A 56,361-nucleotide genomic window follows, 5' to 3' on the forward strand; every position below is an offset into this window, starting at 1 on the left:
CCCGACCCTGCGACACATGTCCTGCGACACGCCCAACGACACATCTCATGAGACTGGACAGTCGCCGGAGCGACCATCGCCACTCACGGGGTTCAGAACAGGACGGTGGCGAAGCTCGCGACCTGTGTGAAGCCGATCCGGTGGTAGGTGGCGCGGGCGGGGGTGTTGAAGCCGTTGACGTACAGGCTCGAGACCCGGCCCATCGCCCCCAGCCGCTCGACGACGGCGGCGGTGCCGATCGAGCCGAGCCCCTCGCCGCGGCGCGAGGGATGGACCCACACGCCCTGGATCTGGCCGACGGCCGCGGACATCGCGCCGATCTCGGCCTTGAACACGACCTCGCCGTTCTCGAACCGGGCGAACGCGCGGCCGCCCGCGATCAGCTCGGCGACCCGCGCGCGGTAGCCCGCCCCGCCGTCGCCGGCCCGGGGGTCGACGCCGACCTCCTCGGTGAACATCGCGATGGCCGCGGGCAGGTAGCGCTCCAGCTCGTCGGGGCGCACCGCGCGGACCCGCGGATCCGGGCGCACCCGGGGCGGCCCCGCGAGCACCATCAGCGGCTGGTCCGCGCGCAGCTCGCGGGCGGGCGCCCACGACGGCGCCAGCTCCTCCCACAGGGGCAGCACGAGCTCGGCCCGCCCGACCAGCGACGAGCAGGAACGGCCGTGGCGGCGCGCGCGGTCGGCGAAGGCGCGGATCGCGGTGCGCTGACCGCGCAGCGGGACGAGGTTGGCGCCGGAGAAGCAGAGCCCCTCGAGCCGCGAACCGGCCGCCCAGATCTCGCCGCCGAGGCGCCACGGATCCAGCCCGGCATGCTCCACCCGCGCGGCCACCATGCAGGCGGCCACGGGGTCGGCGTCGAGGGCCGCTCGGACCCCACCGCGATCCCGATCATCGAGCAACCGAGCACCGGCGACCCTCAGCACCCCTCTACGGTGCCACAACCGGCCCGAACTGCCTACGTCCGGCTCACCGGAACCCCGGACCGCGTTCACGCCGCGTTCACCGCTGCCGTCGACCCGGCACTCAACCGACGGTCACGGAGGGCTCGCCCGACTCCTCCATCGTCTCGGCGATCTTCAGCGCCTCCTCGATGAGGGTCTCCACGATGGCGTGCTCGGGCACGGTCTTCACGACCTCGCCCTTCACGAAGATCTGCCCCTTGCCGTTGCCGGACGCCACGCCGAGATCGGCCTCGCGGGCCTCCCCCGGGCCGTTCACCACGCAGCCCATCACGGCGACGCGCAGGGGCACCTCCATGCCGGTCAGACCGGCCGTGACCTCCTCGGCCAGCTTGTAGACGTCCACCTGCGCCCGCCCGCACGACGGGCAGGACACGATCTCGAGCCGGCGCGGCTTGAGGTTGAGCGACTCGAGGATCTGCCGGCCGACCTTGATCTCGTTGACCGGCGGCGCGGACAGCGACACGCGGATGGTGTCCCCGATGCCCTGCGACAGCAGCGCGCCGAACGCGACGGCGGACTTGATCGTGCCCTGGAACTCCGGGCCGGCCTCGGTGACACCCAGGTGCAGCGGGTAGTCGCACTGCGCGGCGAGGATCTCGTAGGCACGGACCATGACGACCGGGTCGTTGTGCTTGACGGAGATCTTGATGTCGTGGAAGTCGTGCTCGGCGAACAGGCCCGCCTCCCACATCGCCGACTCCGCGAGCGCCTCGGGCGTGGCCTTGCCGTACTTCTCCAGCAGGCGCCGGTCGAGCGAGCCGGCGTTGACGCCGATCCGGATCGGCGTGCCGTGGTCCTTCGCGGCCTGCGCGATCTCCTTGACCTGGTCGTCGAACTTGCGGATGTTGCCGGGGTTCACCCGGACGGCCGCACAGCCCGCCTCGATGGCCGCGAACACGTACTTCGGCTGGAAGTGGATGTCCGCGATGACGGGGATCTGGGCCTTGCGCGCGATCGCGGGCAGCGCGTCCGCGTCGTCCTGGCTCGGGCACGCGACCCGGACGATGTCGCAGCCCGCGGCGGTGAGCTCCGCGATCTGCTGCAGCGTCGAGTTCACGTCCGAGGTCAGGGTGGTGGTCATCGACTGGACGGAGATGGGGTGCTCGCTGCCGACCCCGACGTTCCCGACCATGAGCTGGCGCGTCTGCCGGCGCGGAGCCAGGGTGGGTGCGGGGGCCGACGGCATTCCCAGGGAGACGCTCACGACCCCCAGTATGCGCCTGTCCGGGCCGGAGATCGTTGTGACCCGGGTCGTGTCCCTCAGGTTCGCCCTTTGTTCTCCTGCGCGTCCGCCAGCGTCGACGAGTGCGGCAGCCAGGTGGCCAGCTCGACCGGCCAGCCGTCGTCGTCGAGGACCCGCACCACGGCCGGGTCGTCGTCCAGCACCGAGGCCACGTCCCGGCTGTGGGCGAGCCACCGGAGGACCTCGCGCTTCATCTCGCGGGCCGGGCGGTAGTCGAAGTCGTCCCGCATGTAGAGCGGGCCGGTGGGCAGGCCGTGCTCCGCCAGCCAGTCCTCGGTGAGCGCGCGGTTCCGCTCGGGCCGCCCGGTGAGGTACACGACGTCGAACTCGGCCTGGGCCTTGCGCAGCCGCTCGGCCCCCTCCTCCAGGAGCGGGTCGACGTCCGCGGCGGCGAAGAACCGCTCCCAGCGCTGCGGCCGCGCGCGCAGATGGTGCAGCCGGTGCGTGACGTCCGCCAGCACGCCGTCGATGTCGAAGACGGCGAGAGCTCTCATCACCCGCTCAGTATGCCTACCCCAACTTCACCGGGTTGATGATGTCCGCCACGAAGACCAGGGCGCTCCACCCGATGAACACGATGGCGACGGTCATCGCCACCGGCATGAGCTTGGCCGCGTCGACCGGGCCGGGGTCCGGCCGCCCGCGCAGCATCGCGAAGCGCCGCCGGACGGCCTCCCAGATGGCCGGGAAGATCTGCCCGCCGTCGAGCGGCGGGATGGGCAGCAGGTTGAACAGGAACAGCGAGATGTTCACCAGCGCCAGCAGGCTCAGGAACGCGGAGATCTCCTGGCCGGGCGGGGCGTCGCTGGCGAGGATCTCGCCGCCGATGCGCGAGGCCCCGACGATCCCGACGGGCGAGTCCTGGTCCCGCTCGTGGCCCAGGAAGACCGCGCCGAACAGGTTCGGCACCCGCTGCGGCATCTCGACGAGCTTCTGCCCGACCTGCGACACGATGCCGCCGATCGTCGAGCCCACGGCCCCGATGCCCTGCCGCTGGATCTCCCGGACGGGGGTGAGGCCGAGGAAGCTGCCGTCGACCGTCTTCGAGGGGTCGTCGAGGTCCGGCAGGGTGGTGGTGATCAGCGCCGGGCGCAGGTCGACCTGCTGGTCGCCGCGCTGGACCGTGACGTCGACGGTGCCGGTCGCGGAGCGGATCGCCCGCTGCAGGTCCTCCCACGAGTCGTAGCTGCGGCCGTCGAACCGCGTGATGACGTCGCCGGGCCGGAAGCCCGCGGCGGCGGCCGGGGTGAGCGGCGCACCGGGCGGGCAGGTGGTGGTCTGGGTGGCCGTGGCCGGCAGGACGCACTGGCTCACCGAGGAGACCGTGAACGTGGAGGTCATCTGCCCGAAGCCCATGAGCACGACCGCGAACAGCACGACCGCCAGGATCAGGTTCATGATCGGCCCGGCGGCCATCACGATGATCCGCTTCCACGGCCGGCGGGTCCAGAACTGCCGGTCCGCGTCCTCCGGGCCGACGTCCGCGGCGCTGGCCTGCCGGGCGTCGTCGATCAGGCCCTGGAACGGGCCGGTGCGCCGGCTGCGGCCGTAGAGCTCGCCCTTGGCCGGGGGCAGCATGCCGATCATGCGGATGTAGCCGCCGAGCGGGACGGCCTTGACGCCGAACTCGGTCTCCCCCACCCGTCTCGACCAGACGGTCTTCCCGAACCCGACGAAGAACTCGGGCACCTTGATGCCGAACCACTTCGCCGTGACGAAGTGGCCGAGCTCGTGCCAGGCGACGGACAGCAGGATGCCCAGGAAGAAGACGACGATCCCGACGATCGTCCAGACGACAGTCATGTGAGCTCCCGCGCGTGGGCCCGCGCCCATTCCTCGGCGGCCAGGACGTCCGCCACGGTAGCGGGGTCGCCCGCCCAGCCGTCGGCGGCCGCCAGCACGCGCTCCAGCTCGTCCGTGATGTCCGTGTACCGGATCCGGCCGGCGACGAAGGCCGCCACCAGCTCCTCGTTGGCCGCGTTGAACACCGCGGGCAGGCAGCCTCCGGTCTCCCCCGCGGCGCGCGCGAGCCGCACGCCGGGGAACGCCGCGTGGTCCAGCGGCTCGAAGGTCCAGCTCTGCGGGGCGTCCCAGGTGTTCGGCACCGTGGCGCCGGGCACCCGCTCCGGCCAGCCCAGCGCCAGCGCGATCGGCAGCTTCATGTCCGGCGGGCTGGCCTGCGCGATCGTCGCCCCGTCGGCGAACGTCACCATGGAGTGCACGATCGACTGCGGGTGCACCACGACGTCGATCCGCTCGTAGGGGACGTCGAAGAGCAGATGCGCCTCGATCAGCTCCAGCCCCTTGTTGACGAGCGTGGCGGAGTTGATCGTGACGACCGGGCCCATGTCCCAGGTCGGGTGCTTCAGCGCGTCCTCGACGGACACGTGCTCCAGGTCTGAGCGGGGCCGGCCGCGGAAGGGGCCGCCACTCGCCGTCAGGACCAGGCGGGCGACCTCGTCGCGGGTGCCGCCGCGCAGGCACTGGGCCAGGGCCGAGTGCTCGGAGTCCACGGGGACGAGCTGCCCGGGCTTCGCCGCCCGGGTGACGAGGGGGCCGCCGGCGACCAGCGACTCCTTGTTCGCGAGCGCGAGGGTGGCCCCGGACTCCAGCGCGGCGAGGGTCGGGCCGAGGCCACGCGATCCGGTGATCCCGTTGAGCACGACGTCCGCCGGGGTGGACCGGACCAGCTCGGCCGCCGCGTCCGGCCCGTCGAGCACCTCGAGGCCGGGCACCGCCTCCCGCAGGGCGGCGGCCGAACCGGGGTCCGCCACGGCGACCCGCCGCACCCCGGTGGCCTCGACCTGGGCGGCGAGCAGCGCGACGTCCCCGCCGCCGGCGGCGAGCCCGGCCACGGTGAAGCGGCCGCCCGCCTGCTCGACCACCTCGAGGGCCTGCGTGCCGATGGAGCCGGTCGAGCCCAGGACCAGCACCGACCGCGGTGTGTACGCGTTCATCACCGTCCATCATCCCCGCCCCCGTGTTGTGCGAGGATGTGGCCCGCACGCACGATCCCCCCGGGGGCTCGGACACAGGAGGAACGCATGGCAGGCCGCGAGCTGGCGAAGGTCGACCCCGCGGACGAGCCGTCGGCCGAGTGGGGCTGGCACGGCACCTTCCCGAAGGCCACCTCGGCGGCCGGTGTGTTCGTCGCGATCGCCCTGTGCCTGATCCTGATCGGCCACCACGCGAGCACCACCGAGATCCTCTACGCCGTGATCCCCGCCGTGGTCATCCTGGCCGGTGTGGTGTGGGGGAACATCCGCAAGCGCAACGACTGGCGCCGCTGAGGCCCCTGATGGCCGACGCCGTCGAGCTGGAGGTCGGGGACCGTGTGGTCCGCCTCTCCAGTCCTGATCGCGTCTACTTCGCCGCGCGCGGGGAGACCAAGCTCGATCTCGCGCGGTACTACCTGGCCGTCTCGGACGGCATCGTCCGCGCACTGCGGGACCGGCCGTGCATGCTGCACCGCTTCCCCAAGGGCACCGACGGCGAGAAGGTCCACCAGAAGCGTCTCCCCCGCGGGGCCCCGGACTGGGTGCAGACCGTGCGCGTGCACTTCCCGCGCTACAACCGGCACGCGGACGAGCTGGCCGTCGCCCATCCCGCGGACGTGATCTGGGCCGTCCAGATGTCGACGGTCGAGTTCCACCCCTGGAACTCCCGCAAGGCGGACACCGAGGCCCCGGACGAGTGGCGCATCGACCTCGACCCGATGCCCGACGCGTCCTACACGGACGTCCGTCGGGTCGCGGGCGTGGTGCACGAGGTGCTCGACGAGCTGGGCGCCACCGGCTTCCCGAAGACCTCCGGGGGCAAGGGCCTGCACGTCTACGTGCGGATCCCGCCCGAACACGGGTTCGCCGACGTCCGCCGCGCCGCCCACGCCTTCGCCCGGGAGGTCGAGCGCCGCTGCCCGGTCGTGGACCTGAACTGGTGGCGCAAGGACCGGGACCCGAAGTCGATCTTCGTGGACTACAACCAGAACGCCCGCGACCACACCATCGCGAGCGCCTACTCGGTCCGCGGCACCCCCGAGGCCCGCGTCTCGACGCCGATCCGCTGGGACGAGATCGACTCCGCCGACCCCGGCGACTTCACCATCGCCACGGTCCCCGCCCGCTACGCCGAGCTCGGCGACCTCCACGCGGACATCGACGACACGATCTTCGCCATCACCCCGCTCCTGGAGTGGGCGGACCGCGACGCCCGCGACGAGGGCACGGAGATCCCCGACCTCGACGACCTGTGAGTGCGTCGCCCCCCCGGACGTGGTGGCCGTCAGAAGGCGGCGGCGCGCAGCCGGGCGAACTCGGTGACCATCCTCTCGCGGGACCAGTGGGCGTTGAGCCCGCTCGGGTTGGGCAGGACCCAGATCCGGGTGGCGCCGATCGTCGGCTCCTGGGCGCCGACCGTCGCGCCCCTGTCGTCGAACACCGTGCGATAGGCGCCGATCCCGACGACCGCGAGCCAGCCGGGCGAGAACTGCTCCACCAGGGCCCGCAGGACCGTCCCGCCCTCGACGAGCTCGGCGTCCGTCAGCTCGTCGGCGCGGGCCGTGGGGCGGGAGGCCATGTTCGTGATCCCGAGGCCCCAGGCCGGCAGCTCCCCCTGCTCGGCCGGGCGCAGCAGGCGCGGGGTGAACCCGGAGTCGTGCAGGACCGGCCAGAAGCGGTTGCCGGGGCGGGCGAAGTGGTGCCCGGTCGCCGCCGAGACGAGCCCGGGGTTGATGCCGCAGAACAGCACGCGCAGGCGGGGATCGGCGGGCCCGGGGAGGACGTCGGGCAGCGGGCGCGCGCGGGCCGCCTCCAGCTCGTCGGCGGTCGGCAGGGCCACGGGCGCATCATGCCGCCCCGCCGATCACCGCGCCCGCCGAACCTCCCGCACGGACGGGCGACCCCCGCCACCGGACGAGCGAGCGACCCTTCGCCCAGCACTGAGCGAGCGGCACTCTCGCTCAGTAGGTGTGAGCGAAAGTGCCGTTCGCTCGTCCCGATCGCCGGCGGCCGTCGGGCGCGGCGGAGTGCGGCGAGCGGCACCGTCGCTCAGTAGGTGTGAGCGAGGGTGCCGTTCGCTCCTCTCGTCAGCTCAGGTTGCGGGCCATGCGTTGGAGGACCGCGAGGGTGGTGCGGTAGTCCCGTTCGTCGACGCCCTCGGCGATCCGCGCCCGGGAGTCCCGCACCGCGACGATCAGGCGGCCCCTCGCCGCGGAACCCGTGGGCGTCAGCGTCAGGCGGCCCTCGACCTCTTGCGTCCAGTGCATCGAGCGCAGCTGGTCGAGGACGACACGCAGGGCCGGGCCGGTGCCGCGGAAGGGGGCGAGGGCCTCGTCGACGGCCTCGGCGCTGTCGGCGCCGCCCGCGATCGCGTTGAGCGCCTGCCAGTGCCGGCGGCCGATGCCCTCGCCGGCCAGGACGCGGTCCAGCGAGGACTCGATCAGCCCGTCGACGTGTTTGAGCCACCACCCGATGGGCTTGTCGCCCGAGTGGTCGCAGGTCGGCCCGTGCACATGGGGAGCCACGGATCAAGGATGCCCGAACTCCGGCCCCTCGACCAGCGACGACGGCCGGGCTATCGGCTCGCGAGGACCTCGGCCAGCTCGAACGAGACGGGCCGCTCCAGCTGCTCGTAGGTGCACGACTCCGGGGTGCGGTCGGGGCGCCAGCGCACGAACTGCGCGGTGTGCCGGAAGCGCACGCCCTCCATGTAGTCGTAGCGGACCTCGACGACCCGCTCCGGGCGGAGCGGGACGAACGAGAGGTCCTTGCCGTTGTTCCAGCGGCTGCCCTCGTTCTTGCGCGGTGTCCGCTCCCCCACCATGTGCGCGCCCCAGTTCCAGGGATGCCCCTCGAACTCGGTGACCAGCGGCTGGAACTCCTCGAACAGCTCCTTGCGCCTCGCCATGGGGAAGGCCCCGATGACGCCGACGGACGCGAGCACGCCCCGCTCGTCGTGCAGCCCGAGCAGGAGCGAGCCGATCAGGTCGGGGCCGGACTTGTGCACGCGGTACCCGGCGACCACGCAGTCGCAGGTGCGCTCGTGCTTGATCTTGGCCATGACGCGCTTGTCCGGCTGGTAGGTCTGGTCCGGCTTCTTCGCGATCAGCCCGTCGAGCCCGGCGCCCTCGAACTGCTCGAACCAGCGCCGCGCCTCGTCGGTGTCGCGGGTGAGCGGGGTGAGGTGGATGGGCGCCTTCGCGTGCGCGAGGGCCTCCTCCAGCCTCGCCCGGCGGACCTCGAAGGGCTCGCCGGTGAGGTCCTCGTCGCCGAGGGCGAGCAGGTCGAAGGCGACGAAGCTGGCCGGCGTCTGCTCCGCGAGGAGCTTCACGCGGCTGGCGGCGGGGTGGATGCGCTGCTGGAGGGCCTCGAAGTCGAGGGTGTTGCGCCCGGTGTCGGCGACGATCACCTCGCCGTCGATCACGGCGCGTTCGGGGAAGTTGGCCAGGACGGCCTCGACGACCTCGGGGAAGTACCGGGTCATCGGCTTCTCGTTGCGGCTGCCGATCTCGACCTCCGCCCCGTCGCGGAAGATGATCGAACGGAAGCCGTCCCACTTCGGCTCGTAGAGCTGCCCGGCCGGGATGTCCTTCACCGGCTTGGCCAGCATGGGGGGCACGGGCGGCATCACGGGCAGGTCCACGCCGCACAGTCTGCCGCGCAGGTCAACCGGGGTCGTGGGTGGTCGTGCCCGCAGCAGGGGTGAACGGCGCTCACGAAGCCTCGCAGCCGCAGGACTCGCGGTGGACGAACCTCGGCGACAACCGCGTCGTCACGGGGGCCGCGGAAGGATCCGCCATCCGCCGGAGGAGGAGCCGGACGGCCTCCCGCCCGATCTCCGCGAACGGCTGCGCCACCACGGTGAGCCGGGGATGGAAGAGGTCCGCCCACGGGAAGTCGTCGAAGGCGGCCAGGGCCATGTCCCGGGGCACCTCGACGCCCGCCTCGCGGAAGGCCTGCATCGCGCCGATCGTCATCGAGTTGTTCGCGGTGATCACGGCGGTGGGCGGGTGCGCGGCGGCGAGGAGGGCGTGGACGGCGACCCGCGCGGGCTCCTCGGCCGAGTGGCCGTCGACGAGCAGGCCGGGCGCCGCGGCCAGGCCCGCCCGCTGCAGGCCGAGCCGGTAGCCCTCGACGCGCTCGATCGTCGTCCGCAGGCCGGCCTGGCCGGCGACCAGGGCGATCCGCTCGTGACCGGTCCCGGCGAGGTGGGCGACCAGGCCGGCGACGGCCTCGACGTTCTCGGTGCCGACCTGGTCGCGGGCGGGGTCGATGAGGCGGTCGACAAGCACCGTCGGGACCCCGCGTGCGGCGAGGAAGTCCAGGGTGGGGCCGGGCGAGGCGGAGGGGGCGAAAAGCACGCCGTCGACGCGGCGGCCGTGCAGCCGGCGCAGGACCGTGGCCTCGTACTCGGGGTCCTCGTGGGGGTCGGCGACCAGGAGCGTGTAGCCCTGGCGGGCCGCCTCGGCCTCGACGGCGGCGAGCAGCTCCCCCAGGAACGGGTTGGAGATCGCGGAGAGGGCGAGGCCGATCGTGGTGGTGCGGGCGGTGGCGAGGGACTGCGCGACGGTGTTGGGCGTGTAGTCCGCGGCACGCACCGCGTCGAGCACGATCGCGCGGGTCTCGGGCCGGACGGCGCGGGTGCCGTTGAGGACGTGGGACACCGTCGCGATGGACACGCCCGCGAGCCGAGCCACCTCGGCCATCGTCGCCATGAGGTCGGATCATAACGCGTAAGCGGTTGCGTAAGCGCTTAACTTGGCCTTACCGTACAGAACGTCGTGACATGGAACACGTCCGTAGCGGGAACTTCCTCCCGAAGTCCCGTTCGAGAGCTTCGACAGGAGGGCATCGTGGCCCCACCCGAAGGCAGGAGACCGGACCGACCACCCCGGAGGAGGCTCGCCCGCTCGATCCCCCTGGCCCTGGTGGCCGCGCTCGCGCTCGCGCTGTCCGGCTGCGCGGGGGCCGGGGCCCTCGGCGGTGGGGGCGACGGGCAGACGATCACCATCGCGATCGTCTCCAACCCCCAGATGCAGGACGCCATCGCGCTGTCCCCGCAGTTCGAGAAGGACAACCCCGGGATCCGGCTGAAGTTCGTCAGCCTTTCGGAGAACGAGGCCCGCGCGAAGATCACCGCGTCGGTGGCCACCGGCGGCGGCGAGTTCGACGCCGTGATGATCTCCAACTACGAGACGCCGCAGTGGGCGGCCAACGGCTGGCTCGTCGACCTCGATCCGCTGATGGCGAAGACCCCCGGCTACGACGAGAACGACTTCATCCCCGCCGTCCGCCAGGCGCTGTCCGGGCCGGACGGGCACATGTACGCGGTGCCGTTCTACGGCGAGTCGTCCTTCCTGATGTACCGCAAGGACCTCTTCGCGCAGGCCGGGATCACGATGCCCGCCCAGCCGACCTGGCAGCAGGTCGCCGACGCCGCGGCGAGGCTGAACGACCCCGACAAGGGGATGGCCGGGATCTGCCTGCGCGGCAAGCCCGGATGGGGCGAGGTCATGGCGCCGTTCGACACGGTCGCCAACACGTTCGGCGCCCGCTGGTACGACCCGCAGTGGAACGCCCAGCTCACCTCGCCGCAGTTCCGGCAGGCCGCGAACTTCTACGTGGACCTGGTGCGCAACTACGGCCAGCCCGGCGCCGCGACCGGCGGGTTCTCGGAGTGCGGCACGCAGTTCAGCCAGGGCAACGCGGCGATGTGGTACGACGCGACCGTCGCCGCCGGCATCGTCGAGAACCCCAAGGAGAGCAAGGTCGCCGGCAACGTCGGGTACGCCCCGGCGCCGGTCGTGCAGAAGCCGGACTCGGGCTGGCTCTACACCTGGTCGCTCGCGATCCCGAAGACCACCGAGGAGGCCGGGAAGGTCGACGCCACCTGGAAGTTCCTGTCCTGGATGACGTCGAAGGACTACGGCCCGACCGTGGGCGCGCAGCTCGGCTGGGAGCACGTCCCGCCCGGTGCGCGGCAGTCGACCTACCGGATCCCGCAGTACGTCGAGGCCTCGAAGGCCTACGCGCAGCAGACGCTCGACGCGATCGCCAAGGCCGACCAGCGCAAGCCGACGGTCCAACCGGTGCCCTACACCGGCGTCCAGTTCCTCGCGATCCCCGAGTTCCAGGACCTGGGGACGCGGGTCAGCCAGCAGCTCTCGGCGGCGATCGCCGGGCAGCAGACCACGGACGAGGCGCTCGACCAGGCCCAGGTCTACGCCGAGACGGTCGGCGAGTCCTACCAGAGGGAGGGGCGATGACGACCACGCTCGAGAGGCCGACCGAGATCGTCCCCCGCCAACCCGGGAACTCCGGGCGGGAGGGCTGGATCCGCCGCGCGCCGCTGCTGCCCGCGCTGGTCTTCACGATCATCGTCACGCAGCTGCCGTTCCTGTTCACCCTCTACTACTCGACCCAGTCCTGGAACCTGGTGCGGCCCGGCTCGCGGCAGTTCGTCGGGCTCGAGAACTACGCCCGGGTGTTCACGGACAGCGCCTTCCGCGGCGTCGCCCTCAACACGGTGCTGCTCACCCTGGGTGCCGTGCTCATCGCGATGGTCCTGGGCCTGCTGTTCGCGCTGCTGCTGGACCGGAGCTTCTTCGGCCGCGGCTTCATCCGCACGCTGCTGATCACGCCGTTCCTCATCACGCCGGTCGCGGCTGCGCTGCTGTGGAAGACGGTCCTGTTCGACCCGACCTACGGCCTGCTCAACTTCGTGCTCTCGCCCTTCGGCGTGGGCCGGACCGACTGGATCTCGTCCTTCCCGCTGACCTCGGTGATGATCGCCCTGGTCTGGCAGTGGACGCCGTTCATGATGCTGCTCATCCTCGCCGGCCTGCAGTCCCAGCCGCACGACGTGCTGGAGGCGGCCCGGATGGACGGCGCGACCGGGTGGGGCGTGTTCCGTGAGGTGACGCTCCCGCACCTGCGCCGCTTCATCGAGCTCGGCATCGTGCTCGGCGCGATCTACCTGGTCAACACGTTCGACGCGATCTACATGATGACGCAGGGCGGCCCGGGCACCGCCAGCGCGAACCTGCCCTTCTACATCTACCAGCGCGCCTTCCTCGGCTTCGACATCGGACAGTCGGCGGCCATGGGCGTCGTGGTGGTGGTCGCGACGATCATCGTCTCGACCTTCGCCCTGCGGCTGATCTTCAAGAGCTTCTCGGGAGGGGAGGACGTATGACCGCGACGCTGGACCGTCCCACTGATCTCGCGCCCGCGAAGAAGTCGAAGGTCGGCTCGACCCTGCTGGCCGTGCTGGCCTGGATCGTCGGCATCGGGTTCTTCTTCCCGATCCTCTGGATGGTCCTCACCGCCTTCAAGCAGGAGGCGGACGCCTACACGAGCCCGCCGAAGATCGTCTTCTCCCCGACCCTGGACCAGTTCAAGGAGGTGTTCAACGCCGGCGTCGGCCCGTACCTGCTGAACTCGGTGTTCGCGACGGTCGTCTCGACGATCTTCGTGCTGCTGCTGGCCACGCCCGCCGCCTTCGCGGTGTCGCTGCGGCCGGTGAAGAAGGTGCAGGACGTCCTGTTCTTCTTCATCTCGACCAAGATGCTGCCGGTCGTGGCGGCCATCGTGCCCATCTACGTCGTCGTCAACAACATCGGGATGCTCGACAACATCTGGACGTTGATCATCCTCTACACGGCGATGAACCTGCCCATCGCGGTGTGGATGATGCGCTCCTTCTTCCAGGAGGTGCCGAAGGAGCTCCTGGAGGCGGCCTCGATGGACGGGGCGTCGCTGTGGCGCTCGCTGCGCGAGGTCGTGCTGCCGGTCATCTCCCCCGGCATGGCGGCCACGGCGCTGATCTGCGTGATCTTCGCGTGGAACGAGTTCTTCTTCGCCGTCAACCTCACCGCGGCACAGGCCGCCACGGTGCCGGTGTTCCTCGTCGGGTTCATCACCTCCGAGGGGCTGTACTTCGCCAAGCTCTGCGCGGCCGCGACCATGGCCGCCCTGCCCGTCGTCATCGCCGGGTGGATCGCCCAGAACAAGCTCGTCCAGGGCCTCTCCTTCGGAGCCGTGAAGTGAATCGGGCCTGTCACGTGAAGGAGGACCGTCGTGGCTGAAGTGGTGTTCGACCAGGCGTCGCGGGTGTACACCGCGGGCGCGAAACCGGCCGTGAACCGGCTGGACCTCGAGATCGAGGACGGGGAGTTCGTGGTGCTCGTCGGGCCGTCGGGCTCCGGCAAGTCCACGGCGCTGCGCATGCTCGCCGGCCTCGAGGAGATCGACGGCGGGCAGATCCGCATCGGCGGCAAGAACATGGTCGGCGTGCCGTCGCGGGACCGGGACATCGCCATGGTGTTCCAGAACTACGCGCTCTACCCCAACAAGACGGTCGGCGAGAACATGGCCTTCCCGCTGAAGATGCGCGGGGTGGACAAGGAGGAGCGGGCGACCAAGGTCCGGGCGGCGGCCGACGTCCTCGGGCTCACGGACTACCTCGACCGCAAGCCGCGGGCGCTGTCCGGCGGGCAGCGGCAGCGCGTGGCGATGGGGCGGGCGATCGTCCGGGAGCCGCAGGTCTTCCTCATGGACGAGCCCCTGTCCAACCTCGACGCCAAGATGCGCGTCTCCACCCGCACCGAGATCGCGGCGATGCAGCGACGCCTCGGTGTCACCACCGTCTACGTCACCCACGACCAGGTCGAGGCCATGACGATGGGCGACCGGGTGGCGCTGCTCAAGGACGGGCAGCTGCAGCAGTTCGCCACCCCGGCGGACCTCTACGACAAGCCCGCCAACGCCTTCGTCGCCGGGTTCATCGGCTCGCCCGCGATGAACCTGTTCACGCTGCCGGTGTCCGGTGAGGGGGTGACGATCGGGTCGTCGGAGCTGGCACTGCCGCGGTCGCTGCGCTCGCGGATCTCCTCCGCGGGACTCTCCCGTGTGCTGCTGGGGATCCGGCCGGAACAGTGGAGCGTGGGCTCCTCCTCGTCGGCGGACGGATCGGGCTCCGGGGTGAAGGCGCAGGTCGACGTCGTCGAGGAACTGGGCAGCGACGCCTACCTCTACGCGCACCTCGACGACTCCGAGGCGACCCCGGTGGTCGTCCGGACCAGTGGGCGCTCCGGCTCCCGCCGCGGGGACCACATCGTCCTGACGCCCACGAGCGAGGAGCTGCATCTGTTCGACCCGGAGTCGGGCGAACGCGTCTGACCACCCCGTGAGTGGCGATAGTCGCCCTGGCGACTATCGCCACTCACGAGGTTCGCCGCCGTGTTGTCTCTCGCGGCTCGCCGCCCTGTTATTTCTCGCGGCTCGCCGCGGCGAGCTGGCCGCAGGCGGCGTCGATCTCCTGGCCGCGGGTGTCCCGGACCGTGCAGGACACGCCCGCGGCCTCGACCCGGCGGACGAACTCGCGCTCGACGGGCTTGGGGCTCGCGTCCCACTCGCTGCCCGGGGTGGGGTTGAGCGGGATCAGGTTGACGTGCACGCGCTTGGTGCCGATCCGCTGCCGCAGGACCTTGCCGAGCAGGTCGGCGCGCCACGGCTGGTCGTTGACGTCCCTGATCAGCGCGTACTCGATGGAGACGCGGCGACCGGTCGTCATCGCGTAGCGGCGGCCGGCGTCGAGCACCTCCCCGACCTTCCAACGGTTGTTGACGGGGACCAGGGTGTCGCGCAGCTCGTCGTCCGGGGTGTGCAGGGAGATCGCCAGGGTGACCGGCAGGCCCTCCTGCGCGAGCCGGTCGATCGCCGGCACGAGCCCGACGGTGCTCACCGTGATGCCGCGCGCGGAGATGCCGAAACCGTTCGGGGCGGGCTCGGTGATGCGGCGCAGCGCCGCCACCACCCGCTTGTAGTTCGCGAGCGGCTCGCCCATCCCCATGAAGACGATGTTGGACAGCCGCCGGTCCGGGCCGAGCGCCCCGTCACGGGCGGCCCTCGCGGCCTGGCGGACCTGGTCGACGATCTCGGCCGTGGAGAGGTTGCGGTCGAGGCCGCCCTGGCCGGTGGCGCAGAAGGGGCAGGCCATCCCGCAGCCGGCCTGGCTCGAGATGCAGACGGTCGCCCGGTCCGGATAGCCCATGAGCACCATCTCGGCGAGCGTGCCGTCGTGGCCCTTCCAGAGCGTCTTGCGGGTCTGCCCGTCGTCGCACACCTGCTCGCGCACGCTCGTGACCAGCGGCGGGAGCAGGGTGCCGAGCTGCTCGCGGGCCGCGGCGGGGAGATCGGTCATCTCCTCGACGTCCGCGTCGAGGCGGCCGAAGTAGTGCCGCGCGAGCTGGTCCACCCGGAAACCGGGCAGGCCGAGCTCCTGGGCCACCGCCTTGCGGTCGGCGGGATCCAGGTCGGCGAGGTGGCGGGGCGGGGTCTTCGTCGCCGGCGCGTCGAAGACGAGGGGCAGGGGCGAGGGCGGAGCAGCAGACATGTCCCCCCGATTGTGCCAGGTCGAGGTCCGCGGCGGGCGGGTGCGCTCCTACCGCCCGACGCGCGCGCGGAGCTCGCCGACCACGCCGAGCCGGCGCGCCGCCGCCGCCCACAGCACCGCGGCGCTGCCGAACCCGACCACACCCAGCGGCGTGGCGGTGCCGGCGGTGTTCAGCGCCAGCAGGGCGCCGATCGCGCCGATGACCACGAGCAGCCCGCCGACGGCGACGAAGGACCGCTCACCCAGCGTCGTGGAGAGCGGGAACAGCGCCGCGCCGACGACGGCGACGCCGAGCGGGACCGTGAGCTCGCCCCAGCCGTTCCCGATCAGGGGCAGCACGATGCCGAGCGCGACCAGCACCACGAGCACACCGATCCCCAGCCGGAACACGCGCAGGCGCAGCCGGCCGTCGAGCCGCGCGCCGAGCCCGTGGCGGCGCCGCAGCGAGACGAACGCCCAGCCGGTGACCAGCAGGCCCAGGGCCATGATCAGCGTGCCGCCACCCGTGCCGAGACCCAGCGCGCCGGCCACCCAGGCCGCGCCGCCGAGCAGGATCTCCAGCTGCGGCAGCGGGATCCCGGCGCGCGGTTCGGGGATGCGGGCCCGCACGGTTCGGCTCATACGGCCACGGTAGCGACCCCTCCACACACGGGTCTCAAGCCCCTGCTGGGAGGCTGATCGTCCACCACACTTCTTGGAGCTCCCCGTGACCGACCAGCACGTTCCCGCCGGACCCGTCCTCAGCAGGAGGGCCGCGGTGGCTGGTGTCGGCGCCGCGGCCGTCGGTATCGGGCTCGTGGCCGCGGGCTGCAGCGCCGACTCGGACTCCCCCGCCCCGGCCGGGGCGGGCACCGTCCTCGGCCCCGTCTCGGCGGTCCCGGTCGGCAGCGCGGCGGTGTTCAGCGACCAGGGCGTGCTGGTCACCCAGCCGACCGCGGGCACCTACCAGGGCTACTCGACGACCTGCCCCCACCAGGGCTGCGAGGTCTCCCGGGTGCAGGGTGCCACGCTGGTGTGCCCCTGCCACGGCAGCAGCTTCGGCCTGGACGGCTCGCTCAAGAGCGGCCCGGCCACGAAGGGCCTCACCCCGACGAAGGTCAGCGTCTCGGGAGACCAGCTCACCGTGGGCTGAGCCCCTGCCCTTCCCGCGAGCCGGCCTCGTCCGTCCCGCGAGTCGGCACTATCGGGAGGCCGAACAACACGTTCACGACGTCGCAGTCGTGTGTTTCAGGCTCCGGAGAGTGCCGACTCGCGGGGGTGGGTGGGGGCCTCGTGGCGGCCGTGGGTCGTGCGGCGGGTGCGGAGCCAGGTGCCGGCCAGGGCGACGACGACGCCTCCGGCGATCCAGGCGGCGATCACCAGGAGCGGGGAGCCGAGGCCCGTGGCGTCGAAGTAGACGATCCGGCGCAGGGCGTCGACACCGGCGCCGTTGGGGAGCCACCCGCCGAGGCCGCTCCAGAAGGGTGGCAGCACGCCGGCCTGGTAGGCGCCGCCCGCGCTGGGGTTGCCGAGGACCACGAAGAGCAGGATCGTCACGCCGATCCCGACCACCCCGAGCAGCGCCGAGAGGGCGACGGTCACGGCCGCGGCCGCGAAGGTCAGGGCGGTGCCGAGGGCCCAGAGACCCACGACGTGGCCGGTCAGGGCGCCGAGCACCGGGCCGGCGACCAGGGCGCCACCGAGCCCGCCGAGCACCGAGAACCCCAGCGCGACACCCAGGCGCCCGACGATCGTGCGCAGTCCGGGGCGCTTCGCGCCGGTCAGGCCGAGGAGGGCCGCGAGCAGGTAGCCACCGACGATCCAGCCCGTGACCAGGTAGAACCCGCTGAGTCCGCGGGCGTCGCCGGACTGGACCGGGACGACGTCCTGCACCGAGACGGTGCGGCCCCGGGCGGCCTCGGCCTGCGTGACGACCGACTCGGCGGCGCTCGACAGCGACCCTCCGCCGGCCCCGGCGACGAGCAGGGTGTCACGGGTGCCGGCCGGATCGACGAGCAGGACGCCGCTGGTGCGGTCCGCGGCCAGGTCCGCGCGGGCGCCCGCCTCGTCGGCCGCGGTGGCCGCCAGCGGGGCCCCGGGCAGGGCGTCCAGCTGCTGCGCGACGGCGGCGGGCGCCACCACCTCGACGGACACGCGGTCGGGTGCGGGTGCGTGGAACGCGCCCACGTAGCTCAGCACGAATCCCAGCTGGAGCCCCAGGACGGCGAGGAGCAGCCCCGCGGTCCGTCCGATGGTCCGGGTCATGACGGTCACCTTCTCGATACGCTCGTGTATTCGATACACAACTGTACTCGATGCAAGGGTGTATCGTGCTGTTCAGGAGGTCACATGTCCGCTCCCCACCCCGGTCCCCGCGTCACCCGGCGCCGCGCCGAGACGCGCGCCCGCCTGCTCCTGGCCGCGCTCGACGTCTTCGTCGACCGCGGCGTGGGCGCGACCAGCGTCGAGCAGGTGTGCGAGGCGGCCGGCTACACGCGCGGGGCGTTCTACTCGAACTTCTCCAGCCTGGACGAGCTGCTGCTCACCCTCTACGAGCAGCGGTCCGCCGCGGTCCTCGCCGCGCTGGAGGAGGCGCTGGCCCGGCTCACCGGGCCCGCGGCCGTCGGGACCCTGACGGACGTCGTCGACGATCTGCTGACCGCGCACCTCGCCGACCGCCGATGGCTGGTGATGCAGACCGAGATCGCGCTGCACGCGCTGCGCACCCCGGCGGCGGCCGGGGAGGTCGCCGCCCGGCGGGCCCGGCTGCGGGAGCGGGTCGGCGCGCTGATCGCCCAGGCGGCACAGCGGGCCGGGCGGCGGCTCACGACCTCCCCGGACGAGCTCGCCAGCGCGGCGTTGGCGCTGGTCGAGGGCGCCCGGCTGCAGGCCTGGCTCGAACCCGGGGACGGGCCGGTGCGCACGGACCGGCTGCTGCTCACCGCGCTGCTGGAGCAGTACACGGTCAGCGCGTGAGGATCCCCGAGGGCCGGCGACGGGTGTGGAGCCGGTAGCCGACGGGCAGCGACAGGCCGGTGGTCCCGGCGATCGCGCGTTCCGCGGTGGCGGGCGCGAACTCGATGCGCAGCACGGCGTCGAGGGTCGCGCGGTCCGGGAAGCGCCAGGTGGAGATCACGCGCTGCTGGGTGAAGCCGTGGCGGGCGAAGAAGCGCTCCACCGCGGCCGGGTCGTAGCGCGGGAGGTCGGCGCGCAGCCAGTCCCCGTAGGGCGGCACGGTGAAGTCGAGATCGACGATCGCGAGGACACCGCCGGGCCGCAGCACCCGCTCCGCCTCGGCCAGACCGGGCTCGCAGCCCTCACCGAAGAAGTAGGCGGTCCGGGCGTGGACCACGTCCGCGCTCGCGTCAGGGAGCGGGAGGGCCTCGGCGCCCCCGCGCCGCACCTCGACGCCGCGCGCCTGCGCCCGGGTGACCAGGGGCGGATGCGGTTCGACGCCGACGACCGACCGGGCCTCCTCGGCGAACCGGGGCAGGTGGAACCCGTCCCCACAGCCGACGTCCACGACGTCCAGACCCGCCCACGGGGCCGCCGCGCGCAGCGCCGCCCACAGCACGCCGTCCGCGTCCTGGGCGAGGTTCTCCCGCTCGTAGACCTCGGGCCAGTGCCAGATGTTCGGGCTGGGGATGGCGGGCCCGGTCTTCAGCTGGCCGCCGAAACCCTTGTACCGCATCGACGTCAGGTGGGAACGAAGGCGCTGAGCAGCGCCCACGACACGAACGCGGCGGGGAGCAGCGAGTCCATGCGGTCCATCAGGCCGCCGTGACCCGGCAGCAGCGTGCCCATGTCCTTGATGCCGAGGTCCCGCTTGATCAGCGACTCGGTGAGGTCGCCCAGGGTCGCGGTGATCACGAGCACCACGCCCAGGATCGCCCCCAGCCACCACTGCCCGTCGAGCATCAGGCGGACCGACAGCGCGCCGGCGACGGCCCCGGCGACGACCGAGCCGGCGAAGCCCTCCCAGGACTTCTTGGGACTGATCGTCGGCGCCATCGGGTGCCGGCCGGCGAGTACGCCCGCCGCGTAGCCGCCGACGTCCGACGCCACCACGCAGATCATGTAGGTGAGCACGCGGCCGACGCCGTCCTCCGGCATGACCAGGAGCACGGCGAAGGAGACGAAGAACGGCACGTAGGCGGCGGTGAAGATGCCCGCGCCGACGTCCCGCAGGAAGTTCTCGGCACCGAGCCGCATCCGGTACAACAGGGACACCAGCACCGTGGTCGCGAACGCGACGGCGGAACCCTGCAACCCGAACGGCCAGGCCAGCCACACCATCGCCTGCCCGCCGACCAGCAGCACCGGCAGCGGGACCTCGATGCCGGCCGAGCGGCGCAGCGCACCCGCCAGCTCCCAGGTGCCGACGGCGGCCGCGGCGGCGAGCACGATCGTGAACGCCTGCCGCTGGAACAGCAGCGACGCGAGGATGACCACCCCCAGCGACACCCCGACAGCGATGGCCGCGACGAGATTGCGGCCGAGCCGGGCCGAGCGCGACGGCGGCGCCGCGGGGGTGCCGGGCAGGCCGGAACCCGGGAGGTCCGACGTCACCGGGGGCACGGGCCCCGCATCCTGGTCGGCGCCCGGCTCGGCGACGTGGTCCGACGCATGGTCGGCGGCGTCGTGGTCAGCGTCGTGGTCAGCGCTGTGGGAGGTGGTCATTCAGACCTCGAGGAGCTCGGCTTCCTTGTGCTTGACGAGCTCGTCGACCTGCGCGACGTACTTGTCGGTGGTGCTCTGCAGCTCTTTCTCGGCGCGGGCCACCTCGTCCTCGCCGGCCTCGCCCTCCTTGACGATGCGGTGCAGCTCGTCCATCGCCTTGCGGCGGAGGTTGCGGATGGTCACCCGCGCGTCCTCACCCTTGCCGCGGGCGACCTTGACCATCTCGCGGCGGCGCTCCTCGGACAGCTGCGGGATGACGCACCGGATGATCTGCCCGTCGTTGCTCGGGTTCAGGCCCAGGTCCGAGTTCCGGATGGCCGTCTCCATCGCCTTGAGCGAGCTCGCGTCGTACGGCTTGATGACGGCCATGCGGGCCTCGGGCACGGACACCGAGGCCAGCTGGTTGAGCGGGGTGATGGCGCCGTAGTAGTCGACGACGACCTTCGAGAACATCGAGGGGGTCGCCCGGCCGGTGCGCACACCGGCCATGTCGTCCTTCGCGACGTCGACGGCCTTCTCCATCTTCTCCTCGGCGTCGAAGAGGGTTTCGTCGATCACGGCTGCTCCCCTGGCTCGTACTCAGATCTCGGGTGTGCTGACCAGCGTGCCGATCCTCTCACCACGGACCGCGCGAGCGATGTTCCCCTCCGTGAGGAGGTTGAACACGATGATCGGCATCTTGTTGTCCATGCACAGGCTGAACGCCGTGGCGTCCGCGACCTTCAGCCCCTGCTCGAGCACCTCGCGGTGGGTGATCTCGTGGAACATCTCGGCCGTCGGGTCCGTCTTGGGGTCGGCGGTGTACACCCCGTCGACGCCCTTGGCCAGCAGCAGCGCCTCGCAGCCGATCTCCAGGGCCCGCTGTGCACCGGCGGTGTCCGTGGAGAAGAACGGCATCCCGACGCCCGCGCCGAAGATCACCACGCGGCCCTTCTCGAGGTGCCGGATGGCGCGCCGCGGGATGTACGCCTCGGCGACCTGGCCCATCGTGATCGCCGTCTGCACGCGGGTGTCGAGATGGTGCTCGCGCTCCAGGAAGTCCTGCAGCGCGAGGCAGTTCATGACCGTGGCCAGCATGCCCATGTAGTCGGCCCGGGAACGGTCCATTCCCCGCTGCTGCAGCTCGCTGCCGCGGAAGAAGTTGCCGCCGCCGATGACGATCGCGATCTGGGCGCCACTGCTGACGACCTCCGCGACCTGCCGCGACACGGTCTCCACGACCTTGGGATCGACGCCGAGCCCACCACCGCCGAACATCTCGCCACCGAGCTTCAACAGCACGCGGCGGAACGGTCCGCGGGGTTGGCCGTCGGCGTCGATCCCCAGGTCGCTCATCACACTCCTCGCCGGTCGGGCGCTCGCGCGCCCGGTCCGGTCAGTTCTGGCCGACCTCGAAGCGCACGAAGTCCTTCACCGTCACGCCGGCCTCGTCGAGGAGCGCCTTGACGCTCTTCTTCGAGTCCAGCACGGACGCCTGCTCCAGCAGGACGACGTCCTTGTAGAAGCCGGTGATCCGGCCCTCGACGATCCGGTCCAGGATCTTCTCGGGCTTGCCCTCCTCGCGGGCGGTGGCCTCGGCGATGCGCTTCTCGTTCTCGATCACCTCGGCCGGGACCTGGTCCCGGGTGGTGAACTGCGGGCGCGCGGCGGCGATGTGCATCGCCACGTTGCGGGCCGCGTCGGCGTCCTCACCCTCGTACGCGACGAGCGCGCCGATGGCCGGCGGCAGGTCGGACGCGCGCCGGTGCAGGTAGACCGCGACCGGGCCGTCGACGTGGATGTAGCGCTTGAGCTCGAGCTTCTCGCCGATCCGGGCCGACAGGGCCTGGACCGCGTCCGCCACGGTGGCGCCGTCGAGCGGGGCCTTGGCCAGCGCCTCGACGTCGGCGGGCTTCTGCTCGACCGCGACCGCCAGGATCTTGGTGGCGAGGGAGATGAAGTCGTCGCTCTTCGCGACGAAGTCCGTCTCGCAGTTCAGCTCGACCATGGTGCCGCCCTCGGCGACGACCAGGCCGTTGGAGGTGGAGCGCTCGGCGCGCTTGCCCACGTCCTTCGCACCCTTGATGCGGAGCAGCTCGACAGCCTTGTCGAAGTCGCCCTCGGACTCCTCGAGCGCCTTCTTGCAGTCCATCATCCCGGAGCCGGTGAGCTCACGGAGCCGCTTGACGTCGGCGGCGGTGTAGTTCGCCATCTCGGTGTCTTCTCGTCCTTCGCGGTGGAGTACGCGGGTTCTAGCGGGTGGGAGTCACGCAGGACCGGCCCCGGCGGCCGGGCGGAGATGCCCGGCCGCCGGGAGCGGATCAGCCTGCGGTCTGCTGGGTGCCGTTGCTCGTGGTCGCCGGGGCGGCCGGGGTCTCGGCGGGGGCCTCGGCGGCCGGCTCGGCCGCCGCAGCGGTCGCGGCGGTCTCGGTGGGGAGGCTCGCGCCGTCCGATCCACCGCCGGTGAGGAGCTCCTGCTCCCACTCGGCCAGCGGCTCCTCGGCCCCGCCCGCCTTCTCGCTGTCGTTCCGGTTGCCACCGGAGCGGGCGAGCAGGCCGTCGGCCGCCGCCTTCGCGATCACCTTGGTGAGCAGCGCCGCGGAACGGATCGCGTCGTCGTTGCCCGGGATCGGGAAGTCGACCTCGTCGGGGTCGCAGTTGGTGTCCAGGATGGAGACGACCGGGATGTTGAGCTTCCGGGCCTCGCCGACGGCGATGTGCTCCTTCTTGGTGTCCACGATCCAGACCGCGCTGGGCACCTTGGACATGTCGCGAATACCGCCGAGGGTCTTCTCGAGCTTGTCCTTCTCACGGGTGAGCATGAGGATCTCCTTCTTGGTGCGACCCTCGAAGCCCCCCGTCTGCTCCATCGACTCCAGCTCCTTGAGGCGCTGGAGGCGCTTGTGCACGGTCTGGAAGTTGGTGAGCATGCCGCCCAGCCAGCGCTGGTTGACGTACGGCATGTTGACCCGGCCCGCCTCCTCGGCGATGGCCTCCTGCGCCTGCTTCTTGGTGCCGACGAACATGATCGTGCCGCCGTGCGCGACGGTCTCGCGCACGAACTCGTAGGCCCGGTCGATGTACGACAGCGTCTGCTGCAGGTCGATGATGTAGATGCCGTTGCGCTCGGTGAGGATGTAGCGCTTCATCTTCGGGTTCCAGCGCCTTGTCTGGTGCCCGAAGTGCACGCCGCTGTCGAGCAGCTGCTTCATGGTGACGACGGCCATGGCCGGTGTTCACCTCTCGGTCGTGCGCGGAACGTGGGTACGTCTCGCACGGGGCGGTTGTCGCGGAACCCCCGGTGGAGGATCCGCTCTGGCGCCGCGTCGGTTCCCGGACCCGCTCCCTCGCCCCTCGGCTCGGATGCGGGACCGCCCGGTCACCGTCGCCCCCGGAAGCCGGAGGCACGCGAGCGCGCGAAGTCACCTCGGACTTGCCGAGGCGCGGTGTCGAGTGTACGCCGGGGCCTCCGACCGTCGTCACCGGCACGGCCCTGCGCGGGCAGGTTGTCCACAGGATCGGGCACCTGTGGGTGGATTCGTGCCGTCGGCCGCGGGATCCCCAGGTCGGGGGCAGGGTGACGGCATGCGACGGCGGGATGGGGCGGCACGGCGGGTGGTGGGTCGGGCTGTCAGTCCGGCTGTGGGTCGGGCTGTCAGTCCGGCTGTCAGTCGGGCTGTCAGTCGGGCTGTCAGTCGGGCTGTGGTGGCCGTGGCGGTCGTCGCGGCGGCGACGGGGTCCGGGGTGCTCGACGGCGTCTCCGGGCTTCCCGGGGTGGCTGCGGCGGAGTTGTCGACCGCGGCGGCTCCTGCAGCGGCGGCACCTGCTGCCGTGCCTCCGACGGCCGTGCCTCCTGCTGCCGTGCCTCCGACGGCCGTGCCTCCTGCTGCCGTGCCTCCGACGGCCGTGCCTCCTGCTGCCGTGCCTCCGACGGCCGTGCCTCCTACTGCCGTGCCTCCGACGGCCGTGCCTCCTACTGCCGTGCCTCCGACGGCCGTGCCTCCTACTGCCGTGCCTCCGACGGCCGTGCCTCCTGCTGCCGTGCCTCCGACGGCCGTGCCTCCTGCTGCCGTGCGTCCTGCATCGGCGGCTCCTCCGGCGATCGGGACTGGGGCGGCGGGACGGCAGGCGGTCCTGCCGGAGGGGCCGGAGCTCGGGGCTGCGGTGCCGGTGGTGCCGGTTCCCGGGGCGGACTACGGCTGGCCGCTCTCCCCCGTGCCCCAGGTCGCCAGGGCGTTCGACCGGCCGCCGTTCTTCTACGGGCGCGGGCACCGGGGTGCCGACCTCGCCGGGACCCCTGGGCAGGCCGTCCTGGCCGCGCGGGACGGGATCGTGGTGTTCGCCGGGCCCGTGGCCGGACGCGGCGTGGTGTCGGTCGAGCACGCCGACGGGCTGCGCACCACCTACGAGCCGGTCGCGGGCACCGTCGCGGTCGGGGTGCGGGTGCGGCGCGGGGACCCGGTCGGCACTCTGGAGGAGGGCCATCCGGGCTGCCCGGCCGCCGCCTGCCTGCACTGGGGGGTGCGGCGGGCGAGCGGCGCGGATGCCGAGTACTACGACCCGCTCGTCCTGCTCCGCCCGCGCCACGTACGGCTGCTCCCACTGCCGGACCCGTGGCCTGCATGACCACGGCCGGTCCGACCACCGCCGGTCCGATCGCGGCCTGTCCGACCACCACCAGTCCGACCACCGCCGGTCCGATCGCGGCCTGTCCGACCGCCGCCAGTCCGACCACCGCCGGTCCGATCGCGGCCTGTCCGACCACCACCGGTCCGACCACCACCGGTCCGACCACCACCAGTCCGACCACCACCGGTCCGACCACCACCAGTCCGAGCACCGCCAGTCCGACCAGGGTCGGTCGGCCGAGGCCCGGCCCGGCGCGCTGCCCTGCCCCCACAGCGTCGCGGCCGCCGGGGGGACGCGGCTCGTGGGCGGGCCTCAGCCCGCCTCGAACTCGCCCAGCCGGGTCCGCAGCCGGCTGACCAGGCGGGCGTGCAGCTGGCACACCCGGGACTCGGTGACCCCCAGCCGGCCCCCGATCTCGGCGAGGGTGAGGTTCTCCAGGTAGTAGAGGCGCACGACCTCCCGGTCCCGCTCCCCCAGCGTCCCGACGGCGACGACCAGCTCCCGCACTGTCTCCTGGTGCTCGACCCGCTCGACGGGGTCGGGGGCACCGTCGTCCGCGATCAGGTCGGCGAGGCCGGTGGCCGGTGCGGCGCCGGCGGAGCGGGCCTCCTCCCAGCCCTCGGTGCTCACGAGCTGCCGGTGCTGCGCGGCGGCCCGGAGCTCGCGGAGGCCGATGCCCAGCTCGGCGGCGAGCTCCTCGTCCGCGGCCGAACGGCCGAGCCGCACCTCGAGGCGCTCCCGCATCCGATCGATCTCGCGGCGACGGGCCCGGACGGTGCGGGGCACCCAGTCCTGGGCGCGGAGCTCGTCGAGCATCGCCCCGCGGATCCGCTGGGCCGCGAAGCTCTCGAAGCGGACCTCATGGGCGGGCTCGAAACGCTCGACGGCGTCGATCAGGCCGAACGTCCCCACCTGCACCAGGTCGGCCGCATCGACGTGCACGGGCAGGCCACCGGCCATCCGGCCGGCCACCGCACGGACGAGCGCGCGGTAGTGCAGCACCAGCCGGTCCCGGGCCGGGACCGTGCGACCGGCGAGATAGTCCGTCCACAACGTCGAGGTGATGTGGGCGGCCGGAGCGTCGCCCCCCGCATCTCGGGCCGGCAGGGCCTCGGCACTTCGGACCGCGCCCATCGAGACGGAATCGAGCGGGACAGCGCCCATCGGGACGGCGCCCATCGGGACGGCGCCCATCGGGACGGCGCCCATCGGGACGGCGCCCATCGGGACGGCGCCCATCGGGACGGCGCCCATCGGGACGGCGCCCATCGGGACGGAATCGAGCGGGACAGCGCCGATCGGGACACAGTCGACCCGAGCGGCGTCGACCGGGACAGCGCCGATCGGGACCGAGTCGGCCGGGCCGGCGGGGGCCCGCGTGCCGGCGTGGGCGCCCGGCCGGGTGTCACCGGAACCGGCGGACCCGATCGGGCGAACCGCGGGGCGGTCGGGCGTGTCGGGGCGGAGCGGGGAGACCAGGGCGACGTGCTCGGACGCCGTGACCGGGCCGCCGAGGTTCGCCGCCGGCGACTGCCCGTCGCCGGTGGGACCCCCGTCGATCGCCGGGAGGGCCCGCAGTGGCACCCTGCGCTCGGTGCACCGGGTGCCGGACAGGGCCAGTGCGAGCGCCCCGGCGAGGTCCCTCGGCGCCGTGACCTGGGCAGACTCGTCGGCCAGGGCATCACGCCCGGGGATGAGCCTGGTCATGGACCACCTTCAGACGGTCGACTGTCACATGCGTGTAGAGCTGAGTGGTTGACAGCGTAGCGTGACCGAGCAACTCCTGTACGTAACGAAGGTCCGCGCCGCCGTCGAGGAGATGGGTCGCCGCCGCGTGCCGGAAGCCGTGTGGACCGATGTCCGGCGCGCCCGGGATCGCCGAGACCGCCCGGTGCACGATCGTGCGAGCCACCCGCGGATCGAGGCGCCCGCCCTTCACCCCCAGGAACAGCGCGGGCGGCGAGCCGGGGCGGGCGAGCGCCGGACGACCGCGCTCCCGCCACCGCCGAAGCGCCGCGGCCGCAGGGCCGCCGAACACCACCGTCCGCTCCCGATCCCCCTTCCCGAGCACCCGCAGGGTGCGGCGGCCGTCGTCGACGTCGTCCACGTCCGCACCGCAGGCCTCGCCGACGCGCACGCCGGTGGCGTACAGCAGCTCGAGCAGGGCGAGGTCCCGGAGGGCCTCGGGATGCTCCTCGGCCGCGCCCGATCCCGCGGCCTCGAGGACCGCCGCCACCTGGTCCTCCCTCAGCACCTCGGGCAGGGCGTTCTGCGCGCGCGGCGAGCTCAGCCGGGCGCCCGGGTCCGAGGCGAGCAGGCCGAGTCGCGCGGCCCACGCCGTGAAGGTCCGGGCGGCCGCGGCCCGGCGGGCCAGCGTCGCCCGCCCGATGCCGGCGGCGTGCGCCTCCCCGAGCCGGCCTCGGAGGTGGGCGAGGTCGAGGTCGGCGAGCGAGCCGAGCCCGGCCAGCATCCCGTGCAGGTCCGACCGGTAGGCCCGCAGTGTGTTCGCCGAGCGCCCCCGCTCCAGCTCGAGGTGCCGCAGGAACCGCTCGACCGCCTCGACGACCTCGTCGGCAGGCGCGTCGGAGGGCTGCTGCTGTCGGGAGGCCATGGCCGGACGGTGCGGCGTCCGGCCCCGGAGGTCAAGCGTGCCGCGCCGGGCGTCCGCCGCTCGGTGCCCGCCGAGTGCTGCCGGGGCGAACGGGTGCTGCCGGGCGCTGGTGGTCCGGTGTCGAGTGCTGGTGGGCATCGGCGGCCCCGCCCAGCCGGTCCGGCTGGAGAGGCCCACCGCCTGCCGCTCAGTCCGACGGGGGCTCGGTGACCCGCTGCCACCGCCCCTCCTGGTGCAGCGCGAGGCTCCGCCGCTCCAGCTCGACCAGCGCGGCCCGCACCGCGTCCGTGCCGAGGCCCGACTCCACCGCCAGCCAGCCGACGTCCCGTGCCGCCCGCGGCGGCAGCGCGTCGTGGACCAGCCGCTGCTGCTCGTCGAGGCCGTCCGTGGGCCGCTCGGGTCGTGGCAGGGGCGCGGCCAGGTCGATGCCCAGCCGTCCGGTGGCCTCCGTGACCTCCGCGGCGCTGCTCACCAGCAATGCGTCCCGGCGCAGCAGCTCGTGGCATCCCGCGGAGGCCGCCGAGGTCACCGGACCCGGTACCGCCATCAGGACGGTGCCGAGGGCCCGCGCGTCGGACGCCGTGCGCTGGGCGCCGCTGCGCAGGGCCGCCTCGACGACGACGGTCCCGGCGGCCAGCGCCGCGATCAGCCGGTTCCGCACGAGGAAGCGATGGCGGGCGGGCACCGCGCCGGGCGGGTACTCCGACACCACCAGCCCGGTCGCCGCGATGCGCTCGATCATCGCCGAGTGCGAGGCCGGGTAGACCCGGTCCGGCCCGCAGGCCAGCACGGCGATCGTGGGTCCGCCGACGGAGAGGGCTCCTCGGTGCGCCGCACCGTCGATGCCGATCGCCGCGCCGGACACCACGGTCTGCCCGGCCGACGCGAGTGCCCGTCCGAGGTCCGAGGCGACGTGCATGCCGTACCCGGTCGCGTTGCGGGCGCCGACCACGGCCACGGCCCGCTCGGTGAGCTCCGCGAGGGATCCCGGCCCGCGCACCCACAGACCCAGTGGCGACACCAGCTCGTCGCTCGCCGCGAGCGCGAAGCAGGCGAACGGCCAGTGCGGCCAGCTCGGGTCCTCCGGGACGAGCAGCCGCGCCCCGGCGGCGGCCGCGGCGGCGAGATCGGCCTCGGCATGATCGTTCTTGCGGCGGGCCGAGGTCTCCTTCGCCACCTCCCGCGACACGTCCCCCCGCCGGATCGCCTCCGCGGCCGCCACCGCGCCCACCCGGTCCACGAACCGCCCGGTCTGCGGGGCCGGCGGTTCCGCCACCCGGAGCAGGTAGGCCCGCGCCCGCAGGATCTCCTCGTCGACGGCCACCCCCGCCGTCCTCACGGAGCTGCTCATGCCGCACCCCGCTCACGGAAGAAGAGGGCGTTGTCGACGTCCTCGCGGTGGGGCCGGTCCGACCCAGACAGATCCGCCAGGGTCCACGCGACCCGCAGAGCGCGATCGGCTCCACGGGCCGAGAGCTCCCCGGCGCGCATCCGCTGCTCCAACGGCCGGACGACAGCCCGTGGCAGGGCGAACTCCGCCCGCAGGGCCGGGCCGGGGACCTCGGCGTTGGTCCGCCACCCGTGCTCCGCCCAGCGCGCCCCGGCCGCCTCCCGGGCCGCGATGACCCGGGCCCGCACGGTCTGCGTGGACTCGGCCGCCTCGCCGCCCGGGTCGCCGAACCCGGTCACCGGCGCCATCCGGGCCCGCAGGTCGACCCGGTCGAGCAGCGGCCCCGAGAGCCGCCCGAGGTAGCGGCGGCGCTCCAGCGACTTGCACACGCAGTCCTGGTCCCGGGTCGGTGCGCAGGGGCACGGGTTCGCGGCCAGCACCAGCTGGAACCGCGCCGGATAGCGCACGGTCCCCTCCGTCCGCGCGAGCCGGACCTCGCCCTCCTCGAGCGGGGTGCGCAGGGCGTCGAGGACGTGCGGCGCGAACTCGGCGCACTCGTCGAGGAAAAGGACTCCGCGATGCGCCATCGACACCGCTCCCGGCCGGGCCAGCCCGCTCCCCCCGCCGAGCAGCGACGCCATGGACGACGAGTGGTGCGGCGCCTCGAACGGGGCGACCGTGCTGAGTGGATCGCCCTGCAGCGCACCGACCACGGACCGGATGGACGCGAGCTGCAGCGCCTGGTCCCGGGTGAGCGCCGGCAGCAGCCCGACGATCCGGCGGGCCAGCATGGTCTTGCCCGTGCCCGGCGGCCCGACCAGCAGCAGATGGTGCCCGCCCGCGGCGGCGACCTCGAGCGCGCGCCGGGCGTCCGGCTGGCCGACGACGTCCGCCAGCTCGGGCACGTTCGTCGCGTGCACCGCCGGGAGCTCTCCCGGCCGCTCGAGCACCTGCTCCCCGGCGAACCATCCGAGCACCTGCGGGAGCGTCTCGGCGCCGAAGACCTCGACACCGTCGACCAGGCCGGCCTCCGCCAGCGTCGCGACCGGCACGACGATCCGGCGCAGGCCCGCGTCGCGCGCCGCGAGCACGCTCGGGAGCACCCCGCGGACCGGCCGCACCCGCCCGTCGAGCGCCAGCTCGCCGAGCAGGACCGTCTGCGCCACCCGCTCCCGGTCGACCAGGCCGGCACCGGCGAGGACGGACACCGCCAGCGCGAGATCGAACCGGGAGCCCGCCTTGCGCAGGGTCGCCGGCGAGAGCGCCAGCAGGATCCGCACCGACGGCCACTCCTTGCCGGCGCTCATGATCGCCGAACGCATGCGGTGCACGGACTCCTGCAGCGCCGCATCGGGCAGCCCGACGATCTGCACCCCGGGGATCCCGCCGCCGACCAGGGCCTCGATCTCGATCGGCACACCCTCGACCCCGTGCAGTGCGACCGACCAGCCGCGCGCGAGCCCCGCCATCAGAACGCCGCCCGGTAGTGCTGGAGCGTGACCGGGCGACCGGGTCGCATCAGGACCGCGACCACGTCGAAGCGGATCTCCACCCAGGGCACCTGGTGGGTCGCCAGCCACGCCTTGGTGACCCGGCGGATCCGCTGGGCCTTCCGGCCGTCGACCGCCTCGGCGGGCTCCCCGTACCGGGTGCCGGACCGCGTCTTGATCTCCGCGACGACCAGTCGCGCGCGCCGCCCGCCCTCCGTGATCGGTTCGGTGCCGACCACGTCGATCTCGCCGTCCCGGCACCGCCAGTTGCGGTCCAGCACCACCAGCCCGTGGTCGGTGAGGTAGCGGACCGCGAGGTCCTCACCCCGGCGCCCGAGCTCGTCCTTCGCTGCCATGCCGCCACGATCGCCGGTCCGGGCGACATCCGGGCGGGAACCGCGAAATCCGTCCACACGAGCCGGAAACGGTGGACAACTCCCCCGCCGGCGCGTTCGGACGGCCGCCGGTGTCGGGGGCGCGTGCTATTGGCCGAACGTGTCGCTCTCGGGCAGCCGCAGGTCCGGCTTGTCGAGCTCCTCGATGTTCACGTCCTTGAACGTGAGCACCCGGACGTTCTTCACGAACCGCGCGGGCCGGTACATGTCCCACACCCACGCGTCGGACATCCGGACCTCGAAGTAGACCTCGCCGTCCGCGTTGCGCGGGGCGACGTCGACCGAGTTGGCCAGGTAGAAGCGGCGCTCGGTCTCCACGACGTAGGAGAACTGCGACACGATGTCGCGGTACTCCTTGTAGAGCGTGAGCTCCATCTCGGTCTCGTACTTCTCGAGATCCTCGGCGCTCACGACTCGACTCCCCCTGCAGCGATCTCCGGCTCCCCGACGAACGGCCCGTCGTCGGGGACCTCCACGGCCGCCCCATTCTGGACCACCGCGCGGCGTGCGCCGACACGGGCCACCGACGCGACGTTCACGAAGGAGAAGCGGTGGTCGGGGCAGGGGCCGTGCTCACCGAGCGCGGCGTCGTGCACCGGCGTGCAGTAGCCCTTGTGCTCGCCGAACCGGTACTCCGGGTACTTCGCGTCGAGCTCGACCATGATCCGGTCCCTGGTCACCTTGGCCAGCACGGACGCGGCCGCCACGCACGCCGACGTCAGGTCGCCCTTGGGCACGGCGAGGCTCGGCCGGCCGAAGCCGCGCACCGGGAAGCCGTCCGTGAGGACGTACCCGGGCGGGTTCGCCAGGCCGGCGACCGCGCGGCGCATGCCCTCGATGTTGGCGATGTGCACACCGCGGCGGTCCACCTCGGCGGGCGGGATGACGATGACGGCGAAGTCCTCCGCCCGGCGGACGATGCGGGAGTAGAACTCCTCGCGCATCGCGGGCGTGAGCAGCTTGGAGTCGGTCAGGCCCTCGAGCCGCTTGGCGTCCCCCGACCGCAGCACGCACGCGGCGACGACGAGCGGTCCGGCGCACGCCCCGCGCCCGGCCTCGTCGACCCCCGCGACGGGGCCGAGGCCGTGGCGTTGCAACGTGCTCTGCAGGGTCCAGGTGCCGGCCGACGCGCGCACCGTCGCCCGCCCCGGCTGGTACTGCGGCGGCAGGAGCTCGGCGGGACAGCGGCGGCGCAGCGGGCTGCGGCGGGGCCGCGAGACGGGCGCCGCCACCTCAGGTCTTGTGCCGACGGCTCTTGTGCCGGCGACGGGAAGGCGGCAGGAACTCCTCCTCGGCCGCCGCCGCGAGCAGCGACCGCCTCCGGATCAGCGCGAACGGCAGCACCGCGAACACGCTCAGGGCGAGCGGGACGGTCCCGTCGCCGGGCCCGAGGGCCGTGGCCGCCGGCTGCTGCGGGTTCGGGTCCGGGATGAAGCCGAACCTGCTGATCGGCAGGACCTTCAGCCGCGCCTTGCCGATCACGTTCGCCACCGGGATGGCCCCGTGACCGTCGATGCGGGAGTCCGAGGAGTTGTTGCGGCTGTCGCCCTGCACCCACAGCTCGCCCTGCGGCACCGTGACCGGCCCGAACGGGATCTGCCGCGCCGGCCCGGCCTCGGGCAGGTAGTAGATGTAGGGCTCGTCCAGCGGCTGGCCGTCGACCATGACGCGGTTGCGGGAGTCGCAGCAGGCCACCGTCTGCCCACCCGTGGCGACGACGCGCTTGACGAAGTCCTTCTCGTCCGGCGGCGCCAGCCCGACCAGGGACAGGAACTGCTGGAACGCGACACCCAGCGTGCTCGTGGGCTCGTCGACGGTGAACTCGGTGTTCACCCAGCTGTCCGGCCCGCGGAAGACCACGACGTCCCCGGGCCGGGGGTCGGTGAACCGGTAGGTGACCTTGTCGACGAGGACGCGGTCGTTGTTGCAGCCCGTGCAGCCGTGCAGCGTGGTCTCCATCGATCCCGAGGGGATGACGTAGACCTTCGCCAGGAACGCCTGGATGAGGATGGTGAGGACGAGCGCCACCCCGATGAGGAGCGGCAGCTCCTTCCAGAAGTTGTTGCGACGACGCCGGCCGGTGCGGGGCTTCTTGCCCCCGGCGGACTGTTTGGCCACGTAGTCCGCGGCCGGATGGCTGTCCGGGGAGACGCCGGCGCGCCTGCGGTGCCGGCCGGGTACGCCGTCCACCTCGGCGGACTCGACGCGCAGCTGGGGATCGAGCGGGCGGTCGGCGTCGGCCGCGTCCTCGGTGTCCTCGACCGGGACGGCGCCGACGACGTCGGTCGGGCGGTCGTCGGGACGGGGGCCCTGAGGCCGGCGCGGACCCTGCCCCTGGCGGGGGTCCTGTCCCTGGCGGGGGTCCTGCCCCTGACGCGGGTCCGGCCCACGGGGCGGTCCGACGCGGCGGGGCTCGGCCCGGCGGACGGGCGGAGGTCCGGCGGGACCCTGCTGACCGGGACCGGACGGGCCGGGGCCGCCCGGGAAACCGGGGCCCGACGGCCCGGGGCCGCCGTAGGTGGCGGGGCCGTTGACCGGCGGACCGCCCTGACCCGAGCCGTTCGGAACGGGTCCGGACGAGCGGGGCACGTTGCGCGGAGGGTCGCCCTGAACGGGCCCCCCGGTCGAACCGGCACCGTGGGGGACGGCACCGTGGGGGACGGCACCGTACGAGCCGGTCCCGTTCGGCTGCGAGCCGTGGGGCACCGCACCGTACGAACCGGTCCCGTTCGGCTGCGAGCCATGGGGAACCGCACCGTAGGTACCGGTGCCGTTGGCCCCGGAACCGTTGGCCCCGTTGGCGTTCGCCCCCGGACCCTGCGGTCCACGGCCGGCCTGGCCGTTCCCCGGCGTCACGGCCGGAGCCGATCCGCTCGGCGAGAACAGCGGGTGCTCCGGCTCGGCGGGAACCGGGACCTCGGTCCTCGGGCCACCGGGCGGCGGAGCCATCCCGTACGGCCCCGGGAAGGGGGCGCCGTTCGGACCGGTACCGGGAACGTGTCGCACGGGCCGCTCCTCCGTGGGGGCCGTGGGAACCGGGCCGCCCGCCCGTCCGGACGGGCGCTCGGGCTCGTTCCCCGGGATGCCGCGCCGGTCGGGGAGCTCGGTTGACGCCACGTGATGAGGCTACGTCACCGGGCCGTCACGGACGGGTGAGGCTCAGGACGCGGTGGGGGTCTCGCGCTTCTCCTTGATCTTCGCGGCCTTGCCGCGCAGGTCACGGAGGTAGTAGAGCTTCGCGCGGCGCACGTCGCCGCGGGTGAAGACCTCGATCTTCTCGATGTTCGGAGTGTGCACCGGGAAGGTGCGCTCCACGCCGACACCGAACGACACCTTGCGGACCGTGAAGGTCTCGCGGGCACCGGCGCCCTGGCGGCGGATGACGACGCCCTGGAACACCTGGACACGGGAGCGGCTGCCCTCGATGACCTTCACGTGCACCTTGAGCGTGTCACCCGGCCGGAAGGCGGGGATGTCGGAACGCAGGATCTGCGCGTCCAGGTCGTCCAGGGTGTTCATCGCGGGGTCCGTCCTCAGTCCTGATCAGTCTCTCGTGCAGGCGTACCGTGCCAGGGCGCACGCCGGGGCCACCGATCCCGTGCGGGAGGCGCCGACTGCGGCACGACGGCCGCTGGCAACCCGTCCATAGTGCCAGACGGCTCCTACGACGGTTCACCCAGGGCGTCCAGCACCGCCCGGTCGGCCTTGTCGAGGGCCCCCTCCGGCAGCGCCGCCAGCAGGTCGGGGCGGCGCGCCGCGGTCCGCTCGAGCGCCCGGTCCCGCCGCCAGCGGGCGACCGCCGCATGGTTGCCGCTGCGCAGCACCGCCGGCACCGGCAGCTCCCGCCACACCTCGGGACGGGTGTACGCGGGCCCCTCGAGGAGCCCGTCGGAGAAGGAGTCCTCGGCCGCCGAGCGCGGGTTGCCGAGCACCCCGGGCAGCAGCCGGACGACGGCCTCCACCATCACCAGCACCGCGACCTCGCCCCCGACCAGCACGTAGTCACCGATGCTCACCTCGTCGACGGGCATCCGCCGCGCGTAGTGGTCGACGACGCGCTGGTCGATCCCCTCGTAGCGGCCGCAGGCGAAGACCAGCCGCTCCTCGGCCGCCCACTCGTGGGCCACGGCCTGCGTGAACGGCCGGCCCGCGGGCGTCGGCACCACCAGCCGGGCGGGCGGGTCGACGACTCCACCGACCAGGCTGTCCAGTGCGTCGCCCCACACCTGCGGCTTCATGACCATGCCGGGGCCGCCGCCGTACGGGGCGTCGTCGACGGCGTGGTGGACGTCGTGCGTCCAGTCCCGCAGGTCGTGGACGGCGAGGTCGATCAGCCCGGCCTCCAGCGCCCTGCCCAGCAGAGCCGCTCGGAGCGGGGCAAGGTATCCCGGGAAAATCGTCACGACGTCGATCCGCACCGCGCGGATCCTGCCAAAAGGAGGTCGGATGCCCGCGCTCTGGTCGTCCGACGCGCAGTGGTCGCTGCTGCTGCCGGTACTGCTGGCCCTCGTGCTGACCACGGTCATCGGGATCGAGCGGGAGGCCGGCGCGAAGAGCGCGGGCCTGCGCACGCACACCCTGGTCGGCGTCGGCGCTGCGGTGTTCATGCTGGTGTCCAAGTACGGCTTCGCCGACCTGCTGGGCACCGACCACGTCGCCCTGGACCCGTCCCGGATCGGGGCCCAGATCGTCTCCGGGATCGGGTTCATCGGCGGCGGCCTGATCTTCGTCCGGCAGGACGCCGTCCGCGGCCTGACGACGGCGGCGACCGTCTGGCTGGCCGCCGGCATCGGCATGGCCTGCGGCGCGGGCCTGCCGGTCCTGGCCGTCGGCGCCACGGCGGGGCACTTCGTCGTCACCCGCGGCCTGCTCCCGCTCGCCCGGGTCACCCGACGCCGCCGCCGTGAGCCCCCGGTTCTGCGTCTGAGCTACCGCGACGGCCACGGCCTCCTGCGGACCCTGATCGGCCTCTGCACCCAACGCGGCTGGGCCGTGGAGGACCTCGCGATCGAACGGGAGTCCTTCACCGACGACGGCACCCGCCTCGCCGCCGTCACCCTGCGGCTGGCCGGGCGCGGCGACCTCACGGCGCTGGCCGGGGAGCTCTCCGAGGTCGAGGGCGTCCGCTCGGCCCGCACCGGCCGGGAGGACGCCCTCGACGACGAGGAGTAGGGGACGTCCGACGGATCGATGCCGGGGTCCGCCCGGGCCTGCCGGAGATCCGTCGGACGCCCGCTCAGGCCCCTTCCTCCCCCGCGACGGCCTCGGCGACCGCGGCTCGCATGCTCTCCAGCGTGAGCCCGCGCGCCGTCATGATGTGATGCGCCGCACCACCGTCGGCCGCGAGCAGGCCGAGCAGGACGTGCTCGCTGCCGATGTGCTTGTGCTTGAGGGCCAGGGCCTCGCGCAGCGCGAGCTCGAGGGCCTTCTTGCTCGCCGCGTCGAACGGGATGTGCCCCATCAGCCGGCGCTGCTTGCCCGCCCGGGTCCGCTCCAGGGCGCCCGGGCCGAAGTTCTCCTCCGCCGCACGCCGGACCTCCTCGAGGTCGATCCCGAGTGCTTTGAGCTTCGCCGCGTCGGGCGAGCGCTCGTCCCGGATGATCCGCTCGACCTCGGACTCGACGTCCGCCTGCGCGAGGCCCGCGGCACCCAGCAGCGCGGGCGCCGTGGCCCCGGGGGGCGCGGCGTACAGGCTGATCAGCAGGTTCTCGCTGCGGATGTGGTCCTGCTTGCGCTCCCGCGCGTCCTCCTGCGCGAGGACGACGACCCGGCGGGCACTGACCGTGAACTTCTCGAACATCGTCGTCTCCCCCTAGTACCCGAGCCGGCTGTACTTCTTGTGCACCGCCTGCTTGCTCACCTGCAGCACGCCCGCTATCTGTGCCCAGGACCAGCCCTGGGAGCGGGCGCTGCCCACCTGGAGCTCCTCCAGCGACTCCTGCAGCGCGCGTAGCGCCGCCACCGCCGCCAGGCCGACGTGCGGGTCCTTACTGGACGCCGCCGCGGCAACCGTTGTCGCATCGCTCATGTCGTCAACCTACGTTGACGGCGCGCATCCGTCAACCAAAGTTGACGACGGGGACACGAAGAAGGCCCCGCCGCAGCGCGACGGGGCCTTCTCCCTGCAGACTCTCAGGCGGTGTCGAGATCCAGGAGCCCCTCGGGAGGGGCGACGACGACCCGGCCACCGGCCAGGTCGACGGTCGGGACGATCTCGCTCACGAACGGCACCAGCGCGTCCGGCCGGCCCTCCCGGACGATCGCCAGGAGGTCTCCCGCCGGCCCGAGGACGACCTCGCGGACGCTGCCGATCACGGTGCCGTCGGCCAGCTCGGCCCGCAGGCCCTCCAGCTGGTGGACGTGGAACTCCTCGGGATCCGCGGGCGCCGCGAGCTCGGCCAGCGGGATCAGCAGCTGGACGCCGCGCAGCTCCTCGGCCGCGGTGCGGTCCGGTGCCTCGCGGAAACGGACGAGCAGCCGCCCGGAGTGCGGACGGCTGCTCTCCACGGTCAGCACCGAGTCCCGGGCGCCCCGCCGGCGGGCCCGCAGCACGGAACCCTCGGCGAAGCGTTCCTCCGGCGAGTCGGTCCGCACGTCGACGGAGAGCTCACCGCGCAGCCCGTGGGCCCGCGCGATGATCCCGACCAGCAGCTCCCCGCCGGCCGCGGAGGACGGCCCGGACGGCGCCGGCGGAGCCGGACGGGCGGGCCGGCGGATCCCCGCCGACGCCCGCCGCGACCTGCCCGGCGAACCTCCGGACCCGCCCGACGACGAACCGCCGGAGCGGCCCGAGGACGACCTGTCGGCCGAGCCCGGGGACGACCTATCGGTCGGTGTCGACGACATCGACCCGCACGCCCCGGCCGCCGATCCCGGACATCACGGTGCGCAGCGCGGTGGCGGTGCGCCCGCCGCGGCCGATGACCTTACCGAGGTCCTCGGGATGCACCCGGACCTCGAGGGTGCGGCCGCGCCGGTTCGTGACGAGGTCCACCCGGACCTCCTCCGGGTGGTCGACGATGCCCCGGACCAGGTGCTCCAGGGCGTCCGCCAGCATGCTCACGCCTCAGACGGTGCAGCCGGCTCGGCCGACTCGTCGGCCTTCTCGGCCTTCGGGGCCGCCTTCTTCCGCGGCGTGGTGGCCTCGGTGGTGGGCTCCTCGCCGGCCGCGGCGAGCGCCGCGTTGAAGCGGGCCAGCTTGTCGACCTTCTCCGGCTGCGGCTTGAGGGTGCCCTCGGTGCCCGGCAGTCCCTTGAACTTCTGCCAGTCGCCGGTGATCTCGAGCAGGTGCTGCACCGGCTCGGTCGGCAGCGCGCCGACACCCAGCCAGTACAGCGCGCGCTCCGAGTCGATCTCGATGAGGCTCGGCTCGTTCTTGGGGTGGTACTTGCCGATCGTCTCGATGGCGCGCCCGCTGCGGCGGGTGCGCGAGTCGGCGACGACGACGCGGTAGTACGGCTGACGGATCTTGCCCAGACGCATCAGCTTGATCTTGACGGCCACGCTTCTCGGTACTCCTCGCGGATCGTGTGTGCTGCTCGTGAGTCAGCGCAGGCCCGCGTGGGGGTACGGCTCGCTCACTCTGTGAATCTCGTGCTCGTCGGCCGCGGCATCGGTAGAGGGCCGGCCACGGACCCGACACGCCATTCTGCCAGACGCCTATCCCAGCGCGGGCACCCCACCGGTCAGCGCGAGGGCCAGACCCAGCGCCGGGAGCAGGTTGTTGACCTGGTGGGCCACGATGCTGGCCGGCAGCCGGCCCGTGAACACCCTGGCCAGACCGATCGGCAGCGCCACGACGAGCAGCAGCGGCGTGCGGGTCAGCTCGAAGTGGGCCATCGCGAACATCACCGTCGTGATGGCGAACGCGATCCAGCGGTTCGCGCCGTGCTTGGTCACCGCGCCCCACAGCAGCCCGCGGTAGACGATCTCCTCGCACACCGGCGCCACGAACGCCACCAGCACGAACACCCCGAGCGCGGCCGCCCAGCCGACCCGGATGCCGTCGAACGCCTGGCCGACGGCGGTGGTCGCGTTGTCCATCCCGACCACGGACACGTAGATCGCCGACGCCGGGATGCTGATCACGAGCCCGCCGAGGCCCCAGAGCATCCCGATCCCGGCGTCGCGGGCGCTCCAGCGCAGCCCGAGGTCGATCACGGGCCCGTTGCCGCGGACCTTCGTGATCAGCAGGGCGGTGCCGGCGGCGAGCAGGGTGGGGACGCTGAGCCCGAGCACCACGCCCGCCACCGTGTTCCCGCTGCGGAGCATCAGGAGGGCGATCAGGAACGAGGACCCGAGGAAGAGCACCTCGACGATCACGTACGCCCCGATCCCCCAGCGGTGCCGGGGCGGGGCGGGCGGCACGGGCGGCACCGGGCCGGCGGGACCGCCCGGGTCCACGCCGTAGGGGCCGGGCGCCCCGAACCCGGCCGGGGCGAGCGCCTGCTCGGCCGAATGCGCCGCCGCGCCGGACCCGAACGCCACGGGCGCGCGGCCGGCACCGACCGGCTCCCCCGTTCCTCGCTCGACCGCATCCGGCACGGGCGCGTCCCCGGGCTCGGACGGCTCGGACGGCCCGGACGGCCCGGACGGCGAGGCCCCGCCGTTCGCCGGACGCGCCCACGGCGACGGGTCGTCGGGAGGAGGGGAGGAGTCGGGCTGGCCCACGACCCGACGCTACCCGTCCCCCCGCCGGGCGCGTGATCACGACGTCGGACCGATCGGTGCGGATTTCCGCACTTATCGGTCCAGCACCACGATCAGTAGCTTTTCCCACCCAGCAGGACGAGCTGGGGGTGGGTGAGGATCGCGGGGTTCTCCCGCGGGTCCTCGGCGTAGACGACCAGGTCCGCCGGGGCGCCCGGCTCGAGCCCCGGACGTCCCAGCCAGGTGCGGGCGGCCCAGGAGGCCGCGCCGACCGGATCGGGGTGCCCGGCGTCCCGCAGGGCGAGCACCTCGTCCGCGATCCGGCCGTGCCGGATCCCGCCGCCCGCGTCCGTGCCCGCGAAGACCCCGACGCCGGCGTCGATCGCCGCGCCGACGGTGTCCCGGACGCGTCGGTGCAGGTCCAGCATGTGCTCGGCGTACACCGGGTACTTGCCGGCGCCCGCGGCGATGCCCGGGAACGTCTCGATGTTGATCAGGGTGGGGACCAGGGCCGTCCCGTGGGCGACCATGAGATCGATCAGCTCCTCGGTGAGCCCGGTGCCGTGCTCGAGGCAGTCGATGCCGGCCTCGATCAGCCCGGGCAGCGCGTCCGTCCCGAAGACGTGGGCCGTCACCCGGGCGCCGTGCGCGTGCGCCGCGTCGATCGCGGCCTTCAGCACGTCGTCCGGCCAGAGCGGCGCGAGGTCGCCCTCCCCGCGGTCGATCCAGTCCCCGACGAGCTTGACCCAGCCGTCGCCCTTCGCGGCCTGCTCGGCCACGGCCTCGGGCAGCAGCGCGGGATCGTCGAGGTCCAGCGAGAGGCCCGGGATGTAGCGCTTGGGGCGGGCCAGGTGCCGGGCCGCCCGGATGATCTCGGGAAGGTCCGGACGGCCTTTCAACGACGACGTGTCCGTGGGCGAGCCGCAGTCCCGCAGCAGCAGCGCACCGGCGCCGCGTTCCGTGACGGCCTGCTGCTCGCACTCCTCCGGCGTGGCGGGCTTGCCGCCCGTCGCGATCCCGACGTGGCAGTGCGCGTCCACCAGCCCGGGGACGACGAACGGCGCGTCGAGCACCTCGGCGCCCGGCAGCGGCTCCGCGCTGACCAGGCCGTCGTCGTCGACGTACAGGTCCTGCGTGCCGCCGGGGAGGACGGTGCCGCGCAGGTGGAGCACTACTTGTCCTTCTTGCCGAAGTTCAGCTTGGAGATGTCGAAGTCCGCGGGGAGACCGTCGAGCCCGGGCGGGAGCTGCTGCAGGCTCGGCGGCATCTGCGAGAGGTCGGCGCCGAACGGGTTCCCGGCCGGCCGCTGGTTGGGCCGCCCGCCCTTCTTGGCCTGCTTGGCCTTGCGCTTGTTCTTCACCTGCTTGCGGGTGGCCGAGCGCCCGCCCCCGCCGAAGCCGAACTGCCCGGCCATCGCCTTCATCTGCTTGCGGGCCTCGAAGAAGCGGTTGACCAGGTCGTTCACGTCCGTGACCGTGACGCCGGACCCGTTCGCGATGCGCAGCCGGCGCGACCCGTTGATGATCTTCGGGTCGTCCCGCTCGGCCGGGGTCATGCCGCGGATGATCGCCTGCAGCTTGTCCAGCTGCTTGTCGTCGACCTGCGCGAGGGCTTCCTTCATCTGCGCCGAGTTCGCGCCCGGAAGCATGTTCAGGATGTTGCCGATCGGCCCCATCTTGCGGATCGCGAGCATCTGCTCGAGGAAGTCCTCCAGCGTGAGCTCGCCGGTGGAGATCTTCTGGGCGGCCTTCTGCGACTGCTCGGCGTCGAAGACCTGCTCGGCCTGCTCGATGAGGGTGAGCAGGTCGCCCATGCCCAGGATCCGGCTCGCCATGCGGTCCGGGTGGAAGACGTCGAAGTCCTCGAGCTTCTCGCCGTTCGACGCGAACAGGATCGGCTGGCCGGTGACCTCGCGGACGCTCAGCGCGGCACCACCGCGGGCGTCGCCGTCGAGCTTGGTGAGCACGACGCCGGTGAACCCGACGCCGTCCCGGAACGCCTCGGCCGTGGCCACCGCGTCCTGGCCGATCATGGCGTCGACCACGAACAGCGTCTCGTCCGGCTGGACGGCGGCCTTGATCTCGGACGCCTGCGTCATGAGCTCGGCGTCCACGCCGAGGCGGCCCGCGGTGTCGACGATGACGATGTCGTACTGCTTGTCCTTCGCGAACGTGATGCCGCGCCGCGCCACGTCGACCGGGTCGCCGACACCGTTCCCCGGCTCCGGCGCGAACGTCGGCACGCCGACCCGCTCGCCGACGATCTGCAGCTGGTTGACGGCGTTGGGGCGCTGGAGGTCGCACGCCACCAGGAGCGGGGTGTGGCCCTGCCCCTTGAGGAACTTCGCGAGCTTGCCGGCCAGGGTCGTCTTACCGGAACCCTGCAGACCGGCGAGCATGATCACGCTCGGTGGCTCCTTGGCCAGCGCGAGCCGCCGGGTCTCGCCGCCGAGGATGCCGACGAGCTCCTCGTTGACGATCTTGACGACCTGCTGCGCCGGGTTCAGCGCCTGGCTGACCTCGGCGCCCTTGGCCCGTTCCTTGATCCGCGCGATGAACGACCGGACGACCGGCAGCGCGACGTCGGCCTCCAGCAGCGCGATGCGGATCTCCCGCGCCGTGGTGTCGATGTCGGCGTCGGACAGTCGTCCCTTGCCACGCAGGTCGCGCAGCGCTCCGGAGAGACGGTCGCTCAGGGTGTCGAACACGCAGTCGAGTCTACGGACCCGTCACCTCTCGAGCACGAGCCCCCGCGCCGCCGTCCGGCGGTCCACGACGACCGCCCCGTCCCAGGCCTCTCCGAGATCCGCGGCCACGATCCGCCCCGCCGTCCCCTCGGCGCGCGCCGTGTGCCGGGCGAAGGACTCCCGCTCGACCACGCGCCCCCGCTCCACCTGCCCGCGCAGCGCCTCCCCGGGCTCGACGTCCACCCAGACCAGGTGCGACGACCGGCCGGTGAGCCGGGCCAGGGCGAGCACGGCCCGACGGAGCCGCGCCGAGGTCGCCGGCAGGTGCAGCACCACGACCGGCGTGGCACCGAGCGCCGCACCCACCGCCGCGGCCCGGTGGGTGAGGTGCACGAGCGGTCGCAGCCGCGCGTACGGCACGCCGGGGAACAGCCGCCCGAGCCCGCCGCGGAACGTCTCGGAGTCGAGGACACGCACCCCACGCGTACCCGGCAGGCTCCGCAGCAGCGTGCTCTTCCCTGCCCCCGGAACCCCCGCGACCAGCACCAACGCCCGCCCGGGCACCGCGAGGCGGACCGAGCCGGGCAGCGGGCGGCGCGGGGTGTCGCCGGGTGCGGGCAGTGCGAAGGTCATGGGCGGCCAACGAGCCATCTGTCCGGTTCGTTCCGTCCGGGTGGATCCTCACAGCCGGGCCACAGGACGTCGCAGACGTGTGTTTCGGCCTACCGAAGGTGCCGACTCGCGGGTCGTGGGGGCGGCGGGTCAGAGGGCGTCGGTGCCGCGTTCGCCGGTGCGGACCCGCACGATCGACTCGACGTCGGTGACCCAGACCTTGCCGTCACCGATCTTGCCGGTGCGCGCGGCGTCGACGAGGGCGTCGACCACCCGGTCCGCGACGGCGGCGTCGACCACGACCTCGACCTTCACCTTGGGCACGAAGTCCACCTGGTACTCCGCGCCCCGGTAGACCTCGGTGTGGCCCTTCTGGCGGCCGAAGCCCTGCACCTCGGTCACGGTCATGCCCAGGATGCCGAGCTTCTCGAGGGCGTCCTTGACGTCGCCGAGCGCGAACGGCTTGACGATCGCGGTCACCAGCTTCATGGGGTCAGCTCCTGTCCAGCCCGCCGCGCGTGCGCAGCGGAGAGTATTCGTAGGCGCTCTCGGCGTGCTCGGCCTCGTCAATGCCGCCGGACTCCACGTGCTCCGGCACCCGGAACCCGACCGTCCGGGAGATGATCCACGACAGCAGCGCGGTGAGCGCGAAGGCCCACGCCGCCGCGACGAGGACGGCAACCGCCTGCGCCCCGAGCAGGGAGAACCCGCCCCCGTAGAACAGCCCGTCCCGCCCGGCGGGGTTGACCGACGAGGTGGCCACGAAGCCCATCAGGAGCAGCCCGACCACCCCGCCGACGCCGTGGATCGCCACCACGTCGAGCGAGTCGTCGTAGCCGAGCTTGTACTTGAGCCGGATGGCCAGCTGGCACACGAGGCCGGCCGCGACACCGATCAGCAGCGCCCCGAAGGTGTCGACGTACCCGCAGGCCGGGGTGATGCCCACCAGACCGGCGACCGCCGCGGACGCCCCGCCGAGGCTGGTCGGGCGCCCGTCGAGCCGGTGTTCCAGGGCGAGCCAGGCGACGACGGCCGCGGCCGACGCCGTCATCGTCGTGAGGAAGGCGTTGCTCGCCACGGCGCCCGCGGCCAGCGCCGATCCGGCGTTGAACCCGAACCAGCCGAACCACAGCAGGCCCGCGCCCATGATCACCGACGGCAGGTTGTGCGGGCGCATCGGCTCGTGCGGCCAGCCGCGGCGCTTGCCCAGCACCAGGGCCAGGGCCAGCGCAGACGCCCCGGAGTTGACCTCGACGGCCGTCCCGCCGGCGAAGTCCAGCGCGTGCAGGGCGTTGGCGAGCCAGCCACCGTGCGCGGACACCGCGCCGTCGAACGAGAAGATCCAGTGCGCGAGCGGCAGGTAGACCACGATCGTCCAGAGGGCGACGAACAGCGTCCACGGCCAGAACCGCGCCCGGTCCGCGATGGCGCCGGACAGCAGGGCCCCGGTGATCACCGCGAACATGAGCTGGAACATCGCGAAGGCCTGCAACGGGATACCCCCGACGACCGTGTCGACCTGTCGCAGCCCGGCGAACTCGAACCCGCCGATCAGCCCCGCGTGGCTGTCGCCGAACACCAGCGAGAAGCCGAACAGGACCCAGATCAGCCCGATCACGCCCAGGCTGACCAGCGACATCATCATCATGTTGAGCACGCTGGTGGCCCGCACCATGCCGCCGTAGAAGAACGCGAGGCCGGGCGTCATCAGCATGACCAGTGCCGCGCAGCCCAGTACGTACGCCGTGTTGCCGGTATCCATGCCCGCTCCCCTGCCATCGGCCGGGAGCATGATCCGAACCGCAGGTTACGGCTGCGTTTCCCCAGGTTTCGTCGACATGAAGCGGGACGAGGGTTGTGTCACGTCACCGTTTCGGGGAGGTGCCCTCCCGGTTTCCCGCGGCGGCGAGCACGGCCCGCTCGATGCGTTTGCGGTCCAGGCGCGGCACCTCGCCGTCCGGCCCGGGTCCGGCCACCCCGAACGAGTCGACGACCGACGAGCCCAGCGTCGCCACCCGCGCCCACCGCACGCTCACGCCCTCGGCCTGGAGCGCCCCGGCGACGCGGTGCAGCAGGCCGATCCGGTCCGTACCCCGGAGCTCGAGGACGACGGCGCCGGTGGCCTCGTCGTCGAACCACAGCACCCGGGGCGGCACCGTGCGCTCGACCTCGTCCGACGACGGCGCGTAGTCCCGTTCCTTGCGGGCCAGCGCCTCGCCGAGCGACAGGCCGCCGTCGAGGACCCGCACGAGGTCGGCGCGCATCAGCGCCGGATCGGGCAGCCCGCCGAACCGCGGGGACACGGCGAACCGCGCGACGGCGACCTCGCCCTCGTTGTGCAGCTCGGCCGCGTGGACCTCGAGCGAGTGCAGCGCGAGCACGCCGGCGGAGGCGGCCAGGGCGCCCGGCCGGTCCGGCGACCCGACGACGACGGTCGCGAGCTCGGGATCCGCGATCAGGCGCAGCTGCGGGCGGCTCTCCTTGCCCACCCCGGTGACGACCTCGGCGATCGCCTCGGCCACGGCCTCGACGGGCATCTCCGGCTCGGGATCGGGCTCCCCCACCATCCGCGCGCGCAGCCTGCCGGTGAGGTCCCGGATCAGGGCCCGCTTCCACGGGCTCCAGACGCCCGGGCCGGTGGCCAGCGAGTCGGCCTCGGCGAGCGCGTCGAGCAGGTCGAGCAGGAGCGGGTTGCCGCCGAGCGTCTCCACCAGCCGGTCCAGCGTGGCCGGGTCGTCGAGGTCACGGCGGGTCGCGGTGTGCGGGAGCAGCAGATGGTGGCGGACCATCGCACCGAGCGTGTCGACGTCCCGTTCGGCGAACCCGAGCCGCCGCCCGATCTGCACGGCCAGGGACTCCCCGACGATCGAGTGGTCGCCGTCGCGCCCCTTGCCGATGTCGTGCAGCAGTGCCCCGACCAGCAGCAGGTCCGGACGCGAGACGCGGGTGGTCAGCCGCGCCGCCTGGGCGCAGGTCTCGACGAGGTGCCGGTCCACCGTCCACACGTGCGCGCGGTCGCGCGGCGGCAGGTCCCGCACCGCGCCCCACTCCGGGAACAGCCGCCCCCACAGGCCGGTGCGGTCCATCGCCTCGATCACGTCGACCATGCCCTGCCCGGTGCCCAGCAGCGAGAGCAGCTCGCCCAGCGCCGCGCGCGGCCACGGTTCCCGCAGCTCGGGGGCGGTCTCGGCGAGACGGTGCAGGGTGGCGGCGGCGACCGGGAGGCCGGTGCGGGCGGCGGTCGCCGCGACCCGCAGGACGAGCGCGGGATCGCGGTTCGCGGCGGCGTCGCGGGCGAGCGTGACCTCGCCCAGGTGCTCGACGACGCCGGAGTCCAGCGGGCGACGCACCGGCGGCCTGCGCAGGGCGGACAGCCCGCGCCGCGGCAGGGCGGCCCGGGCGGAGCGCAGCCCCACCTCGGCGGCGAACGCGACCGCGCGCGCGGCGCCGGACAGGGCGCGCGCCAGGTCGAAACGGTCCCCGAGCTCGAGGATCGTGGCGATCTCGTCCGCCTCCTGGGCGCGCAGCACGTCCCGTGCCCGGCCGGCGAGCCGGTGGAGCTCGGTGCGGACGTCGAGCAGCAGCACCCGCGCCTCGGCGACCTCGCCCGAGGGCCGGTCGACGAGCTGCGCGGCGGCGAGATGATCGAGCAGCTGGATGTCGCGGAGCCCGCCGTGGCCGGACTTGAGGTCGGGCTCGATGCGGTGCGCGACGTCCCCGGCCTTGGCCCAGCGGTCCCGGGCGCCGTCGGCGATCTCGTCGAAGCGGCTGCGCATCCCGGCCCGCCACGCCTGCCGGACGGCCTGCTTCACCTTCTCCGAGAGCGCCGGGTCGCCGGCGATGTGCCGCATCTCCAGCAGCCCGTAGGCGGCGCGGAGGTCCGTCGTGGCGACCTGGACGGCCTGGCCCGGGGTCCGGACGGAGTGGTCGAGCCCCACACCGGCGTCCCACAGCGGGTACCAGAGCTGCTCGGCGATCCGGTCGACGTCCTTGCGGCCGTCGTGCAGCAGCACGAGATCGAGGTCCGAGTAGGGCACCAGCTCGCGCCGGCCCAGGGCCCCGACGGCCACCAGCGCGGCCCGCTCGGTGACCCCGATCGCGGCGCAGCGCGAGGAGAGCCAGAAGTCGTGCAGGTCCACCAGCGCCGTCCGCAGCGCGTCCGGCGGCAGGCGCCGCCGGGTCCCGCCCTGCTCCAGCAACACGGCCTTCGCCCGCACCAGGTCGTCCGCCGAACCCGCGACCGGTCCCGATCCCGGCCCTGATCCCACAGCTGTCACCGACTCGCCTTCGCCATCCGTCCCCGTGCGTCCAGCAGGTCCACCGTGCTCGTCCCGACCATCATCGCCGCTTCCGCCGCGCAAGGGACGAGACGGCCCCGGGGCCCGCCGCGCGGGGTGGCGCGACGGGCCCCGGGGACACGCAGTGCGTCAGATCGCGTCGGACCCGCGCTCACCGGTGCGGACCCGCACGACGGTGTCGACCGGGGAGACCCAGACCTTCCCGTCGCCGATCTTGCCGGTGCGGGCGGCCTCGACGACCGCGTCCACGACCTTGTCCGCGAGGGTGTCGTCCGCGACGACCTCCACCCGGACCTTCGGCACGAAGTCCACCGAGTACTCCGCACCGCGGTAGACCTCGGTGTGACCCTTCTGGCGGCCGTAGCCCTGGACCTCGGAGACGGTCATCCCGAGGACCCCGATCTGCTCGAGGGCGCCCTTGACGTCCTCCAGCACGAACGGCTTGACGATCGCGGTGATCAGCTTCACTGGCTCACGCCTTCCTTGCTCGGGGCGGCGACCGCAGCGGCCTGGGCCGCGGCGTGCGAACCGGCCAGGCCACCCAGGCCACGGTGGCTCGAGAAGTCGTACGCGGTCTCGGCGTGCTCGCTCTCGTCGATGCCGGCGACCTCCGCCTCCTCGTCGATCCGGATCTTGCCGCGGAAGATGCCCTTGACGATCAGCGCGATGATGAAGGTCAGGATGCCCGAGTAGAGCAGGACCGCGAGCGCACCGACGGCCTGGCGCCAGAGCTGGTCCGCGCCGCCGCCGTAGAACAGCCCCGCGACCGCGGCCGGGGAACCCGGGTCCGCGAAGAAGCCGACCAGGACGGTGCCGGCGATACCGCCGACGAGGTGGACACCGACGACGTCGAGCGAGTCGTCGAAGCCGAACCGGTACTTCAGACCCACGGCCAGGGCGCACAGGACCGAGGCGATGGCACCCAGCGCGATCGCGCCGAGCGGCGAGACCGAGGAACAGGACGGGGTGATCGCGACCAGACCCGCGACGATGCCGGAGGCGGCACCCAGCGTGGTGGCCTTGCCGTCCCGGATCCGCTCGACGACCAGCCAGGCGAGCATCGCGGCGCAGGTGGCGACGATCGTGTTGACCATCGTGAACGCGGCGGTGCCGTTCGCACCCAGGGCCGAACCGGCGTTGAACCCGAACCAGCCGAACCACAGGATGCCGGCGCCGAGCATGACCAGCGTGAGGTTGTGCGGGCGCATCGGCTCGCGCGGCCAGCCACGGCGCTTGCCGACGATGATGGCGAGCGCGAGGGCCGCCACACCGGCGTTGATGTGGACCGCGGTGCCACCGGCGAAGTCGATCGCCTTGAGCGAGTTGGCGATCCAGCCGCCGACCACCGAGCCGTCGGTGGAGGTGAACGCGAAGACCCAGTGCGCGACCGGGAAGTACACGACCGTGGCCCAGATGCCGGCGAACAGCAGCCAGGCGCCGAACTTCATCCGGTCCGCGACCGCACCCGAGATCAGGGCGACCGTGATGATCGCGAACGTGGCCTGGAAGCCGACGAACACGAGCGCCGGGATGGAACCCGACAGGGTGAAGGAGATCGCGTCGCCGGTGTACGTGCCGACGAACAGGCCCTTGAGGCCCCAGAACTCGGTCAGGCTGCCGAGCAGCCCGCCGCCGACGTCGTTGCCGAACGCCAACGAGTAGCCGTAGAGCACCCACAGGACGCCGACGAGGCCCATCGCCGACAGGCTCATCATCATCATGTTGAGCACGCTCTTGCTGCGGACCATGCCGCCGTAGAAGAGCGCCAGCCCAGGCGTCATGAACAGCACCAACGCGGTGCTGGCGAGCATCCACGCGGTATCGCCGCTGTTGAACGCGTCCACGGAACTCCCTCCCGTATTCGTCACCGCACCGACCCGGCGCAGCAGGTGCCGGAATCTTCTGAGCGCGATGTTTCGGGAAAGTCCGCCGCGTGTTTCGCGGCCGTGAACCCCCGCCCTCCGGGGGTTACAGCCAGGTTTCCTGCATGGAGGGTGAGGACGCGGTTGCTGTGCGTGACGACATCCGTGACCGATTCGTGGCCCGGGCTGCGGCGCAGGTCACTTTTCGCAGGTCACTTCAGGAGTGCGTCCACGAACGCACCCGGCTCGAACGGGGCCAGGTCGTCCGGTCCCTCGCCGAGACCCACGAGCTTGACGGGGACGCCGAGCTCGCGCTGCACGCGGAACACGATGCCGCCCTTCGCGGTGCCGTCGAGCTTGGTCAGCGCGATGCCGGTGACCTTCACGACCTCGCCGAACACCCGCGCCTGCACGAGGCCGTTCTGGCCGGTCGTGGCGTCGAGCACGAGGATCACCTCGTCGACCTCGGTCTGCTTCTCCACGACCCGCTTGACCTTGCCCAGCTCGTCCATCAGGCCGGTCTTGGTGTGCAGGCGGCCCGCGGTGTCGAGGATGACGGCGTCGACCCCGTCGGCCGTGCCCCGCTTGACCGCGTCGAACGCGACGGCGGCGGGATCCGCGCCCTCGGCCCCGCGGACGACGACGGCGCCGGCCCGCTCGCCCCAGGTCTGGAGCTGCTCGGCGGCGGCGGCGCGGAAGGTGTCCGCGGCGCCGAGCACGACGGTGCGCCCGCCCGCGACCAGCACCCGCGCGAGCTTGCCGGTGGTGGTGGTCTTGCCCGTGCCGTTCACGCCGACGACGAGCAGGACGCCGGGGCGGCCGTCGTGCGGCAGCGCGCGGATCGAGCGGTCCAGGCCGGTGTCGAGGGCCTTCGTGAGCACCTCCTGCAGCAGCTGGCGGGCCTGCTCCGGGGTGCGGACGGCGCGGGTGGCCAGCTCGGTGCGCAGGGTCGCGATCAGCTCGGCGGTGGTCTCGGGGCCGAGGTCGGCCTGCAGGAGGGTCGCCTCGACGTCCTCCCAGGACTCCTCGTCGAGCTCGCCGCCGCCCAGCAGCCCCAGCAGGCTCTGCCCGAACGCGGACCGGGAGCGGGAGAGGTTGCCGCGCAGCCGCTCGAGGCGGCCCTCGGCGGGGGCGATGTCGGTGGGGGTGGCGGGCGCCGTGTCCGCCGGGGCCGTGTCGGTCGGCGCGGTGGCGACGGGGTCGCCCTTGCCGGGGGCCTCAGGGTCCGGGGTGGCCGGGATGCCGTCCGGCGGGGTCGCGGTGTCGGGGACCCGGACCACGGGGACGCCCTCCGGGGGCGTGCGGGCCTCGGTGGCCGTGCCACCCGCGGGCATCCCGCGGGGCGGGGTGCGGACGTCGTCCGCGGTGCCGGTGAGCTCGTCGCCGGGGGCGCGGGTGGGGGCCTCGGGCGCGGACGGCTCGTCCGGGGCGACCGTGGCTCCGGGCGCGCCTTCGAGAACGGCCTCGTCCGCCGCGGTCGTCTCGGGCTCGGCAGCCTTCTCGGGCTCTGCCGTCTTCTCCGGCGCAGCAGCCGTCTCAAGCGCGGCCGTCTTCTCCGGCGCAGCAGCCTTCTCGAGCTCTGCAGCCTTCTCGGGCTCGGCAGCCTTCTCGGGCTCGGCAGGTTCCTCCGGCCGCTCCAGCGTGGGCGTGCCGGTGCCCCCGCCGCTGCCCGCGCTGAAGTCGAACCCGCCGCTGGCCTTGTAGGTGCCGCCCTGGCGGGGCTTCTCCTCGACCGCGGTGGCGGCCTCCTGCTCGCGCAGGCTGATGCGCCGCCTGCGGCCGAGGGTGACGCCGGCGACCAGGGCGATCAGGACGACCACCACGACCACGGCGACGAGGATCCAGAGGGTCTGCGTCGTCACTCCCCAAGCCTGTCACGAAGGCCCGGGGGCCGCGTCAGGAGGCGGGGCGCAGGCGCTGCGAGATCACCTGGGTGATGCCGTCGCCGCGCATCGAGACGCCGTAGAGGGCGTCCGCGATCTCCATCGTCGGCTTCTGGTGGGTGATCACGATCAGCTGGCTCGTGGAGCGCAGCTCCTCCAGCAGGCTGATCAGCCGGCGGAGGTTGGCGTCGTCGAGGGCCGCCTCGATCTCGTCGAGCACGTAGAAGGGCGAGGGGCGGGCGCGGAAGATCGCCACCAGCAGCGCCATCGCCGTGAGCGAGCGCTCGCCGCCCGACAGCAGCGAGAGCCTCTTGACCTTCTTGCCGGGCGGGCGCGCCTCCACCTCGATCCCCGTCGTCAGCATGTCGGAGGGATCGGTGAGGACGAGCCTCCCGTCGCCACCCGGGAACAGCGTGGAGAAGACGATCTCGAACTCCCGCGCCACGTCCTCGTAGGCGAGCGTGAAGACCTCGAGGATCTTGTCGTCGACCTCCCGGACGACGGTGAGCAGGTCGCGGCGGGTGTTCTTGAGGTCCTCGAGCTGGGTGGAGAGGAAGGTGTAGCGCTCCTCCAGCGCGGCGAACTCCTCCAGCGCGAGCGGGTTGACCTTGCCCAGCAGCGCCAGGTCCTTCTCGGCCCGCTTGGCGCGGCGCTCCTGGGTGGGCCGGTCGAAGGGCATCGACGGCGGCGCGACGACGTCCTCGCCCCGCTCCTTCGCCGCCTCGTACTCGGCGACCTCGCCCGGCGACGGCGGCACCCCGACGGACGGCCCGTACTCCGCGACCAGGTCGTCGACCCCGATGCCGAAGTCCCCCAGGGCCTTCTCGACGAGCTGCTCGAGCCGCAGCCGGGACTCCGCGCGGGCGACCTCGTCCCGGTGCACGGCGTCGACCAGCTTGTCGAGCAGGCCGGAGAGCCGGCCGGTGGTGGCGCGGGACTCGGTGAGCGCGGCCTCGCGGTCGGCGCGGGCGGCGGCGACCTCGTCCCGCTCCGCGGCGGCCGAGGCGAGCGAGACCTCCATCCGCTCGAGCGCGCGGCCACCGGCGCCGATCACGAGGGAGGCGACGGCGGCGCCCCTCTCCCGCTCCGCGGCCGCGGCCGCGGCCCGGGCCCGGGCCTGCCGTTCGGACTCGGCCTGCCGGCGCAGCGAGTCCGCCCGGCCGGCGATCGCGCGGGCCCGCTCCTCGGCGGTGCGCAGCGCGAGCCGGCACTCGACCTCCTCGGAGCGGGCGTCGGCCAGCTTCTCGGCGGCGGCGTCCCGGATCTCGGTGTCCGGCTCGTCGTCGACCGGTTCGCCCTCGGCCACCAGGAGCTGCTGCTCGGCGGCCTCCAGGGCGAGCAGCGAGTCGGAGCGGCGGGCCTCCACGGCGTCCCGCCGCTGCCGCAGCCGCTGGGCCTCCTGCTCGGCGGACCGCACGACCTGTTCGAGCCGCCCCAGCTGGCTCCCGGCCGCCGCGCGCCGCTGCTCGGCGCTGCGCCGCTCGGCCGTGGCGGCGTCGAGGTCGGTCTTGCGCGCAGCCTCCTCGGCGCGGGCGCCGTCGAGCGCGGGGCGCAGCCGGGTCAGCTCGGTCTCGTTGGTGTCCCGCGCGGCGACGGCCTCGTCGACCGCGGCCTGCACCTCCAGCGCGCCGCCGCCCCCGCCGGAACCGCCGCGCGCCCGGTGGGCCTCCAGCACGTCGCCATCTGTGGTGACGGCGACCAGCCCGGCCTCCGCGACGACCCGCGCCTCGGCGAGCGACCCGACCAGCACGACCCGCTCCAGTAGCAGCCCGACCGCCGCGGCCAGCTCTTCCGGGGCCCGCACGGCCTCCGCCGCCCAGCGCCCGGCGGGCGGAGCACCTGCAGGCACCCCGACACCGACCCGACCGGGGGTGTGCTTCCGGAGATGCTCAGATTTCGAAGCATCTCCGGAAGCCTCTCCCGGCGCGGACCCTGTGAGGGCGACACCCAGGGTGTCGCCGGAGAAATGCTCAGATTTCGTACTGTTCCCCGAAGCCCTTGCCGAGCCCACCAGCAGCGTCGCCGACCCGTGCTCCCCGGCCCGCAGCTCCGTCAGCGCCTCGACCGCGGCACCCGCCGAGGCGACGGCGACCCCGTCGGCCAGCTCTCCGAGCACCGCCGCGACCGCGGTCCTGGCCTCGGGTGCGACCTCGATCAGCTCCGAGACCGCGCCCAGCACGTCGTCCCGCCCCAGGAGCGCACCGGTGCCGTCCTTGCGCGCCAGGCCGACGGACAGCGCGTCGACCCGCGCCCGCCAGTGCGCCCGCTGCTTCTCCAGCTCGCGCTCCTGTGCCACCAGCTCCCGGACCCGCTCGGCCGCGGAGGCCTGCGCGGAGCTCGCCGCGTCGACGCGGGCGGCCAGGTCCCCGGAGTCGGCCTCGTCGAGCACCCCGAGCTCCTCGCGCCCGGCCTCCAGCTCCTCGGCCGCCTCCACGATCCGCGTCTCGGCCTCGCCGAGCGCCTCCGAGAGCCGCTCGATCTCCTCGGCGGTGGCCGCCGCCCCGCTGCGCAGCGCCTCCGCCTTGCCCGCGAGGGTGGCGATCCCCGCCTTGCGGTCCGCGATCGCGCGCACGGCGGCGAGGTGGGCGCGCTCGGCGGCCTGCAGGGTGCGCTCGTGCTCGGTCCGCTCCTCCAGGACCTCGGCGAGCCGCTGCCGGGCCTCGACCACGCCCGCGACCAGCTCCTCCTCCTGCTCGGCGATGAGGTCGGCCTCGGCGTCGAGCTCGTCCGGGTCCCGGCCGGGGGCCCGCTCCGCCTCCACCGAGGCCAGGTGCCGTGCGCGCTCCTCGGCCAGCCGGACGGTGCCGCGCAGCCGCTCGGCCAGTGCCGACAGCGAGTACCAGGTGTCCTGGGCCGCCTGCAGCCGCGGCGCGTCGGCGGCGAGCGCCTCCTCCAGGGAGGCCTGGACCTCGCGGGCCTCGTCGAGCTGCGCGGCCACCTCGGCCCGGCGGGCCCGGGCCTGCTGCTCGTCCGCCTCCTCGCGGGCCAGCGAGTCCCGCAGCGTCACGATGTCGTCCGCCGCGAGCCGGATCCGCGAGTCCCGCAGCTCGGCCTGCACCTGCTGGGCCTTGCGCGCGATCTCCGCCTGCCGGCCCAGCGGCTTGAGCTGGCGGCGCAGCTCCGAGGTCAGGTCCGTCAACCGCGTGAGGTTGGCCTGCATCGCGTCGAGCTTGCGGAGCGCCTTCTCCTTGCGCTTGCGGTGCTTGAGGACGCCGGCGGCCTCCTCGATGTAGGCGCGGCGCTCCTCGGGCTTGCTGCGCAGGATGGCGTCGAGCTGCCCCTGCCCGACGACGACGTGCATCTCCCGCCCGATGCCCGAGTCCGACAGCAGCTCCTGGATGTCGAGGAGCCGGCAGGTGCTGCCGTTGATCTCGTACTCGCCCGCGCCGTCCCGGAACATCCGGCGGGTGATCGAGACCTCCGAGTACTCGATCGGCAGCGCGCCGTCGGAGTTGTCGATGGTCAGCGTGACCTCGGCCCGGCCGAGCGCCTGGCGGCCGGAGGTGCCGGCGAAGATGACGTCCTCCATCTTGCCGCCGCGCAGCGCCTTCGCGCCCTGCTCGCCGAGGACCCACGAGATCGCGTCGACGACGTTGGACTTCCCGGAGCCGTTGGGCCCGACGACGCACGTGATCCCCGGCTCCAGGCGCAGCGTCGTGGCCGAGGCGAAGGACTTGAAGCCCTTCAGCGTCAGGCTCTTGAGATGCACGGGCGGACTCCGGGGGCTCTACGGGTGAACGGAGCCTACCGGCCGACCCCGACGATTTTTCCGCAGGTCAGGCCTCGACGAAGCCCGTCAGCCCGCCCTTGGCCGGTGTCCACTGCTCGGTGACGTCGTCGACCCGGCCCGGGGTGCCCCCGCCACGCAGCAGACCCAGCAGCGCCTCGCAGCGCTCGCGAGGACCCTCGGCGGTCACGGCCACCCGCCCGTCCGGGAGGTTGCGCGCCTGCCCGACCAGCCCGATCTCCAGGGCTCGCGCGCGCGTCCACCAGCGGAAACCGACTCCCTGCACCTGCCCACGGACCCATGCGGTGAGCCGAATGGTTGAAGCGTCGTTGGTGCTCATCGGGTTGCTACGTTACCGAGTCGTGACTGGTCACGCGCCGCGGCCGGGTCGAACCGGACGCGCGCTCCCCCTCTTGGCCGGGCTCGCGGTCGGAGCCGTGCTGGCCGCGGTCGGCGTGCTCGCCGTCGTGCCCACGACGTGGGCGGTCGTGCTCGCCGGGGACTCCCGGCCGGCGCCGGCGACCACTCCGCCGAGGGCCCTCGCGGCGGTGCTGCCCACGACGTCGCCGCCCGCACCGGCGCTACCGCCGGCACCACCGCCGGACGCCCCCGCCACGTCCGCCCCGCCGACGACCACCACCACGACGACCACGCCGCCGCCGACCACCACCGCGCCCCCGCGCACCACCACCCCGCGGCCCGTCACCACCCCGCCCCCGAGCGGACCCGCCGCGCAGGTCGTCGCGCTCACCAACCAGGCCCGCGCCGCGGCCGGCTGCGGCGCGCTGCGCACGGACCCGCGGCTCACCCAGGCCGCCCAGGGGCACAGCGCGGACATGGCGGCGCGGAACTACTTCGCGCACGACAGCCAGGACGGGCGCAGCTTCGCGGACCGCATCGAGGCCGCCGGCTATCCCTCCCCCGGCGCCGAGAACATTGCGATGGGCCAGCCGACGGCCCAGGCCGTCGTCACCGCGTGGATGAACTCGCCCGGCCACCGGCGCAACATCGAGGACTGCTCGCTGACCACGATCGGCGTCGGCCTCGACACGGACGGGATGTACTGGACCCAGGACTTCGGCAGGTAGCGGACTAGTCTCCCGGTACGGGAGGTGAGCACATGGCCGTGGTGGACAACGCCGTGTACGTGGACGGCCGGCGGGCCCGGGAGCCGGAGTCGCTGGACCAGACCGTCGAGACCGTGCGGGCCTACGGCGACGACGCCGCCGCCTTCTGCTGGATCGGCATGCTGCGCCCGGACGAGACGGAGATCAAGGAGATCGCCGAGGAGTTCGACCTGCACGAGCTCGCCGTCGAGGACACCGTGCACGCGCACCAGCGGCCGAAGTTCGAGATGTACGGCAACACCGAGTTCGTCGTGCTGCGCCCGGCCCGCTACGTCGACGAGGACGAGGAGGTCGACCTCGGCGAGCTGCACCTGTTCCTCGGCCCCCAGTTCGTGATCACCGTCCGGCACGCGGAGGAGCCCGATCTCTCGGTGGTCCGGCAGCGCCTCGAAGCCGATCCGGAGCTGCTCGCGCACGGCCCGTTCGCGGTGTTCTACGGTGTGCTCGACAAGGTCGTCGACGACTACGGCCCGGTCCTCGACGGCCTCCAGGACGACGTCGACCAGATCGAGAGCCAGGTCTGGGGCGGTGATCCCGGGGTGTCGCAGCGGATCTACGAGCTGTCCCGCGAGGTCATCGAGTTCCAGCGGGCGGTGGACCCGCTCGCCGAGATCTTCGAGGAGCTGCGCGTGCGCTTCTCCAAGAAGGCCCTGGACCCCAACCTGGAGCTGCACCGGCTGTTCCGGGACGTCCAGGACCACGCGATGCGCGTGCGCGAGCGCACCCAGGGCCTGCGCGACCTGCTCTCGAACATCCTCACCGTG

At 73.2% G+C, this 56,361-nt stretch carries 57 protein-coding genes (1 of these 57 only partly in view); 12 read left to right on the top strand and 45 right to left on the bottom strand.

Features of this window, described 5'->3' with window-relative positions:
- Positions 1-92: 92 nt before the first annotated feature.
- The 5 genes from ABD324_RS31860 to dxr all read right to left on the bottom strand — a co-directional run bounded on the left by ABD324_RS31860 (position 93) and on the right by dxr (position 5,165).
- Positions 93-926 (bottom strand): GNAT family N-acetyltransferase, encoded by an 834-nt coding sequence (locus tag ABD324_RS31860; RefSeq protein WP_344425722.1) that lies wholly within the window; start codon positions 924-926, stop codon positions 93-95.
- A gap of 100 nt (positions 927-1,026) precedes the next feature.
- Positions 1,027-2,169: a flavodoxin-dependent (E)-4-hydroxy-3-methylbut-2-enyl-diphosphate synthase gene (gene ispG, locus ABD324_RS31865; protein WP_344425725.1), complete on the bottom strand. Its 1,143-nt coding sequence runs from the start codon at positions 2,167-2,169 to the stop codon at positions 1,027-1,029.
- 56 nt (positions 2,170-2,225) lie between these two features.
- Positions 2,226-2,702 (bottom strand): phosphatase domain-containing protein, encoded by a 477-nt coding sequence (locus tag ABD324_RS31870; protein WP_344425994.1) that lies wholly within the window; start codon positions 2,700-2,702, stop codon positions 2,226-2,228.
- A 16-nt stretch (positions 2,703-2,718) separates the two neighbouring features.
- The gene (locus ABD324_RS31875; RefSeq protein WP_344425728.1) at positions 2,719-4,011 is read right to left on the bottom strand and encodes a M50 family metallopeptidase; all 1,293 of its coding nucleotides are present in this window, start codon (positions 4,009-4,011) and stop codon (positions 2,719-2,721) included.
- Positions 4,008-5,165 (bottom strand): 1-deoxy-D-xylulose-5-phosphate reductoisomerase, encoded by a 1,158-nt coding sequence (dxr, locus tag ABD324_RS31880; RefSeq protein WP_344425731.1) that lies wholly within the window; start codon positions 5,163-5,165, stop codon positions 4,008-4,010. Before dxr ends, ABD324_RS31875 begins: the two co-directional genes overlap by 4 nt.
- A gap of 87 nt (positions 5,166-5,252) precedes the next feature.
- Here dxr and ABD324_RS31885 point away from each other — a divergent pair, with 87 nt between their 5' ends.
- Together ABD324_RS31885 and ligD are read left to right on the top strand one after the other, a co-directional pair.
- Positions 5,253-5,498 carry a DUF2631 domain-containing protein gene (locus ABD324_RS31885; protein WP_425565948.1) on the top strand — a complete coding sequence of 82 codons (246 nt, stop codon included), beginning with the start codon at positions 5,253-5,255 and terminating at the stop codon, positions 5,496-5,498.
- Positions 5,499-5,506: 8 nt separating this feature from the next.
- On the top strand, positions 5,507-6,460 hold the full coding sequence (gene ligD, locus ABD324_RS31890) for a non-homologous end-joining DNA ligase (RefSeq protein ID WP_344425737.1): 954 nt from the start codon (positions 5,507-5,509) through the stop codon (positions 6,458-6,460).
- Positions 6,461-6,489: 29 nt separating this feature from the next.
- Here the strand turns inward: ligD and mug are convergent, their stop codons facing one another.
- From mug to ABD324_RS31910, 4 genes are all read right to left on the bottom strand, one after another.
- Entirely contained in the window at positions 6,490-7,044 is a 555-nt protein-coding gene (gene mug, locus ABD324_RS31895) for a G/U mismatch-specific DNA glycosylase (RefSeq protein WP_344425740.1), read from the bottom strand.
- Positions 7,045-7,291: 247 nt separating this feature from the next.
- On the bottom strand, positions 7,292-7,729 hold the full coding sequence (locus ABD324_RS31900) for a MarR family transcriptional regulator (protein WP_344425743.1): 438 nt from the start codon (positions 7,727-7,729) through the stop codon (positions 7,292-7,294).
- 50 nt (positions 7,730-7,779) lie between these two features.
- Positions 7,780-8,847 carry an ATP-dependent DNA ligase gene (locus ABD324_RS31905; RefSeq protein ID WP_344425746.1) on the bottom strand — a complete coding sequence of 356 codons (1,068 nt, stop codon included), beginning with the start codon at positions 8,845-8,847 and terminating at the stop codon, positions 7,780-7,782.
- Between the two features lie 70 nt (positions 8,848-8,917).
- Positions 8,918-9,919, bottom strand: a complete 1,002-nt coding sequence (locus ABD324_RS31910) for a LacI family DNA-binding transcriptional regulator (RefSeq protein ID WP_344425748.1) — start codon at positions 9,917-9,919, stop codon at positions 8,918-8,920.
- 198 nt (positions 9,920-10,117) lie between these two features.
- Between ABD324_RS31910 and ABD324_RS31915 the strand changes: the two genes are divergently transcribed.
- From ABD324_RS31915 to ABD324_RS31930, 4 genes are read left to right on the top strand one after another with little or no spacing between them, the layout of a single operon-like run.
- Positions 10,118-11,470 carry an ABC transporter substrate-binding protein gene (locus ABD324_RS31915; protein ID WP_344425997.1) on the top strand — a complete coding sequence of 451 codons (1,353 nt, stop codon included), beginning with the start codon at positions 10,118-10,120 and terminating at the stop codon, positions 11,468-11,470.
- Positions 11,467-12,399 (top strand): carbohydrate ABC transporter permease, encoded by a 933-nt coding sequence (locus tag ABD324_RS31920; protein WP_344425751.1) that lies wholly within the window; start codon positions 11,467-11,469, stop codon positions 12,397-12,399. The genes ABD324_RS31915 and ABD324_RS31920 overlap by 4 nt, the downstream gene beginning before the upstream one ends.
- Entirely contained in the window at positions 12,396-13,253 is an 858-nt protein-coding gene (locus ABD324_RS31925; protein WP_344425754.1) for a carbohydrate ABC transporter permease, read from the top strand. Before ABD324_RS31920 ends, ABD324_RS31925 begins: the two co-directional genes overlap by 4 nt.
- A 30-nt stretch (positions 13,254-13,283) precedes the next feature.
- The gene (locus tag ABD324_RS31930) at positions 13,284-14,384 is read left to right on the top strand and encodes an ABC transporter ATP-binding protein (protein WP_344425757.1); all 1,101 of its coding nucleotides are present in this window, start codon (positions 13,284-13,286) and stop codon (positions 14,382-14,384) included.
- 88 nt (positions 14,385-14,472) lie between these two features.
- Here the strand turns inward: ABD324_RS31930 and rlmN are convergent, their stop codons facing one another.
- The gene (gene rlmN / locus ABD324_RS31935) at positions 14,473-15,600 is read right to left on the bottom strand and encodes a dual-specificity RNA methyltransferase RlmN (RefSeq protein ID WP_344425759.1); all 1,128 of its coding nucleotides are present in this window, start codon (positions 15,598-15,600) and stop codon (positions 14,473-14,475) included.
- Between the two features lie 48 nt (positions 15,601-15,648).
- Complete coding sequence (locus ABD324_RS31940) at positions 15,649-16,221, bottom strand: hypothetical protein (protein WP_344425761.1); 573 nt, start codon at positions 16,219-16,221, stop codon at positions 15,649-15,651.
- 136 nt (positions 16,222-16,357) lie between these two features.
- On the opposite strand from ABD324_RS31940, the gene ABD324_RS31945 reads away from it, so the two are divergent.
- Complete coding sequence (locus tag ABD324_RS31945) at positions 16,358-16,732, top strand: QcrA and Rieske domain-containing protein (protein WP_344425764.1); 375 nt, start codon at positions 16,358-16,360, stop codon at positions 16,730-16,732.
- Between the two features lie 95 nt (positions 16,733-16,827).
- Here ABD324_RS31945 and ABD324_RS31950 read toward each other — a convergent pair whose 3' ends face one another.
- On the bottom strand, positions 16,828-17,844 hold the full coding sequence (locus ABD324_RS31950) for a DUF3533 domain-containing protein (RefSeq protein ID WP_344425767.1): 1,017 nt from the start codon (positions 17,842-17,844) through the stop codon (positions 16,828-16,830).
- Positions 17,845-17,928: 84 nt separating this feature from the next.
- Between ABD324_RS31950 and ABD324_RS31955 the strand changes: the two genes are divergently transcribed.
- Positions 17,929-18,555 carry a TetR/AcrR family transcriptional regulator gene (locus ABD324_RS31955; protein ID WP_344425769.1) on the top strand — a complete coding sequence of 209 codons (627 nt, stop codon included), beginning with the start codon at positions 17,929-17,931 and terminating at the stop codon, positions 18,553-18,555.
- Here ABD324_RS31955 and ABD324_RS31960 read toward each other — a convergent pair.
- The 6 genes from ABD324_RS31960 to rpsB form a co-directional block, all read right to left on the bottom strand.
- Positions 18,545-19,270, bottom strand: a complete 726-nt coding sequence (locus ABD324_RS31960) for a class I SAM-dependent methyltransferase (RefSeq protein WP_344425772.1) — start codon at positions 19,268-19,270, stop codon at positions 18,545-18,547. The genes ABD324_RS31955 and ABD324_RS31960 overlap by 11 nt on opposite strands.
- Positions 19,271-19,275: 5 nt before the next feature.
- Entirely contained in the window at positions 19,276-20,259 is a 984-nt protein-coding gene (locus ABD324_RS31965) for a phosphatidate cytidylyltransferase (protein WP_344425775.1), read from the bottom strand.
- Positions 20,260-20,817, bottom strand: a complete 558-nt coding sequence (frr, locus tag ABD324_RS31970) for a ribosome recycling factor (protein ID WP_344425778.1) — start codon at positions 20,815-20,817, stop codon at positions 20,260-20,262.
- Positions 20,818-20,838: 21 nt separating this feature from the next.
- Positions 20,839-21,594 (bottom strand): UMP kinase, encoded by a 756-nt coding sequence (gene pyrH / locus ABD324_RS31975; protein WP_425565949.1) that lies wholly within the window; start codon positions 21,592-21,594, stop codon positions 20,839-20,841.
- A 40-nt stretch (positions 21,595-21,634) separates the two neighbouring features.
- Positions 21,635-22,450 (bottom strand): translation elongation factor Ts, encoded by an 816-nt coding sequence (tsf, locus tag ABD324_RS31980; RefSeq protein ID WP_344425781.1) that lies wholly within the window; start codon positions 22,448-22,450, stop codon positions 21,635-21,637.
- Positions 22,451-22,559: 109 nt separating this feature from the next.
- On the bottom strand, positions 22,560-23,465 hold the full coding sequence (gene rpsB / locus ABD324_RS31985; RefSeq protein ID WP_344425784.1) for a 30S ribosomal protein S2: 906 nt from the start codon (positions 23,463-23,465) through the stop codon (positions 22,560-22,562).
- Positions 23,466-24,411: 946 nt separating this feature from the next.
- On the opposite strand from rpsB, the gene ABD324_RS31990 reads away from it, so the two are divergent.
- A complete protein-coding gene (locus ABD324_RS31990; RefSeq protein ID WP_425565950.1) occupies positions 24,412-24,864 on the top strand; it encodes a M23 family metallopeptidase in 453 nt (150 codons plus the stop codon).
- A gap of 315 nt (positions 24,865-25,179) precedes the next feature.
- Here ABD324_RS31990 and ABD324_RS31995 read toward each other — a convergent pair whose 3' ends face one another.
- The 10 genes from ABD324_RS31995 to trmD all read right to left on the bottom strand — a co-directional run bounded on the left by ABD324_RS31995 (position 25,180) and on the right by trmD (position 35,171).
- Positions 25,180-26,574: a FliA/WhiG family RNA polymerase sigma factor gene (locus tag ABD324_RS31995; protein ID WP_344425787.1), complete on the bottom strand. Its 1,395-nt coding sequence runs from the start codon at positions 26,572-26,574 to the stop codon at positions 25,180-25,182.
- Entirely contained in the window at positions 26,549-27,478 is a 930-nt protein-coding gene (locus tag ABD324_RS32000) for a tyrosine-type recombinase/integrase (RefSeq protein ID WP_344425790.1), read from the bottom strand. Before ABD324_RS32000 ends, ABD324_RS31995 begins: the two co-directional genes overlap by 26 nt.
- A gap of 187 nt (positions 27,479-27,665) precedes the next feature.
- Positions 27,666-28,829, bottom strand: a complete 1,164-nt coding sequence (dprA, locus tag ABD324_RS32005) for a DNA-processing protein DprA (RefSeq protein WP_344425793.1) — start codon at positions 28,827-28,829, stop codon at positions 27,666-27,668.
- On the bottom strand, positions 28,826-30,337 hold the full coding sequence (locus tag ABD324_RS32010) for a YifB family Mg chelatase-like AAA ATPase (RefSeq protein ID WP_344425796.1): 1,512 nt from the start codon (positions 30,335-30,337) through the stop codon (positions 28,826-28,828). Before ABD324_RS32010 ends, dprA begins: the two co-directional genes overlap by 4 nt.
- A complete protein-coding gene (locus ABD324_RS32015) occupies positions 30,337-30,714 on the bottom strand; it encodes a YraN family protein (protein WP_344425799.1) in 378 nt (125 codons plus the stop codon). The genes ABD324_RS32010 and ABD324_RS32015 overlap by 1 nt, the downstream gene beginning before the upstream one ends.
- A gap of 126 nt (positions 30,715-30,840) precedes the next feature.
- Complete coding sequence (locus ABD324_RS32020; protein ID WP_344425802.1) at positions 30,841-31,164, bottom strand: DUF2469 domain-containing protein; 324 nt, start codon at positions 31,162-31,164, stop codon at positions 30,841-30,843.
- Positions 31,161-31,922 (bottom strand): ribonuclease HII, encoded by a 762-nt coding sequence (locus ABD324_RS32025; protein WP_344426006.1) that lies wholly within the window; start codon positions 31,920-31,922, stop codon positions 31,161-31,163. The genes ABD324_RS32020 and ABD324_RS32025 overlap by 4 nt, the downstream gene beginning before the upstream one ends.
- 64 nt (positions 31,923-31,986) lie before the next feature.
- Complete coding sequence (gene lepB / locus ABD324_RS32030; RefSeq protein WP_425565952.1) at positions 31,987-32,871, bottom strand: signal peptidase I; 885 nt, start codon at positions 32,869-32,871, stop codon at positions 31,987-31,989.
- Positions 32,872-33,912: 1,041 nt separating this feature from the next.
- Positions 33,913-34,272 carry a 50S ribosomal protein L19 gene (rplS, locus tag ABD324_RS32035; RefSeq protein ID WP_344425808.1) on the bottom strand — a complete coding sequence of 120 codons (360 nt, stop codon included), beginning with the start codon at positions 34,270-34,272 and terminating at the stop codon, positions 33,913-33,915.
- Between the two features lie 143 nt (positions 34,273-34,415).
- Positions 34,416-35,171, bottom strand: a complete 756-nt coding sequence (trmD, locus tag ABD324_RS32040) for a tRNA (guanosine(37)-N1)-methyltransferase TrmD (protein ID WP_344425811.1) — start codon at positions 35,169-35,171, stop codon at positions 34,416-34,418.
- Between the two features lie 28 nt (positions 35,172-35,199).
- On the opposite strand from trmD, the gene ABD324_RS32045 reads away from it, so the two are divergent.
- On the top strand, positions 35,200-35,925 hold the full coding sequence (locus ABD324_RS32045) for an MgtC/SapB family protein (RefSeq protein WP_344425814.1): 726 nt from the start codon (positions 35,200-35,202) through the stop codon (positions 35,923-35,925).
- A 64-nt stretch (positions 35,926-35,989) separates the two neighbouring features.
- On the opposite strand, the gene ABD324_RS32050 is transcribed toward ABD324_RS32045, so the two are convergent.
- From ABD324_RS32050 to ABD324_RS32130, 17 genes are all read right to left on the bottom strand, one after another.
- Positions 35,990-36,553, bottom strand: coding sequence for a Clp protease N-terminal domain-containing protein (locus ABD324_RS32050; RefSeq protein ID WP_344425817.1), 564 nt, complete (start codon positions 36,551-36,553; stop codon positions 35,990-35,992).
- Between the two features lie 12 nt (positions 36,554-36,565).
- Complete coding sequence (locus ABD324_RS32055; protein ID WP_344425820.1) at positions 36,566-36,781, bottom strand: helix-turn-helix domain-containing protein; 216 nt, start codon at positions 36,779-36,781, stop codon at positions 36,566-36,568.
- Positions 36,782-36,885: 104 nt separating this feature from the next.
- Positions 36,886-37,404, bottom strand: a complete 519-nt coding sequence (gene rimM, locus ABD324_RS32060; RefSeq protein ID WP_425565953.1) for a ribosome maturation factor RimM — start codon at positions 37,402-37,404, stop codon at positions 36,886-36,888.
- 172 nt (positions 37,405-37,576) lie between these two features.
- A complete protein-coding gene (locus ABD324_RS32065) occupies positions 37,577-37,816 on the bottom strand; it encodes an RNA-binding protein (protein ID WP_344425826.1) in 240 nt (79 codons plus the stop codon).
- Positions 37,813-38,256, bottom strand: coding sequence for a 30S ribosomal protein S16 (rpsP, locus tag ABD324_RS32070; protein ID WP_344425828.1), 444 nt, complete (start codon positions 38,254-38,256; stop codon positions 37,813-37,815). The genes ABD324_RS32065 and rpsP overlap by 4 nt, the downstream gene beginning before the upstream one ends.
- 156 nt (positions 38,257-38,412) lie before the next feature.
- The gene (locus ABD324_RS32075; RefSeq protein WP_344425831.1) at positions 38,413-39,423 is read right to left on the bottom strand and encodes a CPBP family intramembrane glutamic endopeptidase; all 1,011 of its coding nucleotides are present in this window, start codon (positions 39,421-39,423) and stop codon (positions 38,413-38,415) included.
- Between the two features lie 92 nt (positions 39,424-39,515).
- A complete protein-coding gene (locus ABD324_RS32080) occupies positions 39,516-40,574 on the bottom strand; it encodes an amidohydrolase family protein (protein WP_344425833.1) in 1,059 nt (352 codons plus the stop codon).
- Complete coding sequence (gene ffh / locus ABD324_RS32085; RefSeq protein WP_344425836.1) at positions 40,574-42,109, bottom strand: signal recognition particle protein; 1,536 nt, start codon at positions 42,107-42,109, stop codon at positions 40,574-40,576. The genes ABD324_RS32080 and ffh overlap by 1 nt, the downstream gene beginning before the upstream one ends.
- Before the next feature lie 21 nt (positions 42,110-42,130).
- Positions 42,131-42,721 carry an AAA family ATPase gene (locus ABD324_RS32090; RefSeq protein ID WP_344425839.1) on the bottom strand — a complete coding sequence of 197 codons (591 nt, stop codon included), beginning with the start codon at positions 42,719-42,721 and terminating at the stop codon, positions 42,131-42,133.
- 129 nt (positions 42,722-42,850) lie between these two features.
- Complete coding sequence (locus tag ABD324_RS32095; protein WP_344425842.1) at positions 42,851-43,189, bottom strand: P-II family nitrogen regulator; 339 nt, start codon at positions 43,187-43,189, stop codon at positions 42,851-42,853.
- Positions 43,190-43,193: 4 nt separating this feature from the next.
- Entirely contained in the window at positions 43,194-44,462 is a 1,269-nt protein-coding gene (locus tag ABD324_RS32100) for an ammonium transporter (RefSeq protein ID WP_344425845.1), read from the bottom strand.
- 103 nt (positions 44,463-44,565) lie between these two features.
- A complete protein-coding gene (locus ABD324_RS32105; protein ID WP_344425848.1) occupies positions 44,566-46,977 on the bottom strand; it encodes a [protein-PII] uridylyltransferase in 2,412 nt (803 codons plus the stop codon).
- Positions 46,978-47,127: 150 nt separating this feature from the next.
- Complete coding sequence (locus ABD324_RS32110) at positions 47,128-47,466, bottom strand: P-II family nitrogen regulator (RefSeq protein WP_344425851.1); 339 nt, start codon at positions 47,464-47,466, stop codon at positions 47,128-47,130.
- Positions 47,463-48,809, bottom strand: coding sequence for an ammonium transporter (locus ABD324_RS32115; RefSeq protein ID WP_344426009.1), 1,347 nt, complete (start codon positions 48,807-48,809; stop codon positions 47,463-47,465). The genes ABD324_RS32110 and ABD324_RS32115 overlap by 4 nt, the downstream gene beginning before the upstream one ends.
- A 263-nt stretch (positions 48,810-49,072) precedes the next feature.
- Positions 49,073-50,722, bottom strand: a complete 1,650-nt coding sequence (gene ftsY / locus ABD324_RS32120) for a signal recognition particle-docking protein FtsY (protein WP_344425854.1) — start codon at positions 50,720-50,722, stop codon at positions 49,073-49,075.
- 34 nt (positions 50,723-50,756) lie between these two features.
- Positions 50,757-54,452, bottom strand: a complete 3,696-nt coding sequence (locus ABD324_RS32125; protein WP_344425856.1) for an AAA family ATPase — start codon at positions 54,450-54,452, stop codon at positions 50,757-50,759.
- 67 nt (positions 54,453-54,519) lie between these two features.
- A complete protein-coding gene (locus ABD324_RS32130) occupies positions 54,520-54,810 on the bottom strand; it encodes an acylphosphatase (protein ID WP_344425859.1) in 291 nt (96 codons plus the stop codon).
- A 73-nt stretch (positions 54,811-54,883) separates the two neighbouring features.
- On the opposite strand from ABD324_RS32130, the gene ABD324_RS32135 reads away from it, so the two are divergent.
- On the top strand, positions 54,884-55,558 hold the full coding sequence (locus ABD324_RS32135; protein ID WP_344425862.1) for a CAP domain-containing protein: 675 nt from the start codon (positions 54,884-54,886) through the stop codon (positions 55,556-55,558).
- A gap of 32 nt (positions 55,559-55,590) precedes the next feature.
- Positions 55,591-56,361: the 5' portion of a magnesium and cobalt transport protein CorA gene (locus tag ABD324_RS32140; protein ID WP_344425865.1), read on the top strand. 264 nt of this gene lie beyond the right edge of the window; only the first 771 of its 1,035 coding nucleotides appear in the window; the start codon lies at positions 55,591-55,593; its stop codon lies off the right edge, out of view.

This window comes from Pseudonocardia ailaonensis (genome assembly GCF_039531635.1).
GTDB classification, from domain to species: domain Bacteria; phylum Actinomycetota; class Actinomycetes; order Mycobacteriales; family Pseudonocardiaceae; genus Pseudonocardia; species Pseudonocardia ailaonensis.

Coding starts and splice junctions, on each gene's coding strand:
- ABD324_RS31870 (WP_344425994.1), bottom strand. CDS start 2,702: ATGAGAGCTCTCGCCGTCTTCGACATCGACGGCGTGCTGGCGGACGTC.
- ABD324_RS31875 (WP_344425728.1), bottom strand. CDS start 4,011: ATGACTGTCGTCTGGACGATCGTCGGGATCGTCGTCTTCTTCCTGGGC.
- dxr (WP_344425731.1), bottom strand. CDS start 5,165: ATGAACGCGTACACACCGCGGTCGGTGCTGGTCCTGGGCTCGACCGGC.
- ABD324_RS31885 (WP_425565948.1), top strand. CDS start 5,253: ATGGCAGGCCGCGAGCTGGCGAAGGTCGACCCCGCGGACGAGCCGTCG.
- ligD (WP_344425737.1), top strand. CDS start 5,507: ATGGCCGACGCCGTCGAGCTGGAGGTCGGGGACCGTGTGGTCCGCCTC.
- ABD324_RS31910 (WP_344425748.1), bottom strand. CDS start 9,919: ATGGCGACGATGGCCGAGGTGGCTCGGCTCGCGGGCGTGTCCATCGCG.
- ABD324_RS31920 (WP_344425751.1), top strand. CDS start 11,467: ATGACGACCACGCTCGAGAGGCCGACCGAGATCGTCCCCCGCCAACCC.
- ABD324_RS31925 (WP_344425754.1), top strand. CDS start 12,396: ATGACCGCGACGCTGGACCGTCCCACTGATCTCGCGCCCGCGAAGAAG.
- rlmN (WP_344425759.1), bottom strand. CDS start 15,600: ATGTCTGCTGCTCCGCCCTCGCCCCTGCCCCTCGTCTTCGACGCGCCG.
- ABD324_RS31940 (WP_344425761.1), bottom strand. CDS start 16,221: ATGAGCCGAACCGTGCGGGCCCGCATCCCCGAACCGCGCGCCGGGATC.
- ABD324_RS31950 (WP_344425767.1), bottom strand. CDS start 17,844: ATGACCCGGACCATCGGACGGACCGCGGGGCTGCTCCTCGCCGTCCTG.
- ABD324_RS31955 (WP_344425769.1), top strand. CDS start 17,929: ATGTCCGCTCCCCACCCCGGTCCCCGCGTCACCCGGCGCCGCGCCGAG.
- ABD324_RS31960 (WP_344425772.1), bottom strand. CDS start 19,270: ATGCGGTACAAGGGTTTCGGCGGCCAGCTGAAGACCGGGCCCGCCATC.
- ABD324_RS31965 (WP_344425775.1), bottom strand. CDS start 20,259: ATGACCACCTCCCACAGCGCTGACCACGACGCTGACCACGACGCCGCC.
- pyrH (WP_425565949.1), bottom strand. CDS start 21,594: ATGAGCGACCTGGGGATCGACGCCGACGGCCAACCCCGCGGACCGTTC.
- tsf (WP_344425781.1), bottom strand. CDS start 22,450: ATGGCGAACTACACCGCCGCCGACGTCAAGCGGCTCCGTGAGCTCACC.
- rpsB (WP_344425784.1), bottom strand. CDS start 23,465: ATGGCCGTCGTCACCATGAAGCAGCTGCTCGACAGCGGCGTGCACTTC.
- ABD324_RS31995 (WP_344425787.1), bottom strand. CDS start 26,574: ATGACCAGGCTCATCCCCGGGCGTGATGCCCTGGCCGACGAGTCTGCC.
- ABD324_RS32000 (WP_344425790.1), bottom strand. CDS start 27,478: ATGGCCTCCCGACAGCAGCAGCCCTCCGACGCGCCTGCCGACGAGGTC.
- dprA (WP_344425793.1), bottom strand. CDS start 28,829: ATGAGCAGCTCCGTGAGGACGGCGGGGGTGGCCGTCGACGAGGAGATC.
- ABD324_RS32010 (WP_344425796.1), bottom strand. CDS start 30,337: ATGGCGGGGCTCGCGCGCGGCTGGTCGGTCGCACTGCACGGGGTCGAG.
- ABD324_RS32015 (WP_344425799.1), bottom strand. CDS start 30,714: ATGGCAGCGAAGGACGAGCTCGGGCGCCGGGGTGAGGACCTCGCGGTC.
- rplS (WP_344425808.1), bottom strand. CDS start 34,272: ATGAACACCCTGGACGACCTGGACGCGCAGATCCTGCGTTCCGACATC.
- ABD324_RS32045 (WP_344425814.1), top strand. CDS start 35,200: ATGCCCGCGCTCTGGTCGTCCGACGCGCAGTGGTCGCTGCTGCTGCCG.
- ABD324_RS32050 (WP_344425817.1), bottom strand. CDS start 36,553: ATGTTCGAGAAGTTCACGGTCAGTGCCCGCCGGGTCGTCGTCCTCGCG.
- ABD324_RS32055 (WP_344425820.1), bottom strand. CDS start 36,781: ATGAGCGATGCGACAACGGTTGCCGCGGCGGCGTCCAGTAAGGACCCG.
- ABD324_RS32090 (WP_344425839.1), bottom strand. CDS start 42,721: ATGACCTTCGCACTGCCCGCACCCGGCGACACCCCGCGCCGCCCGCTG.
- ABD324_RS32095 (WP_344425842.1), bottom strand. CDS start 43,189: ATGAAGCTGGTGACCGCGATCGTCAAGCCGTTCGCGCTCGGCGACGTC.
- ABD324_RS32100 (WP_344425845.1), bottom strand. CDS start 44,462: ATGGATACCGGCAACACGGCGTACGTACTGGGCTGCGCGGCACTGGTC.
- ABD324_RS32115 (WP_344426009.1), bottom strand. CDS start 48,809: ATGCTCGCCAGCACCGCGTTGGTGCTGTTCATGACGCCTGGGCTGGCG.
- ABD324_RS32130 (WP_344425859.1), bottom strand. CDS start 54,810: ATGAGCACCAACGACGCTTCAACCATTCGGCTCACCGCATGGGTCCGT.